At 58.6% G+C, this 57,671-nt stretch carries 54 protein-coding genes and 2 tRNA genes (2 of these 56 only partly in view); 15 read left to right on the top strand and 41 right to left on the bottom strand.

Annotated elements, in window-relative coordinates:
- The 12 genes from VEH04_17380 to VEH04_17325 form a co-directional block, all read right to left on the bottom strand.
- A protein-coding gene (locus tag VEH04_17380; GenBank protein ID HYG24553.1) for an NADH-quinone oxidoreductase subunit M crosses the window boundary here: on the bottom strand, window positions 1-395 show its start. The gene continues 1,165 nt to the left of window position 1, outside the view; 395 of the gene's 1,560 nt are visible here — the first part of the coding sequence; it begins with the start codon at window positions 393-395; the stop codon falls past the left edge of the window.
- Window positions 392-2,488, bottom strand: a complete 2,097-nt coding sequence (nuoL, locus tag VEH04_17375) for an NADH-quinone oxidoreductase subunit L (protein HYG24552.1) — start codon at window positions 2,486-2,488, stop codon at window positions 392-394. The genes VEH04_17380 and nuoL overlap by 4 nt, the downstream gene beginning before the upstream one ends.
- Entirely contained in the window at window positions 2,485-2,796 is a 312-nt protein-coding gene (gene nuoK, locus VEH04_17370) for an NADH-quinone oxidoreductase subunit NuoK (protein HYG24551.1), read from the bottom strand. Before nuoK ends, nuoL begins: the two co-directional genes overlap by 4 nt.
- Entirely contained in the window at window positions 2,789-3,292 is a 504-nt protein-coding gene (locus VEH04_17365) for an NADH-quinone oxidoreductase subunit J (GenBank protein HYG24550.1), read from the bottom strand. The genes nuoK and VEH04_17365 overlap by 8 nt, the downstream gene beginning before the upstream one ends.
- Before the next feature lie 15 nt (window positions 3,293-3,307).
- Entirely contained in the window at window positions 3,308-4,489 is a 1,182-nt protein-coding gene (gene nuoH / locus VEH04_17360; GenBank protein HYG24549.1) for an NADH-quinone oxidoreductase subunit NuoH, read from the bottom strand.
- Between the two features lie 178 nt (window positions 4,490-4,667).
- Complete coding sequence (locus tag VEH04_17355) at window positions 4,668-5,327, bottom strand: 4Fe-4S dicluster domain-containing protein (protein ID HYG24548.1); 660 nt, start codon at window positions 5,325-5,327, stop codon at window positions 4,668-4,670.
- Between the two features lie 47 nt (window positions 5,328-5,374).
- On the bottom strand, window positions 5,375-6,502 hold the full coding sequence (locus tag VEH04_17350; protein ID HYG24547.1) for an NADH-quinone oxidoreductase subunit D: 1,128 nt from the start codon (window positions 6,500-6,502) through the stop codon (window positions 5,375-5,377).
- A gap of 50 nt (window positions 6,503-6,552) precedes the next feature.
- On the bottom strand, window positions 6,553-7,185 hold the full coding sequence (locus VEH04_17345; protein HYG24546.1) for an NADH-quinone oxidoreductase subunit C: 633 nt from the start codon (window positions 7,183-7,185) through the stop codon (window positions 6,553-6,555).
- 39 nt (window positions 7,186-7,224) lie between these two features.
- Complete coding sequence (locus tag VEH04_17340; protein ID HYG24545.1) at window positions 7,225-7,836, bottom strand: NADH-quinone oxidoreductase subunit B; 612 nt, start codon at window positions 7,834-7,836, stop codon at window positions 7,225-7,227.
- A 7-nt stretch (window positions 7,837-7,843) separates the two neighbouring features.
- Window positions 7,844-8,221: an NADH-quinone oxidoreductase subunit A gene (ndhC, locus tag VEH04_17335; GenBank protein ID HYG24544.1), complete on the bottom strand. Its 378-nt coding sequence runs from the start codon at window positions 8,219-8,221 to the stop codon at window positions 7,844-7,846.
- A gap of 143 nt (window positions 8,222-8,364) precedes the next feature.
- Window positions 8,365-8,631, bottom strand: coding sequence for a hypothetical protein (locus VEH04_17330; protein ID HYG24543.1), 267 nt, complete (start codon window positions 8,629-8,631; stop codon window positions 8,365-8,367).
- A gap of 200 nt (window positions 8,632-8,831) precedes the next feature.
- The gene (locus VEH04_17325; GenBank protein ID HYG24542.1) at window positions 8,832-15,587 is read right to left on the bottom strand and encodes an autotransporter-associated beta strand repeat-containing protein; all 6,756 of its coding nucleotides are present in this window, start codon (window positions 15,585-15,587) and stop codon (window positions 8,832-8,834) included.
- 302 nt (window positions 15,588-15,889) lie between these two features.
- Here VEH04_17325 and VEH04_17320 point away from each other — a divergent pair, with 302 nt between their 5' ends.
- The 4 genes from VEH04_17320 to VEH04_17305 all read left to right on the top strand — a co-directional run bounded on the left by VEH04_17320 (window position 15,890) and on the right by VEH04_17305 (window position 20,432).
- Entirely contained in the window at window positions 15,890-16,915 is a 1,026-nt protein-coding gene (locus VEH04_17320; GenBank protein ID HYG24541.1) for a rod shape-determining protein, read from the top strand.
- Window positions 16,916-16,981: 66 nt separating this feature from the next.
- Entirely contained in the window at window positions 16,982-18,421 is a 1,440-nt protein-coding gene (locus VEH04_17315) for a S8 family serine peptidase (GenBank protein ID HYG24540.1), read from the top strand.
- An 89-nt stretch (window positions 18,422-18,510) separates the two neighbouring features.
- On the top strand, window positions 18,511-18,969 hold the full coding sequence (locus VEH04_17310; protein ID HYG24539.1) for a MarR family transcriptional regulator: 459 nt from the start codon (window positions 18,511-18,513) through the stop codon (window positions 18,967-18,969).
- Window positions 18,966-20,432 carry a nitrilase-related carbon-nitrogen hydrolase gene (locus tag VEH04_17305; protein HYG24538.1) on the top strand — a complete coding sequence of 489 codons (1,467 nt, stop codon included), beginning with the start codon at window positions 18,966-18,968 and terminating at the stop codon, window positions 20,430-20,432. Before VEH04_17310 ends, VEH04_17305 begins: the two co-directional genes overlap by 4 nt.
- Here the strand turns inward: VEH04_17305 and mnmE are convergent.
- The 4 genes from mnmE to VEH04_17285 form a co-directional block, all read right to left on the bottom strand.
- Complete coding sequence (mnmE, locus tag VEH04_17300; protein ID HYG24537.1) at window positions 20,334-21,710, bottom strand: tRNA uridine-5-carboxymethylaminomethyl(34) synthesis GTPase MnmE; 1,377 nt, start codon at window positions 21,708-21,710, stop codon at window positions 20,334-20,336. The genes VEH04_17305 and mnmE overlap by 99 nt on opposite strands.
- 69 nt (window positions 21,711-21,779) lie before the next feature.
- Complete coding sequence (locus tag VEH04_17295; GenBank protein HYG24536.1) at window positions 21,780-22,034, bottom strand: hypothetical protein; 255 nt, start codon at window positions 22,032-22,034, stop codon at window positions 21,780-21,782.
- Window positions 22,031-22,654 (bottom strand): Yip1 family protein, encoded by a 624-nt coding sequence (locus VEH04_17290; GenBank protein HYG24535.1) that lies wholly within the window; start codon window positions 22,652-22,654, stop codon window positions 22,031-22,033. The genes VEH04_17295 and VEH04_17290 overlap by 4 nt, the downstream gene beginning before the upstream one ends.
- Window positions 22,655-22,744: 90 nt before the next feature.
- Complete coding sequence (locus VEH04_17285) at window positions 22,745-23,242, bottom strand: tetratricopeptide repeat protein (protein ID HYG24534.1); 498 nt, start codon at window positions 23,240-23,242, stop codon at window positions 22,745-22,747.
- Window positions 23,243-23,405: 163 nt separating this feature from the next.
- On the opposite strand from VEH04_17285, the gene VEH04_17280 reads away from it, so the two are divergent.
- A complete protein-coding gene (locus VEH04_17280; GenBank protein HYG24533.1) occupies window positions 23,406-25,484 on the top strand; it encodes a transketolase C-terminal domain-containing protein in 2,079 nt (692 codons plus the stop codon).
- Window positions 25,485-25,570: 86 nt separating this feature from the next.
- Here the strand turns inward: VEH04_17280 and VEH04_17275 are convergent, their stop codons facing one another.
- A complete protein-coding gene (locus VEH04_17275; GenBank protein HYG24532.1) occupies window positions 25,571-26,317 on the bottom strand; it encodes a class I SAM-dependent methyltransferase in 747 nt (248 codons plus the stop codon).
- Between the two features lie 136 nt (window positions 26,318-26,453).
- On the opposite strand from VEH04_17275, the gene VEH04_17270 reads away from it, so the two are divergent.
- The 7 genes from VEH04_17270 (at window position 26,454) to VEH04_17240 (ending at window position 31,524) form a co-directional block, all read left to right on the top strand.
- A tRNA-Pro gene (locus VEH04_17270) sits at window positions 26,454-26,531 on the top strand.
- Window positions 26,532-26,718: 187 nt separating this feature from the next.
- Window positions 26,719-27,135: a response regulator gene (locus VEH04_17265; protein HYG24531.1), complete on the top strand. Its 417-nt coding sequence runs from the start codon at window positions 26,719-26,721 to the stop codon at window positions 27,133-27,135.
- A gap of 121 nt (window positions 27,136-27,256) precedes the next feature.
- Window positions 27,257-27,916: a (2Fe-2S)-binding protein gene (locus VEH04_17260; GenBank protein HYG24530.1), complete on the top strand. Its 660-nt coding sequence runs from the start codon at window positions 27,257-27,259 to the stop codon at window positions 27,914-27,916.
- Window positions 27,900-29,993, top strand: a complete 2,094-nt coding sequence (locus VEH04_17255) for a xanthine dehydrogenase family protein molybdopterin-binding subunit (protein ID HYG24529.1) — start codon at window positions 27,900-27,902, stop codon at window positions 29,991-29,993. Before VEH04_17260 ends, VEH04_17255 begins: the two co-directional genes overlap by 17 nt.
- Entirely contained in the window at window positions 29,990-30,952 is a 963-nt protein-coding gene (locus tag VEH04_17250) for an FAD binding domain-containing protein (protein HYG24528.1), read from the top strand. Before VEH04_17255 ends, VEH04_17250 begins: the two co-directional genes overlap by 4 nt.
- A 1-nt stretch (window position 30,953) precedes the next feature.
- Window positions 30,954-31,160, top strand: coding sequence for a hypothetical protein (locus VEH04_17245; GenBank protein ID HYG24527.1), 207 nt, complete (start codon window positions 30,954-30,956; stop codon window positions 31,158-31,160).
- Window positions 31,161-31,239: 79 nt separating this feature from the next.
- Entirely contained in the window at window positions 31,240-31,524 is a 285-nt protein-coding gene (locus VEH04_17240) for a FeoA family protein (protein HYG24526.1), read from the top strand.
- A 6-nt stretch (window positions 31,525-31,530) separates the two neighbouring features.
- Here VEH04_17240 and hemH read toward each other — a convergent pair whose 3' ends face one another.
- The 7 genes from hemH to VEH04_17205 all read right to left on the bottom strand — a co-directional run bounded on the left by hemH (window position 31,531) and on the right by VEH04_17205 (window position 39,284).
- A complete protein-coding gene (gene hemH, locus VEH04_17235; protein ID HYG24525.1) occupies window positions 31,531-32,547 on the bottom strand; it encodes a ferrochelatase in 1,017 nt (338 codons plus the stop codon).
- Between the two features lie 42 nt (window positions 32,548-32,589).
- Window positions 32,590-33,951, bottom strand: a complete 1,362-nt coding sequence (gene hemG, locus VEH04_17230; protein ID HYG24524.1) for a protoporphyrinogen oxidase — start codon at window positions 33,949-33,951, stop codon at window positions 32,590-32,592.
- An 89-nt stretch (window positions 33,952-34,040) separates the two neighbouring features.
- Window positions 34,041-35,417, bottom strand: coding sequence for an oxygen-independent coproporphyrinogen III oxidase (hemN, locus tag VEH04_17225; protein HYG24523.1), 1,377 nt, complete (start codon window positions 35,415-35,417; stop codon window positions 34,041-34,043).
- On the bottom strand, window positions 35,414-36,505 hold the full coding sequence (gene hemE, locus VEH04_17220) for a uroporphyrinogen decarboxylase (GenBank protein ID HYG24522.1): 1,092 nt from the start codon (window positions 36,503-36,505) through the stop codon (window positions 35,414-35,416). Before hemE ends, hemN begins: the two co-directional genes overlap by 4 nt.
- 215 nt (window positions 36,506-36,720) lie before the next feature.
- Entirely contained in the window at window positions 36,721-37,527 is an 807-nt protein-coding gene (locus tag VEH04_17215) for an RluA family pseudouridine synthase (protein ID HYG24521.1), read from the bottom strand.
- An 87-nt stretch (window positions 37,528-37,614) separates the two neighbouring features.
- On the bottom strand, window positions 37,615-39,003 hold the full coding sequence (locus tag VEH04_17210; protein ID HYG24520.1) for a lysophospholipid acyltransferase family protein: 1,389 nt from the start codon (window positions 39,001-39,003) through the stop codon (window positions 37,615-37,617).
- Window positions 39,000-39,284: a hypothetical protein gene (locus VEH04_17205; protein ID HYG24519.1), complete on the bottom strand. Its 285-nt coding sequence runs from the start codon at window positions 39,282-39,284 to the stop codon at window positions 39,000-39,002. The genes VEH04_17210 and VEH04_17205 overlap by 4 nt, the downstream gene beginning before the upstream one ends.
- A 141-nt stretch (window positions 39,285-39,425) precedes the next feature.
- Between VEH04_17205 and VEH04_17200 the strand changes: the two genes are divergently transcribed.
- On the top strand, window positions 39,426-40,481 hold the full coding sequence (locus VEH04_17200; protein ID HYG24518.1) for an ATP-dependent DNA ligase: 1,056 nt from the start codon (window positions 39,426-39,428) through the stop codon (window positions 40,479-40,481).
- 50 nt (window positions 40,482-40,531) lie between these two features.
- Window positions 40,532-41,578: a glycoside hydrolase family 43 protein gene (locus tag VEH04_17195; GenBank protein ID HYG24517.1), complete on the top strand. Its 1,047-nt coding sequence runs from the start codon at window positions 40,532-40,534 to the stop codon at window positions 41,576-41,578.
- Between the two features lie 6 nt (window positions 41,579-41,584).
- On the opposite strand, the gene VEH04_17190 is transcribed toward VEH04_17195, so the two are convergent.
- From VEH04_17190 to VEH04_17180, 3 genes are all read right to left on the bottom strand, one after another.
- On the bottom strand, window positions 41,585-42,988 hold the full coding sequence (locus VEH04_17190) for a hypothetical protein (GenBank protein HYG24516.1): 1,404 nt from the start codon (window positions 42,986-42,988) through the stop codon (window positions 41,585-41,587).
- A 229-nt stretch (window positions 42,989-43,217) separates the two neighbouring features.
- On the bottom strand, window positions 43,218-43,874 hold the full coding sequence (locus VEH04_17185; GenBank protein HYG24515.1) for a DUF2959 domain-containing protein: 657 nt from the start codon (window positions 43,872-43,874) through the stop codon (window positions 43,218-43,220).
- 167 nt (window positions 43,875-44,041) lie between these two features.
- A tRNA-Met gene (locus tag VEH04_17180) sits at window positions 44,042-44,116 on the bottom strand.
- Window positions 44,117-44,205: 89 nt separating this feature from the next.
- Between VEH04_17180 and VEH04_17175 the strand changes: the two genes are divergently transcribed.
- A complete protein-coding gene (locus VEH04_17175; protein ID HYG24514.1) occupies window positions 44,206-45,561 on the top strand; it encodes a site-specific integrase in 1,356 nt (451 codons plus the stop codon).
- Here VEH04_17175 and VEH04_17170 read toward each other — a convergent pair.
- From VEH04_17170 to VEH04_17105, 14 genes are all read right to left on the bottom strand, one after another.
- The gene (locus VEH04_17170) at window positions 45,521-46,162 is read right to left on the bottom strand and encodes a hypothetical protein (protein HYG24513.1); all 642 of its coding nucleotides are present in this window, start codon (window positions 46,160-46,162) and stop codon (window positions 45,521-45,523) included. The genes VEH04_17175 and VEH04_17170 overlap by 41 nt on opposite strands.
- Window positions 46,159-46,554: a hypothetical protein gene (locus VEH04_17165; GenBank protein ID HYG24512.1), complete on the bottom strand. Its 396-nt coding sequence runs from the start codon at window positions 46,552-46,554 to the stop codon at window positions 46,159-46,161. Before VEH04_17165 ends, VEH04_17170 begins: the two co-directional genes overlap by 4 nt.
- Window positions 46,551-47,831 (bottom strand): hypothetical protein, encoded by a 1,281-nt coding sequence (locus VEH04_17160; protein HYG24511.1) that lies wholly within the window; start codon window positions 47,829-47,831, stop codon window positions 46,551-46,553. The genes VEH04_17165 and VEH04_17160 overlap by 4 nt, the downstream gene beginning before the upstream one ends.
- On the bottom strand, window positions 47,831-48,202 hold the full coding sequence (locus VEH04_17155) for a hypothetical protein (protein ID HYG24510.1): 372 nt from the start codon (window positions 48,200-48,202) through the stop codon (window positions 47,831-47,833). The genes VEH04_17160 and VEH04_17155 overlap by 1 nt, the downstream gene beginning before the upstream one ends.
- Window positions 48,183-48,737, bottom strand: a complete 555-nt coding sequence (locus tag VEH04_17150) for a hypothetical protein (protein ID HYG24509.1) — start codon at window positions 48,735-48,737, stop codon at window positions 48,183-48,185. The genes VEH04_17155 and VEH04_17150 overlap by 20 nt, the downstream gene beginning before the upstream one ends.
- Window positions 48,734-48,997: a hypothetical protein gene (locus VEH04_17145; GenBank protein ID HYG24508.1), complete on the bottom strand. Its 264-nt coding sequence runs from the start codon at window positions 48,995-48,997 to the stop codon at window positions 48,734-48,736. The genes VEH04_17150 and VEH04_17145 overlap by 4 nt, the downstream gene beginning before the upstream one ends.
- A 9-nt stretch (window positions 48,998-49,006) precedes the next feature.
- A complete protein-coding gene (locus tag VEH04_17140; GenBank protein ID HYG24507.1) occupies window positions 49,007-49,687 on the bottom strand; it encodes a sigma-70 family RNA polymerase sigma factor in 681 nt (226 codons plus the stop codon).
- 7 nt (window positions 49,688-49,694) lie between these two features.
- On the bottom strand, window positions 49,695-51,986 hold the full coding sequence (locus VEH04_17135) for a primase-helicase family protein (protein HYG24506.1): 2,292 nt from the start codon (window positions 51,984-51,986) through the stop codon (window positions 49,695-49,697).
- Complete coding sequence (locus tag VEH04_17130) at window positions 51,938-53,695, bottom strand: DNA polymerase (protein HYG24505.1); 1,758 nt, start codon at window positions 53,693-53,695, stop codon at window positions 51,938-51,940. Before VEH04_17130 ends, VEH04_17135 begins: the two co-directional genes overlap by 49 nt.
- 192 nt (window positions 53,696-53,887) lie before the next feature.
- Window positions 53,888-54,094, bottom strand: coding sequence for a hypothetical protein (locus VEH04_17125; GenBank protein HYG24504.1), 207 nt, complete (start codon window positions 54,092-54,094; stop codon window positions 53,888-53,890).
- Between the two features lie 27 nt (window positions 54,095-54,121).
- Window positions 54,122-54,751, bottom strand: coding sequence for a SprT-like domain-containing protein (locus tag VEH04_17120; protein HYG24503.1), 630 nt, complete (start codon window positions 54,749-54,751; stop codon window positions 54,122-54,124).
- 186 nt (window positions 54,752-54,937) lie between these two features.
- On the bottom strand, window positions 54,938-55,765 hold the full coding sequence (locus VEH04_17115; GenBank protein ID HYG24502.1) for a hypothetical protein: 828 nt from the start codon (window positions 55,763-55,765) through the stop codon (window positions 54,938-54,940).
- 77 nt (window positions 55,766-55,842) lie between these two features.
- Window positions 55,843-57,003, bottom strand: coding sequence for a DUF2800 domain-containing protein (locus tag VEH04_17110; GenBank protein ID HYG24501.1), 1,161 nt, complete (start codon window positions 57,001-57,003; stop codon window positions 55,843-55,845).
- 58 nt (window positions 57,004-57,061) lie between these two features.
- Window positions 57,062-57,671 carry the end of a hypothetical protein gene (locus VEH04_17105; GenBank protein HYG24500.1) on the bottom strand. It continues 776 nt past the right edge of the window, so 610 of the gene's 1,386 nt are visible here — the last part of the coding sequence; its start codon lies beyond the right edge, outside the window; it ends in the stop codon at window positions 57,062-57,064.

Below are 57,671 nucleotides of genomic sequence, written 5' to 3'. Positions count from 1 at the left end.
TTCAGCGCCGTGAACGTTCCGATCAACCCCGCCTGCAGGAATAACAGGAGCCCAAAGTAAAGCTGCGGACGATCCGTCACTCCACGTGATGCGACCATCGACATCAGGGTCACAATGGATGTCAGCAGGAGCATCATCATTCCCAATCCATCCACGGCGAGCCGGTACTCAATCCCAAGCGTGGGAATCCAAAGATGCTTCTCCTCGAACTGGAATGCGCCGGATTCCGAATTGAACGCGCTCAACAACAGGAGCGTGAATGCCAGCACGGCAGCGCTGATCCCGATGCTGAACGGCCGGGCGGCCTTCCGGTTCTCGGATCCGATGGCCATGACGAGCACACCGCCAACCAGCGGCAGCAGCGTGAGCAAGGTGAGCAGAGGCATTCCCGTCATGAGCCCCGGCCCCCCCAAAGCAGCCAGACCACCAGCACCACCAATGCGGCGCCGATGACCCGAAGATAGGTTTGAACGCGGCCGCCCTGCAGCCGCGACAAAAGCCGTCCGCCCAAGCCAACCCGGCGACAGCCCTCATCGAATCCAAGGTTCACCACGTATTCGTCAAAAACACGGCTCACCCACGACAAGCCCACAATGCCATATGACAGCAATTGCACGACGCCGCTGAAGACCCAGCGGTCCAGGAAATCACAGAACCGCGACCACCACGCGTTAAACGCGATGACCGAATGTTCATACAGTTCGTCGATCCAATACTTGTTCTCGAGCACCTTGTGGAAATCAGGCCTCAGTTTTTCGAGAACGTCAGGCTGGTCTGCGGTCCGCAGGGTCTTGCGTCCATAAAACCACCAGCCGAGGCCAATGCCGATGAAAACAACCACCGAAGATACCACCATGAGGGTAACCACGTCGGACGTGAACCCGGATCCAGTGTGCGCGCCCGTCAGGAACGTTTGAAACCACGGCCAGGCGGGAGTGCCTAAGAAGCCGAGCACGATTGCGCACACTGCCAGAATCACCAGCGGCATGGTCATGACGGCCGGACTTTCATGGGGCGCCGCATGGCTCGCGTGGAGGCCTTTCGCGTGACTGCCCTTGGGTTCAACTGCATGGCGGCTGCCCCCGCGGTTCGTGCCGAAGAACACCAGGGCAACCTGGCGCGTCATGTAGAACGCCGTCATCAAGGCACCCGCAATCCCCAGGTAAAACGGAATGTGCGACACTTGCCAGCCATGCGCGGCGTGCAGGATTTCGTCCTTGCTCCAGAAGCCTGAGAACAAAAGTGGCACGCCTGCCAGAGCCATCATCCCAATCGCATACGTCACAAAAGTCACAGGCATGAATTGTCGAAGGCCTCCCATTCGCCGAATGTCCTGTTCATCGTGACAGCCATGGATGACTGATCCAGCTCCCATGAACAGCAGCGCCTTGAAGAATGCGTGGGTGATCAGGTGAAACATTCCGACAGCGACTCCGCCCACTCCAAGTCCCATCATCATGTAACCCAGCTGTGAAACCGTTGAGTAAGCGAGGATGCGCTTGATATCGTTCTGCGCCACCGCGATCGATGCCGCAAACACGGCGGTGATGGCGCCGATCCACGTGACCACCTGCAACGAAGCGGGCACGGCGGTGCTCCCCTCCGGAACCACGCTCATCAGCGGGTAAACGCGCGCCACGAGAAACACTCCGGCCGCAACCATTGTGGCCGCATGAATCAAGGCACTGACAGGCGTCGGGCCTTCCATCGCATCCGGCAGCCACACGTGAAGCGGCACCTGCCCGGACTTGCCGACCGCTCCAAAAAAGATCAGCAACCCGATCGCGGTCGAAACCGCCATTCCAATTGCGGTAGTCTGGGAAACGAGCGCGCCCAGCGCTGTGTGCTCCATGCAGCCCGTCCCGTTATCCGTGTAAAACTGCAACGTGCCTGTTGCCGAGTAGAGCCAGACCATTCCCAGCAGAAACGCCACGTCGCCAATGCGGGTTGTAATAAACGCCTTCTTGGCCGCCGCCGCCGCGCTCGGCTTGTGATACCAGAATCCGATCAACAGGTACGACGTCAGGCCGACGAGCTCCCAGCAGATGAACAGCAGCAACAGGCTGTTCGCGATCACCACTCCGAGCATCGCGCCTGCAAACAATGCGAGGAACGTAAAGAACCGTGTGAAGTTCTGGTCGTGCGCCATGTAGCCAACGCTGTAAATGAAGATCAATGTTCCAACAAACGTGACCATCACCAGCATGACCGCCGTGAGCGGATCCAGCACCCAGCCCAACTGCAGGACGCCGCTCTGACCAGATGCGAATTGCAACCAGGGGAAATGGAACACCTCGCGCGCCGCGCCGGCAGGCTGGTCCATGGCGCGCAAAAATGCACACAAGGACAGCAGAAACGACCCCGCCATTGAACCGATGGCGAGCGACGCGGACAGCTTCTTCGCTCGCTGCGGCGCAAGCGCGCTGATCGCTGCGGCGAGAACCGGAAGCGCGGGAATCAACCAGAGGTTTTTGACAATCCAGCTCATCCCTTCAAACTCGAAACATCATCCACGTTCACGCTCCGGTAATGCCGGTAAATGGAAATGATCAGCGCCAGCCCCACTGCAGCCTCGGCCGCGGCTATGCCGATGGAAAACACCGCGAACATCACGCCGCCAAGCGCTTCCGGATTCGGGCCAAATCGCCAGAAGGCTATGAAATTCAGGTTGGCGGCGTTCAACATCAGCTCAATGCCTATCAACACGAGGATCGAATTCCGGCGCGTAAGGGCACCCGCCAGACCAATCGCGAAGAGAAATGACGAAAGCAGCAGATAACCCGCGAGCTCACTCATGTCCTGCCTCCTTTTCGTGCATCGCAATGATCACAGCTCCGATGAGCGCCGCGGTCAGGAGAAGTCCAATCACTTCGAGCGGCAAAACATAACGATGCATCAATGCTTCGCCAATTTGACGCACAGTGACTGTCGGCGCGACCGTGCCGGCAGTCCTCGTCAACTCGCTGCGACTGACGGCCCAAACCAGCACACCCGCCACTCCGATGACGACTCCCACACCTGCCACCCAGCTTGTGGAGAACACCTTCTCCTCGCGATTCTCTCCACTGCGAGTCAGCAGAATGGCAAACACCACAAGAATCGAGACAGCGCCCACATACACAAGCAACTGCGCAAAGCCCACGAACTGCGCGTGCAGTTGCAGGTAGACAGCCGCCAATCCCGCAAACGCAACCACGAGCGCGAGCGAGCAATGAATCAAATGCCGCAGCGTCATCGCCGCAACTGCGGATCCGATGATCAATGCTGCTATGATGGCAAAGCCGAGTGTCATGGTTTCACTTCAACGTCATTCCGCAAAACGATACGTGCGCGGCCCAACCCGGCCGCGATCGACAAGCCCCCGGCCCAGCAACACGTAGGATCCAATCACTAACAGAGAACATGCGACCCAGCGTGTGATGCCCGGCAGCGGCTGCATGAAATGCCAGATCGCCGCAACCAGGATGTTCAACAGCGTCATGGGGAGCATGAACTTCCATGCAAAATTCATGAGCTGATCCTGTCGCAGGCGCGGCAGCGTCCCGCGAACCCAGATGAACACGGCGATCAGGACCACGAGCTTTAGGAAAAACCAAGCCCACGATGGGATGAACTGCAGGAACGCGAGCGGAGCGTGATAGCCCCCGAGAAAGAGAGTGATGCCCAGCCCGCTCACCGCGAATAAACCGAGGTATTCACCCAGGAAAAACAGGGCAAACTTGAATCCCGAGTATTCGATGTAATAGCCCGCGATGATTTCCGACTCGCCTTCCGGCAGGTCGAACGGCGAGCGATTCGATTCAGCGGTTGCTGCGATCATGAACAGGATGAACCCGGCGAAACCCCATGGAGTGAACACATGCCACTGCGCGAGCCCGTTCGTTAATCCACCCTGCGCATTGACGATTTGCGTCAACGAAAGCGAGCCAACCATCATGATGACCGTGACGCTGGAAAGGATCAGCGGAATTTCGTAACTGATCATCTGCGCAATCGCGCGCATCGCGCCAAGCAGCGAGTACTTGTTGCGGCTCGACCATCCCGCCATGAACACCGAAAGCTCCATCGACGCCGCCACCGCAAAGAAGAACAGCACGCCGGCATCGAAATCAACAAGGGTCATGTTCCGTCCCACCGGCAACAAGGCGAGGACCAGGAATGGCGGAAGCACCAGGAAAAGGGGCGCAAGGAAATGCACCACCTTGTCCGCGGAACGCGGAACGAGGTCTTCCTTGATCAAGGCCTTGATGCCGTCGGCCGCAGGCTGCAGGAAACCAAACGGTCCAACGCGATTTGGGCCAAGCCGATTCTGAATCCGGCCAAGGCCTTTGCGCTCGAGGATTGTGGTAATGGCGAACAGCGAAGCGAACACGCCCATCAGCGCCGCGATGGAGATGAGCACGGCGAGGTACGGCTGCCACGGCTCGGGCGCGAAGCCAACGAGCCAATGTTTCAGCGTGACAAAAATCTGGTCGATCGTCTCAGCCATGTTCACCAATCCATCCGCCAAAAGGGTCCATCCTGGCGCAGATGGGAATCAGCACACTCAAGCCGCATGGAATTGCCGCGCAGCCGGGCCGCTGCGGACCGCGGAAAATAAACAGAGCGTGCGAGAACGCCAGAAGAAAAAATCCAGCCTTGCCCGATGCTATTGGAACCGTGCGAACTCATCGCGCGGCGGGAGCCGAAGCGGGTTTGGGCTCGGTACCCACGGGCGCATTCGGGGCGGCAGCCGCGGCTTTGGCCTTCGCTTCAGCAGCAGCCTTCGCTTTCGCCTCAGCGTCTGCCTTCGCCTTCGCCACGGCCTTGGCTTTCTCCGCCGCCATATTCGCATCCGACTCAGCCGCGTCAGTCGGGTGTATCTGATGATAATGCTCGTTCGACATGGCCAGCTGATGCTTGTTAACGAGCAACCCGCCAAAGCGGTCGCTGTTGCTCAGCTCGAATTCGGTGTCCATCTTGATGGACTCAAACGGACAAACCTCCACGCAGATCTGGCAGCTCATGCACACGGAAAGATCTATGTCGAAGACCGCCGGGTAAAACTGTGGCTGCCCCTTGTAATCCACCCGCTTGTCCTTGCTCTTGACGATGTAAATGCACTTGGGCGGACATTCTTTCTCGCAAATCTGGCACGCCACGCAGCGCAACCCCTTCTTGGGATCCTCGCCATCGTAAACAAGGAATGGAAACTGCCGCGAAGCCTCCGGAAGTTTCTGCCGTTCGTCCGGATACTCGATCGTCGGCAGCCGCTCCGCCGAGACATAACTTCCGAAGAAGTTTCTGGCGGTGACCGCCATGCCTTTGATGATTGCTTCGCCTAACATACTTCAGACTTCAAAGTTCAACGTTGCACGTCGAGGGGAACACGGTTTCACCGATCCACCTCGCCCAGTACAATATCCACGCTTCCTAAAATGATGATGATGTCGCCGACATTGTGCCCGAGACACATGTCCTCAAGAATCGTCAGGTTGATGAAACTCGGCGGGCGCACGCGGTATCGATAGGGATTGGGCGAGCCATCGCTCACGAGGTAAAAACCAAGCTCTCCCTTCGGCGCTTCAATGCGGCCGTACACTTCGCCGGGCTTTGTCCGGAATCCACGCAGCTTCGATTTGGGATCCATGATCGGGCCGCCCGGAATCGCCTTCAAAGCCTGCTGCAGAATCTTGATCGATTCATGCATCTCCAGCACACGCATCATGTAACGATCGTACACATCGCCATGTTCGCCCAGCGGCACGCGGAACTCGAATCGATCGTAGATGCCGTACTGGTCCACCTTGCGAATGTCATAATTGACGCCGCTGGCCCGGAGCATCGGGCCGGTGATGCTTGCACTGATTGCAAGATTCGCGGGCAGGACACCCACGCCCTGAGTGCGGGCCATGATGATCTCGTTCTCGCTCAGGAGCGTTTCGAATTCCTCCAGGAAACGCGGAAAGGCATCGACGATGTTCTGCGCCTCGCGCAGCCACGCTTCCGAGGCGTCCGTACGCAGCCCGCCAAAGCGCATGAAATTGCACATCATTCGCGCGCCGCTGATGGACTCAAAAAGATCGAGAATCTTCTCGCGTTCGCGGAACGCATACATGAGCGGCGTTCCCATCGCTCCCATGTCCTGCAGGAGAAAGCCGCACAACGAGGCGTGATTCTGGAGCCGCGTCAGCTCGGCGAGAATGACGCGCAGGTACTCCGCGCGTTCGGGCACCTGGAATCCCGCAAGTTTCTCGACGGACATGCAATACGCCCAGTTGTTCGTCATCGAGCAAAAGTAATCGAGCCTGTCGGTATATGGGATGGATGCCAGATAGCTTGTACCCTCCCCGATCTTCTCGTGGTTGCGATGCAGATACCCGAAGACGGGTTTCAGCTTCACCACGCGCTCGCCATCAAGCACGACGTCCATGCGAAACACGCCGTGGGTCGAGGGATGCTGCGGACCCATCGATATCTCGAGCAAGTCGCCATCAACAGCGCTGCCGCTGCGCTTCGGCATCAGGGTGTAGTTTTGCGCCGGAATGCCGGGAATCTCAACCGAAGGCGTGTTCACGGCGCTCCCTCCCTTGCCTGGTGTGCCTTGGCGCGTTCGAGGACTTCGTCGTGCGGAGTTGGCTCGTATTCGAAATCGTCAGGCTCCACGTAGTCCTTTCGCATCGGATGATCCTTGAACTCGTCCCACATCAAAATGCGCCGGAGGTCGGGATGGCCCTCAAAGACAATTCCGTACAGATCGTAGATCTCGCGTTCCTGGAATTCCGCGCCGCGCCAGAGCGGCGTAAGGGAAGGCAGCGTGACATCGGTGCGGTTGGGCGTGCGCATGCGAAGCACCAGCGGGCCGTGCTTGAGGGAAATGGAATACAGGTGATAGACGGCCTCGAGGCAGCCCGGCCGGAAGGTCTTCTTTACCTCCTCAACCTCCTTTTCCACGCCATCGACGACCTTCTTCACCTTGATCTTCTCGGCCAGCTCGGCGTCGAGGAAATCCAATCCGGTTGCGTTCGACAGGTAATCCAGCCTGAGAGCGGAATCATCCCGAAGGAACCTGGCCACGGCAAATCCGTGCTCACGATCGACAAGCAGGGAACGCTGGCCCGAGGGGCTGTCGTTCGGAACGATCTCCAAACGCGCGCCCGCAACTGACAGTTCTACCCGTGTTTTTATCTGCTCGAGAGTTTCCACAATTTGTTTGAAGCCGGCTCCCGGCAGGAGCCGTGCGGTTCAAGTCCGAACCATTCCGGGCGGTTGCCAAATCTCGGTGTTCTTGGAAGGCACCAGGTCGTGTTCGCCGAATTGAGGCACCGGAAATTCGCTCGGCGCGCCAGCGTGCAAATGCCGTGGCCGATCCGCACCCGTGAGCTTCTGCTCATCGATCTTCTGCTGCAGTGTCATGAAGGCATGCAGCAGGGCCTCGGGCCGAGGCGGACATCCAGGGATGTGCACGTCAACCGGCAGAAACCGGTCGATCCCTTTCAGCACATTGTAACCCTGCTTGAACGGACCGCCGGAAATCGCGCAGGCGCCCATCGCGATCACATATTTTGGCTCGGACATCTGGTTGTAGAGCCGCACCACCTGGGGCGCCATTTTCTTGGTCACGGTCCCCGCCACAATCATCAGGTCTGCCTGGCGCGGCGAAGGCCGGAACACCTCAGCCCCGAAACGGGCGAGGTCCCAGCGTGACATCGAAGCCGCAATCATTTCAATTGCGCAGCAGGCCAGCCCGAAGCCCAGCGGCCACAGCGAGTTCTTGCGACCCCAGTTATAGAGGTCCTCCAGCGTCGTCACAAAGACGCCCTGCTTCTGCAATTCACTTTTTAAACTCTCATCCATGGTCGTGTCATCTCCAGTTCAGCACACCTTTCTTCCACGCCCACACCAAACCTTCGACCAACAGCAGCAGAAAGATCATCATGGCAATGAAGGCTCCGGCTGACAGGCCGGTGAATGCCACGGCAAAGGGAAGCAGAAAGATGGTTTCAACGTCGAAGATCAGGAAAATGATCGCGTAGAGATAGTACTCAGCTTTGAACTGAACCCAGGCGTCACCCTTCGATTCCAGGCCGCATTCGTAGGTGGCGTTTTTGTCAGGTCCGGGTTTCTGCGGAGAGAATTTCCGTGCCCACAACCAGGCCAGCGCCAACGGCGTCAAAGCAAATCCAATCGCGGCCACAATGAGCACCAGGATCGGCAGGTAAGGATTTTCCGCAAACGGCATATGAAACGATTTGCTTAAACGTTGCCGCACCGTAACCAACGCCACCCTGCCCCGTCAAGAAATGGGCAAGAATTGTGCAGGAATGGCCAAGCAACGGCACATCGCGCGCGTCCGTCCCGTGCTCCCGGAAAAACGTTCCGAGGTTATTCCTGCCCTTCAGGCGGACGAAGTCCGACTGAATGCGCGATCTCCTCAAATTCATCACGGCTGACATCCTCAAGACGCTTGCCTTTCGCGGCCAGCCTTTCGTTGATCTTGATGGCCTTCTCGGTCATGACCTCGTGCGTTTCAGCAGACCCGCCCACAAGCGCAAAGTTTGGCCCCGTTGTCACGCGCTTGTGTCCGTCCGAATCAAGTCCAATGCCCAGCAGCACAGCCTTCTTACGCAATCGTTTTTTTGGAGTCGCCACGCACCGCAAGCTAGGGGCGCTATCCAATGAGGTCAAGTGATGTCGCCCCGCAGACGCCGGAGGGTCGTGACTAAAGGCCCGTTAAATCTGATCACCCGCTTTAATCACGCGGCGATCGTCGGATGCATCCGTTGAAATAAAAGGCGGGGAGATCATCGCTGATCTCCCCGCCACGAATGGTTGGATTGTGCCTGCGGCGATTACGGCTGACGCAGCCGATAGAACACCGCTGGATCAAGGGAGTTGATGTTCAAGACAGCCTGCGTACTCGAAGCGCTTCCGGCGATGTCGTGCCAGTTGATCGATAATCCAGTACTGAGGGCATTTGTCTGTGATTGCAACACCCAGCCCAGATGTGTGGATGGCCAGGACAGCGTCAGAGTGTTTCCACTGCGTGAGGCCGTGATGTTCGTCGGCCCGGTTGGAGCCGCTGTCACGACTGTCACCGTCCCGTTTGCGGGGTTGAAGCTGAATCCCAATCCGGGGCCGGCAGAGCCCAGGACGGCGGCAAAATTCCCGGCGCCGGCGCCACTGCTAAACAGTGTGAAGGTGTCGCCGAGCACGAGAGGTGTTCCATCAGACGTCGCATTGCTGATCGTCAGGAAGCCGCCATATTGGGCCGATCCGATCCCGACAATCTGATCGCTTATCGGAGAGCCGCCGTCCTTGCTGACGCGGAAGCCAGCATTTCCGTGCAACGTGAGCGTGGATCCATTGAGGGTGAGCACGCCCATGCTCAACGTCCCATCGCCCGCGGCGATCGTTCCCGAAGCGCCCACCGTCACGGGCCCTGCAATCGATCCGCTGCCTGCAAGCGTGCCGTTTGCCACGTGAGTGAGCCCGCTGTAGCTGTTGGGACCGTTCATGTAAACCGTGCCGGATCCCGTTTTGGTGAGCCCCCCGCCCATCGATGTCGCGTCTTCCGTGAAACCCGCGAGGATGCTGATTGCGAAACTCTGCGAATCGAGGGTCAGTCCACCGCTGCGAATCACAGGGACGACAGGAGCCTGGATGAAGTCGGTGCTCGCAGCCGAGGCCTGGAGAGTCCCGCCGTTGAAGTACGCCGTTTGGTTAACACCCGCAGTGCCGTTGTGGCGAAGTTGTGCCGCCTGAAGCAGTCCGCCGTTCAGATGCAGTTCCGCATCCGCCGTCGCATTCTCACCCAGCCACAACTGGCTCGGGTTCAGCACCTGCCCGCCATTGATCACCAATCGGCCTTTCGCTCCCAGTGAAGCGATGACGAATGATCCCGAGGTTGTGGTTTTGCTGAAGTTGCCGCCATTGATTGTCAGGGTGCCGTCGGCAGCCACGTTGTTGCGGCCAATCACGACCCAGTTCGAGACCTTCACGACACCGTTGTTAACCGTCATCGAACCCGCGTTTGCTCCTTCAGCGATCCACAGATCACCGCCCGTGATGTTGAGCTCGGAGTTCGTGCTGACGATCACGCTGCCGCCATTGACCTGGTTGTTCGCACCGTTCAACCGGTTTGTGGCCGTCAACGTCAGCGTGCCCGTTCCCACCTTGATGAGGCGAAGTCCGCCAGCGGTCCAATCCATCGTGCCGTCCCATGTCGAACTTGCGTTCGCGCCGCCGACGGTAAGGATCGGGGTGCCGGTGAAGTTGTTCACTTTGCCCGCCCCAGACAGGCCGTTGATGGTTTCGCCAAAACCTGCGAGCTCCAGCACGGCATTGGTGTTGACGACGACGTTTCCCGCGCCAATGCCATCGGGAACTGCGGTGGCACTGCCCAATTGAAGCGTGCCTTCGCTGATCACGGTGTTCCCTTGGTAATCATTCCCGGCCAATGCGTTCGTGACAGTTCCAGTCCCTCGTTTGCCAAAGCCGGCGACGCCGGAGATTCGGCCGCTGCCGGCAATGGAATAACCCACCGACTGGTTGCTGACCATCACGCTCGAGGGGCTGACAACATTGCTGAGCAATACGAGGCCGCTGCCGAGATCGTTGAAAACGACAGAGTCGCCAGGAACGACAGGTTCCTGGTATTTGACGGGGGTCGAACCTGCAAGCCAGTTGACGGTCGAATCGATGTCCCAGCGATTCGCAAGGCCAGGTGCGGCGTTGGTTCCGGTCCAGACAAGGCCCGTGCCGGCGTTCAGAACCACCGCGTAAAGCGTGCTGCCCGCCACGTGATTGGAAAGGATCCCAGAGAAGCCCTGCTGGCTGCTTGCCACTGTCGCGTTGAACGATCCGCTGAGCGCACCCGTGTACTTCACAATCGGGAACGTTCCTGCGGTGAACGTGCCGCCGAGGCGGACCGTGCTTATGCCGTTGATCGTAATGACTCCTGCTTCAAGTACTGCAGCGGCAGGGTTCGTCGCGCCGGTCAGCACGATGCTCAACGTTGTCGCGCCGCCGCTGCCCAGCGTAAGATTGCCGATCTTCGCAGCGGAATCCCCAGCCACACCGAACGTCGCGCCATCGGCCACGGATACAGCGCCCGCAGGAATTTGATGCAACGGTGTGACGAGCAGCGTCCCGGCAGTGACTGTCGTGAGGCCGCTGTAGGTGTTTGCGCCTTTCAACAGGAGCGTGCCCGATCCGAGTTTCGTCAGGCCACCGTTGCCGCCGGCGTTCAGGAGCGCCTGAGCAATCGTGATATTGTTCGTTGACGAATCGATCCTTGCACCGCCCGCCAGGACATTCGCGATGTTCAATCCCTGCATGAAGGTTGCGCTGGGTCCGCTGGCCATCAATGTTCCGCCATCGAAGTTGAACGTCGATGTGCCGAGGGCCGAGCCCATCCGCACCTGAGGCGTGATCAATAATCCGCCCGTTGCCAGGTGCACGGTTCCGGTTCCAGGTGTTCCAAAGCCGCCGACATTCAACGCGCCTGCAAGCGTTGCAACGCCAGTGCCGCCAACCTGGAATGTGCCAGTGCCGTTCTCGCCCACGATCACCACATTGCCGCTCCCGAGCTGGTTGAACTGGCCGCCTGTAACCGCGACCGTTCCGCGACTGCCGGGGAATCGGCCGATCACCACCGACGCATTGTTGTTGAACTGACCGCCACTGACGAGCAATTCGCCGATCCCGTACGCGCCGACCTGAAGCAGGCGCCGGAAATCCGCACGTCCGCCGGAGATCTGGTATCGCCCAAAGGTATCCACCTGATCCGCAGCATTGCCTCCGATACGCAGATCTGCATTTGGCCCGTAGTGGTTCGTCCAGACACCGCCGGTCTGGTACACCATGCCCGTCGCGTTCAAGCCTTTGCCAATCCACAGGTTTCGGAAACGCAGGATCGCGTTGTCCTGGATGTCCAAACGCCCGTTGTCGCCACCGCCGGCGAGCGTTGAATCCGACACATTGAAATCATTGTTGCCCGTGTCGAAGGTCGCATTGCCGCGTAACACGAGGCTCGCGCTGACCGATTCATAATCGCTGTTGTAATAAGGAGCGATCGCAGTCCAGGTGGTGTTCGTGTAGCGCGCATCGCCTTCGAGGACCAGCGAACCATTCTTGATATGAACCAGGACGTTGCCGCGATTGGTGAGGATCTTCGTGCCGGCGCCGTCGAAGTTGAGCCGGCTGTTGCCGCTGATGACGCCGCCGTACTGCACCGTGCGTCCGGCATCCACGAAGAATGCCGACTCCGCGGCCATCGTGATCGGTCGCAGGCTCGTCGCGTTCTCCGTGAAGCGCAGCGAACCACCGCCGAGGGTGATGCCGCCTGAGGCTGATCCGAGGGCTGCGTCGGAATTCACCACGAGCGCGCCGCCCCGAATAAAGGTGCCGCCCGTGTAGCTGTTTACAGTGTTCAACGTGAGCGAACCTGTGTTTGATTTGATGATCGAAGCCGCCCCGGCAATTCCGCCCGAGCCGAAAATGCGATACGGGTGCGTGCTGTCCGCAACCACTGTGAAGGGCCGGACTGTTGTGGCCAGCGCGATGTTTGTGCGAGGAGGATTGACGAAATCATTAAACAACGTGTCGTCAAAACGGACGGGATCGCCAATTGATCCATACTCCAGATAGCGCGCGGTGGTGCTGAAGCCGTCGAACCAGTTCGCACTGGCATTGATATCCCAGTTCCCGTTCACCGAACCGTACCACGAAAGGTTCTGTCCCGTGGCCGTCACATTGAGATCAATCGTTCCGCTGCCGGTGTTGTTCACGAGGCTTGCGGTCACTCCGGGAGGAACCGAGCCAAGGGTGATATTCGCGAGATTCGGCAGGGGCGCGCCATTGTGGGAGATGAGCGGGAACTGGCCGATCTGCAGGCCGACGCCCGTGATGTTGATTTTGATTCCTGTGCCGGGCGCTGAAATGCCGCCCGCAACTGACAATGCCGGAATGGCCGGATTTCCAGTCACCGTGCCATAACCAATCTGCAGGACGGCGTTGTTCTGAAGCGTAAGGCTGTTTGCCGAGTAGGAAGCCGATCCGCCCGATGCGTCGATCTGCAACGTTGCATTGCTGACCGTCACCGCAGTCGCCGTATAGAAGGTCAATGCGGGGCTGACACTCAGTGTTCCGGCCGTGACGACAGTGGGGCCGCTGTAAGTGGCGCCGCTGTTCAGGGCCAGCGTTCCGGTTCCGATTTTTCGCAATCCGCCCCCGGGAGACGCTCCGTCTTCCTGCAGCGAAATCGATGCGATCGTCACGTCGAAACCGTTGTTGTCAAACACCAGCCCGCCGGTCTGGATATACGGCGTGGTCGAGACAATGAAATCCGCGCTGGATCCGCTCGCCTGAAGTGTGCCGCCGTTGAAATAGGCCACAGACGTTGCAAACGCGCCATTCGGGCGAATCTGGTTCGCCTGGACCAAACCGCCATTCAATCGAAGGGTGGCGTTCGCAGTGGCCCCTTCGCCGAGCCAGAGGTTTGCGTTGTTCAGCACGGTTCCGCCATTGACGATCAGCTCGCCGGTCGCCCCCAAAGAACCGACAACGAAATTGCCATTGCCGCCCTTGACCACGAGGCCGCTGTTCACCGTCAGTTTTCCGTTCGCTGCAGAACTGTTGCGTCCCACCACGAACCAATTGTTTGAAGCCGCGATCGTTCCGCCATTGAGCGTGACGCTTGCCGTCACGGGTCCTTCGGCGATCCAGAATTCTCCCGCAGGCATGAGCAGCGATCCCGTAATGGTGGCGATGCCACCGTTGATCTGGTTCGCCGCGGTGCCGTTCAGGCGGTTGATTCCGCTGATCGTTGATTGGTTCGTTCCCGCTTTGATCAATGCAACATGGCCGGCGGTTGTGTCCGCGATGCTGCCCGCCCAATTCAGGGCGGCGCCACTATTTCCAACGGTCAACACCGCGGAGTTGGTGCTCGAGTTGGTGATCACTCCCGCGCCTGACAAACCATTGATTGTGTCAGCAAAGCCGGCCAGATCGAGAACGCCCCCGGCGGCAATCGTCACGTTGCCTGCGCCAAGACCGTCCGGAATTGCACTGGCGATTCCCGCCTGCAACCGCCCGCCATTAATCATGGTGTTGCCTGAATACGAATTGGTGGTTCCCAGAACCAGTGCTCCTGCGCTTTCAATGGTCAACGATCCGTTGCCGCCTATGCTTCCCCCGCTCAGGGAATAATTGCCAGCCGAGACAACCATCGATCCAGGCGTGCGGGTGCCTTCCACCGAAATCGCGGACTGAACCGTGCCGAGCGTGCCAAATGTGACATGATCCGTGTCCACGTAGGAGATGAGATTCGCTCCGCTGTTGGTGGTCCAGCTCGCCGAGGAGGTATTCCACACGTTGCCCACGCCCGCCCATTGGACGTTCCGCGGCAAGTGAATCGAAAGCGTCGCCACACTGCTGGTTCGCGAGCTGCCGCTGTTGGAGATCACCACGTCATAGCTGCCGACGTGCTGCGCTCCAACGGAATTGATGGTGTAACCCTCGCTGTTGGCTCCGCTGATGTTCGTGCCATTGAGCCGCCATTGATACGCCGGGTTCTGGCCGCCGGCTTCGATCGCAAAACTCGCCGGTGATCCCAGGGCCACTGTCTGGCTGGCCGGCACCGGGCCGCTGATCACATACACATTCGTCGGCGCAAAAAGAAACTGGCTCGGCTTCAACGCTGAGTCGCTGATCCGCACCTCATCGATTCCGCCAAACCAGCGGTCCACGTGATTGTCGGACTGAAGATCGCTCGTGCCGTATCGGCCGCGGCCGATCGTCCATCCCCACTGCGCGTCGCCTGCAGTAGTCGATCCCGCATCGTCATACGCAAGACGCGTGTCGCCAGGGGTGAGGATCATGTTGCCGACCAATTGATATCCCGCGCCGGAATCCTTGTACAACTTGACTCGCGTGCCATCGCTCACCACCGCGACGTTGTACCACGTGTCGAGCGCGAGTGTTCCCGTTGAATCGGAAACGGTGTAGAAATTGCCGGCTTCGTCTGCGAACTCAACGCGCAGGGTTCCGTCAAAGTGCTTGAAATACAAAGGCGCAGCGCTCCCTCCGGCACTCACGCCGTTTCCATCGCGCCCGACAAATGTTCGATGGCCTGTGTTGTCTGTCGATCGGATGGAAGCTTCAATCGTCCACTGCAGCGGCTTGATGGTTTCCAGGTCCACGCTTGGCGCGCTTTGAGCCGACCATGTGAACAACGCAGGAAAACTTCCCGCGTTCATCGTGCTGAAATTATTTGGAGAACCTGTCAGCGGGATCGTCGCGGCGGGCACCGTCGACGCATACGTTGCGCCCGCGAAGTCATGCTGCCAGGCCCACACGGTATTGCCATTGCCAGAGACATCCACAACCCTGATGCCAACGCCCGTTGCCGTCGTGGTGCGTTCGTCCGTATCCTCCACCTGCGTCACGCCCGCGACAGGCGTGTTCACGCCATCACCTTCGAAACGCCAGTAGGCGACCGTTCCCGCGCTCGCGGAAAAAACCTGCGTAAAAGCTGCCACGGCAGCCAGGGAACTGAGTAATTTGCGACCAGGACGCGGACACGGATATTCCGGAATACATTTCATAGGGAAGACTTTTCATTGATTCTCTTCAGACGGCGCAGAGTCTTCGCGGGTGCAGTCACAAATGTAAAGCGGGCGCGATAACACTTTTGGGTGATATGCCGGTATTTACGGATTGCATGTCAACGCCGCCAAACCGAATCAGATCATCAATCATCGTCGTGGCTCGCGGCTGCTTCGGTCAGCTCCATTGCCAGCAGCTGCCAACGACTCGAGCGCGGAATGCTGTGTCGGGTCATATGCTGACGATTAACTTGACCTGTCTGTCTCCCGGCCCCTAATGTTTGCCGTCGTCAGGCAAATGCATGTTTGCACAAGTTAAAACCCTGTTTTCCAATGACATTGGGATCGACCTCGGAACAGCCAACTCTCTCGTGTACGTCCGGGATCGGGGCATAGTTCTCCGAGAACCCTCTGTTGTCGCAATCCAGGCCGGCACCACCAACGTCCTCGCAGTCGGCGACGAAGCCAAGCGCATGCTCGGCCGCACACCCGGCAACATCGTGGCCATCCGTCCCATGAAGGACGGCGTGATCGCGGATTTTGAAATCACGGAGGCGATGCTCCGCCACTTCATCCAAAAGGTGCATCATCGCAAGCTGATCGCACCGCGCGTCGTGGTCGCCGTTCCTTCCGGAATCACGGAAGTCGAAAAACGCGCCGTGAAGGATTCCGCAACGCATGCCGGTGCGCGCGAGGTCTATCTCATCGAACAACCCATGGCATCAGCCATTGGTGTCGGCCTGCCCGTTCATGAGCCCGCGGGAAACATGATTGTCGACATCGGCGGCGGCACCTGTGAAATCGCGATCATTTCGCTGGCCGGGATTGTTTTCAGCCGCAGCCTGCGCGTGGGCGGCGATGAATTTGACGAGACGATCGTGGCGCACATGAAGCGCGCCTACAACCTGATGATTGGCGAACGGACTGCCGAAGAAATCAAAATCCGCATCGGGTCCGCGTTTCCGCTCGATGGGGAATTGACGATGGAGGTCAAGGGGCGCGACCTCAGCGCCGGCCTGCCGAAAACGCTGACGATCCGATCCGAGGAAATTCGCGAAGCTCTCCAGGAACCGCTTTCCCAGATTCTTGAATCGGTCCGCATCACGCTCGAACGGTGTCCGCCGGAACTTTCTGCTGATCTTGTGGATCGCGGCATCGTGATGGCAGGCGGCGGCGCACTGCTGCGAGGCATCGATCGCCTGGTGGCAGAAGAGACAGGCCTGCCGGTTCACATTGCAGATGACCCGTTGAGCGCGGTTGCAGAAGGCACGGGACGCGTGCTGCAGGAGCTTCAGTTCCTCAAGCGGGTTTCATCAAACTCAAAATAGTCTGGGTCAGGCTGCGGCGGCCGGGGTTTGACGGCATTCAGCTCCTCATTTCAAAAGGGAATCCATTTGCGTTCACTCCTTCGATCGTTCGTTGTCCTGCTCATGCTGGCGCGGATGGAACAGGTTCCCGCTGCCCCCCTCTCCTTTCATCCCGAACGCATCCTCATCCTGCCGCGCGCTGCTGCAGACAGGGAATTGCAAAGACTGCACGCCGAGCATGGCTGCCGGGCTTCGCAGTGTTCGAGCACTGTCCAACTGGTCACGCTTGCACAAGGCGACTCTGTCGAAGAAGCCGTGGCTCGATATCAATCCAGCGGCCTCGTGCATTTTGCCGAGCCTGATTACGTCGTGTCGGCCGCAGGCACCTTTCCGAACGATCCGCGGCTTGCTGACGGCACACAGTGGTGGCTCAACAACTTTGGACAGGACGGCGGAACTGCGGGAGCGGACATCGACGCGAAGCTCGCGTGGGACGTTGTGCGCACTGCCAGCAATGTCGTCATTGCCATTGTCGATTCAAGAGTACGTCATACGCACGCAGACCTGTTGGAAAATATCTGGCGCAATCCCGCGGACGGAACACCAGGATTCAACGCTCTCACAGGCGGGCACGATCCGTGGGACAACTACGGCCACGGCACGCACCTCGCTGGAATCATCGGAGGCGTGGCAGACAATGCAGAGGGAATTTCCGGTGTTGCATGGCGCACCTCCATCATGGCCTGCAAGTTTCTGAACGCCTTCGGCAACGGATTCAATTCACATGCTGTTGCCTGCATCGAGTTCGCCCGAACAAATGGCGCCCGTGTGATCAACCTCAGCTGGGGCGGTTCAACATTCTCAGCCGCCGTTTCAAACGCGATCTGGCTGGCGCGCCTTGATGGAATTGTGGTGGCCGCGGCTGCGGGGAACAATGCCACCAACGTCGACAACGCCCCATTTTACCCGGCCTGCATCCGGCTGGATAATATCGTGTCTGTGGCGGCCTCCACGCGCTTCGACACGCCCTGGAATTTCTCGAACCATGGACCAACGAACGTTCACCTGTTCGCCCCAGGGTCGGAGATGTTTTCAACTGGCATCAACAGTGACACCGATTACAGCACGCGCGAAGGCACCTCAGCGGCGTCGGCCGTCGTCGTGGGTGCGCTCGCCTTGATGTCGCCATCCGCCTCAGGGTTGAACCCTCAACAACTCATAAACCGCCTTCTCTCCGCAACAGACACTATCAACACGTTCACAAACCTGTGCGTCAGCGGCGGCCGGCTGAACCTCAGGCGAGCCCTGGATCATCCCGCCCTGTCCATCGTTTCGCACAGCCTTCCGTTGACCCTCCATGTCGCCGGCCCCCCAGGCCACGTTTACTGCATGGCCACGTCGAGCAACCTGCTGGACTGGCTTCCGCTTCAAACCAACACAGTCGGTTCCGACGGAGCCTGGACATTCGCAGACCCGGCATCGAGCCCCGCGCCCGCCCGTTATTATCGGGTCGAACCAGGCCGCTGAACGTCCGGTCGCCGCCGATGGCCGCAGCTGTTTTCAACGTCCAAAACATTTTGTTGACATATCAACAGTTGATCTATAGACATAAAGCCATGACCTCCCCGAACACCTCTCCCCGCTATCAGGCCTTGCTCCAGGTGCTTCGGACCGCCGACACGCTGTGGAACGCCAGCCGCGTATTCTTTGCGCGCTGGGATATCAGCCCAAGCCAGTTCAATGTTTTGAATTTGCTGTCAGGCCGGCCGGAAGGACTTTCCCAAACCGAACTCGGACGGTTTCTGCTCACCCATCGTTCGAACGTGACCGGGCTTGTCGACCGCCTTGAAAAGCGCGGGTTGCTGGGCCGTCATGAGAACAGTGGAGACAGGCGCGCATACCGCGTCGTTCTCACGGCCGCTGGCAAAAAGTTGCTGGAGGCCATTGTGCCCGAATTTCATTCATTGGCAGAGGGCGTCTGGAAGGGCACATCGGCCCGGCGGCTGCGCGAACTCCAGGCCGATCTTGCCGGGCTGGCTCGCAGCGCTGAACGACTCACAGAGGAGGATGCATGAATGCCATCAAAAACGCGGTTGCGACCATCCCGCCTATTTCAGCTGCCGCTTCCGCCCTTGTTTCGATCGCCTGCTTCCATATCGCCTACGCCGCCCCACCCGCTCCCGTTCTTCACCTCGCCGCCTTCTTCTACTTCGTATTCCTTTTCCAACTCACGCGTCTGCCAACGGGCCGGCAGGCATTCTATAGCGGTCTCGCAACAGCCCTCGCCTGCATCGCGCCCCAGCTCGCGTTCTTCTGGAAAATCTTTGGAGCCGCCGCAATCACGTTGTGGCTGGTGCTCGCGCTTTGGATTGCACTCTTCGTGTGCATCACGCGCGCAATCCTCCGCCGGTTCGGAACACGGTGGACCCTGGTGCTCGCTCCCTGCTTCTGGATCGCACTCGAATATACGCGAAGCGAACTCTACTACTTGAAGTTTTCGTGGGCGAATATCGGCTGCGTCCTTGGCGGAGTCGCAGAAATCCCAACGTCCGTTCTTGGAATATATGGGATCTCGTTCCTGGGCGCCTTTTGTGGGGCGGCCGTTCTCACGCTGCGGTGGCGCGCGCATTTCGCATTGTGTTTCGCCATCGTCCTCTGCGTTTTCGTCCTGGGCCATCCGGATCGAGCCGATGTTCCGGTTTCATCCGTGCGAATCGCCGGTGTGCAGCTGGAATTCCCGCTGGAATGCAGCCTCCCGGGCGCGCTGGACTCGCTGATCACCAAGCATCCCGAAGCGCAACTTCTTGTTCTCAGTGAATACACCTTGAACGGCACCGTGCCCGATTCTCTCAAAAAATGGTGCCGCGACAACAAACGCCACCTCATCGTTGGCGGCAAGGAGGCGTCACCTTCAGGCGGCTTCTTTAACACGGCATTCGTGGTCGGCCCGGATGGAACGATCGTGTTTAAACAGGCAAAGAGCGTGCCGATCCAATTTTTCAAGGATGGCCACCCTGCCCTTGGACAAGCGATCTGGAACTCGCCCTGGGGCAGAATCGGAATCGCAATCTGCTACGACCTCAGTTACACCCGCGTCATGGATCGGCTTGTGTGTGCGGGCGCCCAATTGCTGGTCGTTCCCACAATGGACGTGGCCGACTGGGGCCTGCGGCAGCACGAACTGCATGCGCTCGTCGGCCCCGTGCGGGCGCGCGAATATGGGCTTCCCGTTTTCCGCCTCGCGAGTTCAGGGATCTCGCAGGCAATCGATCGCGATGGTTCCGTTCAGACGACGGCGGGATTTCCCGGAGAGAACGCAACCATATACGCTGAGCTGCAACTGCCGCGTTCCGGCTCGCTTCCAATCGATCGCTGGCTGGCGCTGTTGAGCATTGGAATCTCGGTCGCCGCGCTGATCGCATTCGCTTTGCCGGCCCGCTCACTTCCCAATGCAAAACTGGCTGAAGATCATGTCCAACAAATCTTCGGTCGTGGTCTTCCCGACAATTTCCCCAATGGCATTGACCGCGATCCTTAAATCCATCGCCGCGAGCTCAAGCGTATCACCTGCACTCAGGGCTTCGATCGTTCTGCACAGGGCAGAGCGCGACCGCGCCAGGGCGTCCTGATGCCGCGAGTTGATCATCACCTGCGACATCTCGCCGCCCACTCCGCCTGACCACACGAGCCGCGTCATCGCGTCCTTCAATTGCTCCACGCCTTTGCCGCTGACACTGCACACGCTGATGGCCTCAGCCTCGATCAGCCCGGGCAATTGCAGTTGCGCGGGCAGGTCCGTCTTGTTCCGCACCACCACGCGCTTCTTTCCCGCGAAATCCGCCAGCAACGCTCGATCCGACTCCGTCAATGGCTCCGATTGATCGATGACGTGAAGGACAAGGTCTGCAACATCCGCCATGTGCCGGCTGCGGCGGATTCCTTCCACTTCGATCTGGTCCCGCGCCTCGCGAAGGCCGGCAGTGTCGACAAAGATCACCGGCAATCCCCGGATATTGGCGGTCTCCTCGATCGTGTCGCGTGTTGTTCCGGGAATCGGCGACACGATGGCACGCTCGTGTCCCAGCAACTGGTTCAGCAAGCTCGACTTGCCTGCATTCGGCCGGCCGATGATCGCGGCGCGGATGCCGCGCCGCAAAATCTGGCCTTCGTCCGCAGTCTTCAGCAGTTCGTCAATGAACTCCACGCCCCGGCTGAGGCGGCTCAACAACTGGTCACGCGTCTCCGGTGCAATATCCTCCTCGGGAAAATCAATGTGCGCTTCCACATGCGCGAGTGTCTTTACCAGGTCATCGCGCAACATGTTGATGCGGCCGGACAGCTTCCCCGCGAGCTGTTCATTGGCAGCCCTTAATGCCAGATCAGTGCGAGCATGAATTATGTCCGCGACGGCTTCTGCCTGCGCCAGGTCAATGCGCCCATTCAAGAAGGCGCGACGCGTGAATTCGCCTGGGTGGGCCAGCCGCGCACCCGCCTGCAGGACGGTGTCGAGAACCGCCTTCGCCGGCACAACACCGCCATGGCACGTGATCTCAACAACATCCTCACACGTGAATGTTCGCGGCGCGCGCATGACGGCCGCCAGCACTTCGTCCACAACTTCTCCGCTGCGGCTGATCCGCCCGTAATGCAGGGTGTGGGTGGCGGCCGATGAAAGTTTTCCGGAACCCTTTCCGACCGGCGTGAAGCAGCTCTCGGCGACCGCAATCGCGTTGTTGCCCGAAATGCGAATCACCGCAAGGCCGCCTTCGCCGAGTGGGGTGGCGATCGCCGCTATGGTGTCGTTGATGGCAATCATTGAACCCGGGAGAGAATCGCAGGCGTGCTGTTGGGGAAACCTGGACTGAACGCCTTTGCAGGGTCCAGGCTAGTCGCTCCGGCAGCCGCCGCGCAGGATTTGATCGCGGCGATCTTCCAGCCACAACCGCGCCTTCTCATAACTGCGTTTCCTGAGGAAATGCAACAACTCGGGACTCGCCTCCGCCGGCAATTGAGCCGTCAATGTGTCGATCCGTGAAAACAGCGGCAGCAGGTTCGGGCGGGGTTGCGCGGTTTTCATCGCGGCGACCCCCGCCTCGAGATCGCCGAGCGCGGCCAGGAGTTCCTGCTCCGTTGTCGTCATGTTGCAGACTTGATCAGGTTCGAAATGGCGTCATCGAGCTTCACGAACTTCCCGCGCAAATACCACACCGTGAGGAAGCAAATCAATCCCGTGACGATCGTGAGCATGAGCGAGCTCATCAGATAAAGGCCGAACGCGTGCGGCGGATCCGGCTTCATAATGACGGGCAGCCCGTGATACAGGACAGCGAGCGACAGAACCAGCCCGATCACCCACGTCAGCCACGGTGACACCCCCGGAAACATGTTGAAGATGCGCACGACGAACAGCGGGCTCAGCGAATACGCCGCCAGCGTGAACACCTGGTGGATTGAATGCCGGCCGTGAAACGTTTCGCCAAGGGCCTTGATCAACTTCGCCAGGATGAGCACGATGGCGATCGAGCTGAGGATGCGTCCCACCCCGAAAACCGTGGCTTGCGCGACCGTAAACCGGGTGACGTGTTCCACCTGTCCGCGCGGTTTTCCCCAATGCACGAGCCCGTAACATTCAGCGAACGTTGTGATGAGCAGGAGCGGCAGCAGATACGTGAGAAACAGAACGAATGCTTTCCTCTGCACGCCTGCGATGTGTTCCCATGTCGGTTGCGGCAAAAAGATCAGTAGCAACGCCTTTATCATGTCGCGACATAGATATAGGCGAACCCCCCGGCGTTCAACAAAACAAACCGCTGAGCGCCCGATCGCGCCCGCTCGTTCCCATCGCAGCCATTACAATTCCCGGATTGCACGCCAGAGCGGCTCGAGATCGTGGTCCGAAAGCGCGGTTTCCTTGACCTGTCCCTCATCTCCCAGCTGCATCGCCCGCCGCAACAGGTCCCGCGCCGTTTCCAGGTTTCCCAGCCTGCATGCGTAGCAGGCGCGATTGTAAGCGATCGTGCAGTCGCCCGGAAACTGCGGGGCAACACGCGAAAGGTTTTCCCACGCCTCCCGCGTGCGTCCCATTTCATGAAGAGTGTAGGAAAGATGAATCCAGCCGACTGGCGATTCCGGGACAAGCCGGCTGATCACGCCCGCGATCACCAGCCCGTTCCGCCAATCCTTCTTGCGTGCCAGGATCTGCCACCGAACGTTCAACACCTCAGGATGAAGGCGCAATTCCGGCGCGATCTGCTGAATCTCGTCCGCCGCCTCAACCGGTACATCGAGCTCGAGCCACCCTTCGGCGGCGTCGAGATGATGGTTGTCGGGCCACGGCAACGGATTCATTGCTGAACTACAGTAGCGCGAGCCGCGGCAATTGTCATCCGCGCAGGCCGGTTCCAGGTGCAGAGCCTTGTGTGTGTTTTGCAGAAGTTTCATTTTCCATTCCGGAACGGGTTTGCTAAGTATTCGCCCGCACTTTTTGAAGAATCTTAATTAAACCAGACCTATGGCCGCTGATAATTCTGTCGTCGCAAAAGTCGAAGCGCCCGCCCTAAAGCCCCTCGCCCTCAAATCCCGGCTCGCGGCAACGCCCCCAAACCCGCCCAAGTATTCCGTGAAGGTGAAGAACCTGGCCGGTGAAGACACCGTCGTCGCAGACCCGCGCGCCACCCGCGCACTGCTCGCCTTGATGGACATTCACGCGGTGATCGGCGGCGCGGCCTGCCACTGGGGCGGCCCCGCGGCGTTCGCCGAAGTGAACGCGGCCGTGCATGCCATCATGTTCAGCGTCACAGGGCGTCAATGGCATGAAGCTTTCAATTTCGTCAATGACGCCGGGCATGCCGAGAACGGCATCTACGCTTTGCGCGCCAACTATGGATTCGACAATCTCACCTTCGACGACCTCAAGGGATTTCGCAGCATCGAGAGCAAACTCACGGGCCATGGCGAATCGCACCTGAATCCTGAGGGCGTGCTGCTCAGCAACGGCCCCCTATCGTCTGCCCTGCCCCAGGCCCAGGGATTGGCGATTGGCGACAAGCTCATTGGCAACGATCGCGTCACGATCTGCGTCGTTTCCGACGGCGCCAGCATGGAGGGCGAAGCGAAGGAAGCATTCGCCGCGATTCCCGGGCTGGCGGCGAAGGATCGGGTGAATCCGTTCGTCATGATCATTTCGGACAACGACACCAAGCTTTCAGGCCGCATCACCAAGGACGCGTTTTCGATGCAGCGGAGTTTCCAGGCGTTGGGCACCCTCGGATGGAATGTTATCTCGGTTCCGAATGGACATGATCTTCCCGCTGTTTACCAGGCCGTCGAAAAGGGAATTCAACAAGCCCGCACCAATCCGAATTTCCCTGTCTGCCTCTGGGTCAAGACGATCAAGGGCTACGGCATCAAGTCCACGCAGGAGAACGCCGCGGGCGGTCACGGATTTCCCCTGGCCAACGGCGAAAAAGTTCTCGAATGGCTGAACGAAATCTACGGAGGCGATCCTGTTCCCGACGACCTCATGACGTGGGGCAAAAAGTTGCGCGCGGACTGGGAGCAGAAGGAAGGAGAGAAGAAGGTGAAGGCCGCAATGAATCCCACCGCCCCAACTCCCGCAGCCCCTGCGGTGAAGAAGGACAAGGTCCAGGCAGGCCTCGCTGCGGGTGCCATACGGGCCGCGAAAGACGGCTACCCTGTTTTCTCCGTCAGCTGTGATGTCCAGGGATCAACCGGCATCAGCACTTTTCAGAAAGCCACGGAACGTTACATCGATGTCGGCATCGCTGAAGCCAACATGGTCAGCGTCGGGGCGGGGCTCAGCAAAGCCGGATTCGTCAGCATCGTGGACACGTTCGGACAGTTCGGCGTCACCAAGGGCAATCTGCCGTTGACCATGGCAGCGTTGTCCCAGGCGCCCGTGATCGCGATGTTTTCACACGTCGGATTCCAGGACGCCGCCGACGGCGCAAGCCATCAGGCAACGACATATTTCGCCGCCGTCAGCGCCATTCCCCACACCGTAGTCATCGCCCCGAGCTGCGCGAATGAAGCGGAAGCGTTGATGTATGAAGCGATCCGGCGACAGGCGGAAGATCGCAAGGCGGGCAAGGACGGCGAAAGCTATGTGTTCTTTGTGGGCCGCGAAAACTACCCGATCTACTGGCTCGAAAATGCCCAGTATCCGTGGGGCAAGGCGCAGGTCACCCAGACCGGAAACGATGTTGTCCTGATTGGTTGCGGCACCTTGTTTAGCAAAGCTGCCGAGGCCGGAAAGATTCTTGCGGCGAAAGGAATCAAGGCCACGGTGATCAACAATCCATTCGTAAACCGCGTCGATCTCGAGACCATCGGCTCCGCCGTGAAGGCGTGCGGCAAAGTCGTGACCATTGAAGATCACCAGGTGGTCTGCGGCATGGGCGCCCAGATCAGCCATGCGTTGTCCACCAACGGAATCGCGCATGTAATGAAGTCACTCGGCATACGCGACGAATTCGGCCAGAGCGCTTACGTCGCCGAACACCTTTACGAAAAGCACGGCATGACCGGCGCGAAAATGGCGGAAGCGGCATTGGCGTTGCTCGGCAAGTAAGCAGGCCTGTGGCTTGCGCGGGTTCATCTGGGTGGACCCGCGCGTCTCCGTTCCACTGTCGCCTGGAAAACCCCGAGTTCGGACGCTCAACCGCCGAACAGATTCTTCAACCGTTCAGTGAGCGTTAACCGGGGATTCCAGCTTTCCGCAAATTCAGGTTCGAACAACACAGCCCCGCTGAGATGCCGCAGCATCCGGGTACTTGGCAGGCGCCCCGGATCCGCTGCGAGCAGATACCACGTCTGGCGCGGGTGATACCATGGTATCGGCGTTGCATATAAACCTGCATCTTTGGCAAAACGCACCACGCTGGACCTTCGAAACTTCACACAGCCAGGATAAATCCACCCCTGCTCCGGCGAGTCCTTCTTGCCTTCGATGAAGGTTGCCGCCACCAAACCTTTTGGGTGGAGCGCGGCCTTGAAATTCCGGAGAGCGCCGGCAAGCAGATCCGCGCCAGTGTGAGAAAAGATGGACTGCGCGATGATGAAATCGAACGCCCGTGAAAACACATTCGTTCGAAACTCACTGTTGAAATCAAAACGCGGCTTTTTCAGGTCTACAAGATCCTGTCCCAGCTGGTTTGCGACCGCTTCCTTGATCAGCCATTCGTTCGGCTCAATCCCGCAATAGCGGCCTGGGTCGAGATACGTGATCAGGAAACGCCCGGCTCGCAGCGAACCGCACCCGACGTCGAGAACCGAATGCCCCGCGCGCAAGCCGAGCGTGCACAGCAGCCGAAACTGCGTTGCGCCCATGAAGTCGTACTGCGCGGGCGGCCCCACATACGCCATGTAGTGTTCGTCTCCTGCCTTCAGTTTCGAAATGTCCATAGTCTGAATCCATCGCTGCTACAGGGCTGCGATGATGTAGAATGCGGATCGCGATGCGAAAGGATTTTTGCAGTTGTTTCGCCTCGGGGCACGCTGCATAGTATGCCGCGCGTCCGAGCAATCGGCCGCAATGGTTCGGGGCGTAGCGTAGCCTGGCTAGCGCGCTTGCTTGGGGTGCAAGAGGTCGGGAGTTCAAATCTCCCCGCCCCGACCATTCTATAAATCGGCGTTTTCTCCACTCCGTCCGTCTGCCATTCTCTCTTCCGCACCTGCCTTCGTTGCGCAACCACAGGCACGTTTATGCATACTTTGGGTGTCATTCGCGCGTTCTAAGCAATTGGGGCTTACCTCTTTAACGCAATGCCCGATGTCTAGGACGATTGAAAAGCTCCGGGTGCAAAATGGAAGATTTAAACCAACCTGAACCAGCAAGCCCGATCGCAGCAAGGCCGCGGGTTCTGGTGGTCGACGACGATGACGCCGTGCGCATGTCTCTGCGCTGGATGCTCAAGGAATCCGATTACTCGGTGTTCGATGCGGCCGATGGCGTCCAAGCGCTGAAGCACCTCGAGCAGCAACAGACGGACGTCGTCGTGCTCGACCTGCTGATGCCCAACAAGGACGGCATTGAGACGCTCGGCGAAATCAAACGGCGCTGGCCGGCGGTAAAGGTGATTTCGATTTCGGGCGGCAGCTTCTACAGCCATCCCGAAATCAATTTGAGCATGAGCCTTCAACTCGGCGCAGTGTGCGCTTTGGAGAAACCATTTTCGCCCGAAGTGTTTGAAACTGCCGTGAACAACGCTCTGCTCGGTTAAGCCCGGCATGTTCGGCGCGAAGAGTGGAAAAAAAAATCGCTCGCTTTTGGCGGTCTTCTGAACTGAACTCACGTAACCAGCCTCTGGCGTTCCCCGTCAGAGCTGCTGCAACTCGTTACCTATGAGCGAAGCTTCCTCCAACGACGGCTTTTCCGTAACACGCCGATCATTTCTCAAATCGTTCGGCGCAACAGCGGCGGTAGCTGCCACGGCGCAAGTCCAGGCAGTCGCGGCCGAACTCGAAAGGGTGAATGCGGAAAAGGTCATCGGACCCGACGCCGTTCCGATCACGCTTCAACTGAATGGCAAGCCTGTGAACCTTCAGGTGCAGCCGCGCGTGACGCTGCTTGAAGCGTTGCGCAACCTCACCCCGCTCACCGGCGCCAAGGAGGTATGTGATCGCGCCAGCTGCGGTGCGTGCACGATCCTCGTCGATGACAAACCCGTTTATTCCTGCTCAATGCTGGCGATCGAGGCGCAAGGCAAAGCGATCACGACAATTGAAGGCATTGCTGCTGACGGCAAGCTGAGCCGCGTGCAGGAAGCGTTCATCAGCCAGGACGCCTTGATGTGCGGCTACTGCACACCCGGGTTTGTGATGAGCGTCACCGCGTTGTTGAAAAAGAATTCCAAGCCGACAGCCGCGGACGTGAAGCACGCCTGCTCGGGCAATTTGTGCCGCTGCGGCACCCAACCCCGCATACTCGAAGCCGCGCTCAAAGCTGCCGGCGTCCAGGTAAGCAGCAAAACCGAGGTGATTTCCTATGCCAAGCTGGCCTGAAAACAGAACGCACATCGGGAGCAGCGCCAGGCGCATTGATGCCCCGGACAAAGTCACAGGCGCCGCGAAGTACCCTTCAGATGTCCAGCCGGAAGGCTGGCTTTACGGGATGATCCTTCGTTCCAAATGGCCCGCTGCAAAGATCACTGCAATCAACCTCGAAAAAGCCCGCCAGGTTCCTGGCATCAAGGCTGCAATCCTCCGCGATAACCGCGCCGACAGAATCGTCCGCTACTACGGCGAAGAAATCGCCGCCGTCGCCGGGACAAGCAAGCAGGCCTGCATCGATGCGTTGCGCCTGATTGAAGTTCAGGCTGAACCCCTGCCTTTCGTCGTAAAGGAAGCCGAGGCAATGAAGGAAACCGCCCCGCGCGTTTGGCCGGAGGGCCTGAACACCACCCGCCCGCGTGTCAACGAACGCGGCGATGTCGAAAAGGGTTTCGCGGATTCAACCGTCATCGTGGAGGGAAGTTTCTCGACTCCGGTGCAACTGCATCATCCGCTCGAGACGCATGGCAACACAATTTCTGTGAAGGACGACGAGGTCACCTGCTGGGCATCGACGCAGGGAATTGGCGGCGTCCGCAATGACCTTGCCAGTTACCTCGGACTGCAGCAGAGCAAAGTCCGCGTGCTCACGGAATTCATGGGCGGCGGTTTCGGAGCCAAGATGGGCCTGGGCGTGGAAGGTGGAATGGCGGCGCGCCTCTCACAGGAAGCCAAAGCGCCGGTCAAACTGATGCTGACCCGCTTTGACCAATCGCTCGCAGTAGGAAATCGTCCTTCCACTTTTCAAAAACTCCGGATGGGCGCCAACGCAGATGGAGACCTGCTCGCATTCGAAATGGAAAACTTCGGCACCCCGGGTTTCGCATCGGGTGGCGCAAGCGCTGCGGGCAGCGGCGACGTTTCGATCCCCGCGCCGTATCTGTACCACGTTCCGAACATCCGCGTTCGCCAGACCTCCGTAGCAACGAACGCAGGTTCGGCCCGCGCGTTCCGCGCTCCCGGCCATCCACCCGCTTCGTTTGGAATCGAGTCGATGCTCGACGACATCGCGGCGCGCATTGGAATGGATCCCGTTGAATTGCGCATCAAGAACGATCGGTCGAACAGCCGCGAAATCCGCGCGCGCCAGTTTCGACTGGGCGCTGAACGATTCGGCTGGAAGGACAAATACAAGAAGCCCGGCAGTTCCAACGGACCCATCAAAACCGGGGTTGGCTGCGCCGCGGCAACCTGGGGCGGCGGCGGACGCGGAACCCAGGCGGAAGCACAGGTGAATCCCGATGGGAGCGTCGAGGTGCGTTGCGGTACGCAGGACCTGGGAACGGGGACCAAGACTCTCATCGCAGTGATCGCGGCGGACATATTTGGATTAAAGCCGGAACAAATTGATGTGCGCGTCGGCAACAGCACGTTCCCGCCATCGGGCGCAAGCGGCGGCAGCACGACCGCGGCTTCCGTGTCGCCCGCCATTTTCGATACCTGCACCAGGGCGCTGCAGCAACTGCAGGAACGCAGTGGAGTCGCGGACGCCCGCGGCGAACAATGGATTGGCGCGTGCCGCAAGCTCGGCATGAACCCCGTAACGGTTCAGGGACGATGGCAGGAAGGTCTCTCGTCAAGCGGCGCCGCCGGCGTGCAGTTCGCCGAGGTCGAAGTTGATACAGAAACAGGCTTCACCCGCGTGAAGAAAATCACCTGCGTGCAGGATGGCGGATTGATCGTCAGCAAGCTCACCTGTGAAAGCCAGGTCAACGGCGGCATCATCATGGGCATCGGCTACGCGCTCTACGAGGAGCGCATCATGGATGAGCTTTCCGGCGTGGTCCTGAATCCAAATTTCGAAACCTACAAGCTGCCCGGAATCGCCGACATGCCTGAAATCGATGTCGTGCTCCTCGACATGCCTGAGCGCGGCGTCATTGGCATCGGAGAACCGGTCACAATACCCACCGCATCCGCGATCGCCAACGCCGTCGCCAACGCAATCGGCGTGCGCGTCGGCAGCCTGCCGATCACGCCTCAGAAAATCTTGAACGCATTGAACAAGGATAAAGCACCCGTCGTATGAACGCATTTCAGTACGCCAGCGCCACGTCGCCTGCCAGCGCCCGGGAATTATTGGGCGATAACGGCGCCTACCTCGGCGGCGGGAACGACGTGTTGAACCGGATGAAGGATTATCTGGTCGAACCGAAAACGCTCGTCAACGTCAAGACACTCGGCTTGAATCGCATCGAACCAGGCCCGACCGCCTGGAAGCTTGGAGCCACGGTTACGGTCGCTGAGTTGGAGGATCATTCAGAACTCAAACGCGTCTTCCCAGGTCTGCAGCAGGCCGCCGCCGAGGTGGGTTCCCGGCAGATTCGCAACGTTGCAACGATTGCGGGAAATCTGTCGCAGCATTCCCGATGCTGGTATTACCGGCATCGCGACACGGTATGCCTGAAGAAGAAGGGCGATCTTTGCTATGCCCGCCATGGCGAAAACAAATATCACAGCCTCTTCAGCGGCAACACGTGCATCAGCCCCGTCGTTTCGAATCTCTCGATCGCCCTGGCAGTGCTCGATGCCACGGTCGTGGTGTTCAGTGGCGGGCAGGAAAAGCGAATGACGATCCCTGAGTTCTACGCCAAGGCATGGGAAAACCCCCTGGCGCATAATTCCCTGAATGCCGGCGACCTCGTCGTCCGGGTTGAAGTCCCCGTTCAGCCCTCGCAGAAAAGCGCCTACCAGCAGATCAGCGAAAAAGCATCGTTCGATTGGGCGCTTGTGAGCTGCTCGGTATCCGCAACCGTGAATGGCAGGCAGCTGAGCAGCGTCCGCATTGCGCTCGGTGCCATCTCCCCAGTGCCCCACATGGTGAAGGCGGCGAATGATTTCCTCCAGGGCAAGACCCTGGACGAGGCCACAGCCGATGAAGCCGCGCGCCTGCTGCTCGCGCGGGCGGAACCCATGGAACACAATGGATACAAGGTGCCGATGGCCCGCGCGCTGGTCCGCCGCACCTTGATGCAACTGATCGCATGATATGAAGCCTGACCAATGCTGCCGCCACCTGCGGTCCAAGAAGCTTTACATCCCGGAACAAGAGGACGAAGTCTTCGCCACCAGCGGAAATGAACTGACCCACCGCGGGCATTGCTGGTGCAACAAAACACTCGCGGAAGTCGGATTCGACGACTGCCAGGTCAGCGTTCAACTCTGTAATCCGTCCCGTCCCTGCTTTGAGAGCTGACCTTGGATTGCAATTCGGGAACAGCAAAACGCAAATCGGGGTTAGTCGCGCACTGCCTCCTCCCCCCATTGTATACCCCGTGAGCAACGATGCGAAGATACCTGCCGGCGAAATCCGTTGCGAACCTTGCCCGCTTAGCCGCGTGAAGGCCGGCGTCGCCGTTCGCATCAAGCAGCTCTGCGCCTCCCCGGAAGTTCAAAATCGATTGCGGGAAATCGGACTGGGCGAGGAACAGGTGGTAAAACTCATCACCAGCCAGAACAATTTCATCTGCCAGGTCTGCAATGCGCGCCTTGCCCTCAGCGAGCAACTGGCACATGCAATCATGGTCGAGCCTCTCTTCGTGCCCGCACGGGCCACCTGACCTCGGTTACTTCTCGCCGGCAAAGCGGTTTACCATTCCCGCCAGCGCCTCAATCCAAAGCGGGTGTTCATTGAGACACGGAATCTGGAAGAACTCCCCTCCCCCAGCCTGAACGAATGACTCCTTCCCGCGCATCCCGATCTCCTCGATCGTCTCAAGGCAATCCGAAACAAACGCGGGGCAGATCACCAGCAGGCGTTTTAGTTTCCGCTGGCCCAGCCGTTCCAGTTCCTTGTCCGTGAAGGGAGTCAGCCATGGATCTTTTCCAAGGCGCGACTGGAATGAAACCGACCACTTTCCGGCAGGCACGCCCGCCACCTTGCTAAATTCGTCCGCGGTTCGAAAACATTGATGCCGATAACAAAACTTGTGCGCCTCGCTCGGCACCCGGCAGCAATCCTGCACCTGCAGGCAATGACGCCCCGTCGGATCAGATTTGCGGATCTGCCGCTCCGGGACGCCATGGAAGCTGAACAACAGAAAATCAAAATCCTTCTGCAGGTACGGCTCCGCACTGGCCACAAGCGCATTGATGTAATCAGGAGCGTCCCCATACGGACCCTGGACTGTGACGCGCATGCCAGGCGCGATCTTCGCCGCAACCTCCTGCACTCGCACGACCGCGGTTTCGAAGCTGGACATCGCGTAATGCGGAAATAGCGGAATCAGGAGGAGTTCCGTGACGCCTCGCTGCGCCAGCTTGCGCACCACATCCCGAATGCTGGGGTTCTGATACCGCATTGCAAGTTCGACAGGCATCGATACGCGCTGCTGCAACAACTTTTGCACGTTGCGGCTCGTGACAATCAGGGGCGAGCCCTCCTTGGTCCAAACGGTTTGATAAGCATGAGCCGACTCCTTCGGCCGGTTCAATAGAATCATGCTTACGATGAATCGCCGCGCCACCCACGGAGTATCGATGACGCGAGCGTCCATCAGGAACTCGTTGAGGTAACGGCGCACATCCGGAACGGATGGTGAGTCGGGCGAACCCAAATTAACCAATAAAACTGCTTTGCTCATTTGAATTTCGAGATCAATTCGCGAACGCCCGGCAAACGCGGGTCACGCGCCACCAGGTTGAATCCGTTCCGCCACATTGCAGCCGGAAAGTATGGAATCGCTGAGCGAGACGCCATCCCGATAATGCCCCGCCAAATAGAGCCCCGGCGCCTTCTGCTCGATCCGCCCCATCAACTCCCGAAACGTCCCGTAGCCGACGTTGTATTGCGGAATCGCCCGCGGATACACCACAGCATTGCGGAACACAGGCTCGCCCCGCACTCCCAGGAGCACTCGCAGATCCGCCAGGGCCAGAGCATACAGTTGATCGCGTGGAAGCGCCGCCAGTTCCGGATAACGCTCGCCGCCGATGTAACTCGTCAGCGTCAAATGGCCGGCTGGAGCCCGATTGGGAAAAAGGGCCGACGAGAAAATGGTGCCGAGCAATTTGAATCCCTCGACCCTCGGGATCAACATGCCAAACCCGCTGGCTGGATGTGCGACGTCCTCGCGCCTGAACCCAAAGACCACACTCGCGACTGGCGGATAACGGATTTCGGCCAGCCTCGGAAGGTCGAGTGGAACGGGAGTGTTCACCCGCAGCTCGGCCAGTTTGTGGGCCGTCCCGCAATAGACAACCGCATCGTGGTCAAACTGCCCCGCGTTTGTTTCGACCCGCCATCCCGCATCCGTGCGGGTCAACTCCGTGACCGGGCAGTTCAGGCGGACCGCATCGCCCAATTGCTTCGCCAACTCATCGGGCAACACCTGCAGGCCTTCGTCGAAAGAGAATTTTGGAGCCCGATCCTTGGCAACCTCGCCGCGCTTCTTTCGTTCACGCGCGCCAAGGATCTGTCCCTTGATCATCGACCCGTAGTTATCCTCGAGCGCTTTGAGTTTGGGAAAGGCGTGAGTCACCGAAAGCTTGTAGGGATCGCCCGCGTAAATCCCCGCGACCAGAGCATCGATCACATGATCAAGAAATTCCTGGTTGAACCGCCGAATGACAAACTGCGCAATGCTCTCTTCCACCCCGTCGCGGCGCGCAGGAATGAATGGTTCGCGCAGCACGGCGAGTTTTGCCTTCCACGAAAAAAGCTCCGACGTGAGAAACCCGGGAGGCGATGCGGGAGCTTCGACTGGCCGCCGATAGCGCACTACGTAACGCGCTTCAGCGCGGGGATCGGGATCCAGGCGGCGTGATTGCAGCCCTGCATCGATCACCAATTGCCGAACTTTCGGCGACGTTTCAAGGATTGTGTTTGGGCCAAACTCTGCAAGGAAACCGTCCCGCCGTTCCGACTGAATAACGCCGCCCACCCGGTTTGCGCTCTCATACACTGCGACAGCGAGTCCTCTGCGCCTCAGGTAAAAAGCAGCAGTCAACCCCGTGATTCCCGCTCCGATGATCGCAACCGATTTCATGGTTCAGACACGCGACACGATGCGAAATCCCCGCTGCCGGACAATGTTGAAGGAGCGCAAACATTCACAATGTCGTGGCAACGCAACGGTCAAATGGTCTTCGAATGCCGCCGTTCGCCTGCAGGCGCCAGTGTATTGTCGAAGCTCATCGCGATGTTTCGGATGAACAAGCGCCCCGCATCGGTCACCTCAAGACCGCCTGGAATCTGCCTCACCAACCCGTCCGCCTCAAACGGCGCCAGCGCCGCCAGCTCGCTTGCAAAGTGTTCCTCAAAATCGATGCCGAGCTTTTGGGACATCGCTGCGAAATCGAGCGACAAATCGCACATCACGCGCATAATGGTTTCACGGCGGCGATTGTCCTCCTCCGTCACGAAGTAGGCACGATGCAATGGCACGCGTCCCGCGTCGACCGCTTCCTGATATTTCGGCAGCTCCTTTTCGTTCTGCCAGTACGCATCCGGAATCTGCGAGATGCTCGACATGCCAAAGGCGTAGATGTCCGATCCCGCGCGTGTGCTGTATCCCTGGAAATTGCGTTGAAGCTCCTTGTTCCGCTGCGCGACGGCCAGTTCATCCTCCGGTTTGGCAAAATGATCCATCCCGATGTACACGTACTGATCATTCGCGGTCAGCCGCTCAATCACGAGTTTCAGAACCTCGAGCTTTGATTCAGGCGTCGGCAGCACTTTTTCCTGGAGAATTTTCTGCGCGGGCTTGATCCATGGAACATGCGCGTAACTGAACACTGCCAGCCGGTCGGGTTTCATCTCGAGCACTGTATCCAGGGTCTCATTGAACGTCGCGGGAGTCTGGTTCGGCAGGCCGTAGATCAAGTCGAGATTGATCGACTTGTAACCCAGCTCACGCATCCAGTCGATCGCCTGCTGCGTCATCTCGCGCGGTTGAATGCGGTGTATCGCCTTCTGCACCTCGGGATTGAAATCCTGCACGCCCATCGAAGCGCGGTTGAATCCAATCTCCCGCAACGCTGCAAGGTGATCTCGCGTGAGCCGCCGCGGATCGACCTCCACGCTGGCCTCAATGTCGGGCGCAAACGTAAAGTGCCTGTGAATGATCGCACCGAGCCGGCGGATTTCTTCTGGCCGGAGAAACGTCGGTGATCCTCCGCCAAAGTGCAGTTGCACGACTTTCCGTTCGCTATTCAGCTGCGGAGCCATGCGCGCCACCTCACGCTCGAGGTAGTCCACATACGCCTTGCCCTTGTCGTGATTGAGCGTGATGACTGTCGTGCAGCCGCAGAACCAGCAGAGCGTCTCGCAAAACGGAATGTGAAAGTAAATGGAAAGGTCGCGGGTGGAACGATTGTTCGCCTCGATCCGTTCCGACAACTGCTCCCAGCTCACCGCATCGGTGAACTTCGTCGCGGGCGGATAACTCGTGTAGCGGGGGCCAGCCACATTGTATTTCCGCACCAGATCGAGATCTACGTTCAACGTCTTCATCGAAACTTCCGCACAGTGTCCACGACTGCCTGAATATTCTCCAGCGTAGCCCCTGGGGTCAAACCGTGGCCCAGGTTGAAAATGTGTCCGTTCCGCCCGCGCATCGCCTCGAGCACAGCCTGGGTCTCGCGTGTGACCACATCCGGCGCCGCCTCGACAAGCAATGCCGGCGCCAAATTTCCCTGCAACGCAATCCGCTCTGGAACGATCTTCCGCACGTCGGCAAGCGATGTCTGCCAATCCACTCCCAGCACGTTCGCGCCGGTCGCCATCAAATCGTGCCAGCTGCCATGCGTTCCGAGTGAAAAAACAATCACAGGCGGCGTAGCCTTGACATGCTTCCTGCGCAACTCGGCAATGATCTCGCGCATCCAGCGGCCCGAAACGTCATCGAACTCCGCCACGCTCAGATGCCCCCCGTGGCTGTCAAACAATTGAAGGGCGTCAACGCCTGCGGCAATCTGCATCTTCAGGTATTCGGCCACCGCCATCGTCAATTTCTCCGCAAGCGCGTAATAGGTCCTGGGATCCTCCCGCAACACAGCCAGCGCCCGGCTGTAACGCGGAACGCTCCCGCCCTCAATCATGAACGTCGCGAGCGTCCACGGTGAACCGGAGAAACCAATCAACGCCGTGTCGTCGCCGAGCTCCGTGCGCAGCCGCCGCAGCGCCTTGTCCACATAACTCAATCGCCCGCACACCTGTTCGACAGAAAGCTTGTCCACGTCAGCCTTGTTCCGCACCGCAAAGTCCATCACCACCCCGCCCGTTTCCCGAAAACGATACGCCTGCCCCATTGCCTCGGGTATCACAAGGATGTCGCTGAAGAGAATTGCCGCATCAAAGCCAAATCTGCGGATCGGCTGCAGTGTCACCTCCGTCGCCAGATCCGGATCCTGCACGAGTTCCACGAACGTGTGGGTCTCCTTGAGCTTGCGGTATTCGGGCAACGCTCGTCCCGCCTGCCGCATCAGCCACATCGGCGGACGATCCACAGGTTCGCAGCGGCAAGCGCGCGCAAACCGCTGCCGGGAAGTCAATGTCCCGCCGGCCGTGTCCGTTGATTCCACTGCATTATTACTCATCATTCAGGTGCGCGTCGTCGTTTTGGCCTTCGGCCATCACGCTATTGGAAATTCACCGGCAGGCTGCACGCGAATTGCCGAGAAATCCACCGATTTTAACGCTCCCGAACGCTGGGCAGGTTTCCAAACCTGCCGTATCGCCAGCTTCCAAGCCCGGCATGCGTCCAAAGCGCCCACGGATTGAGATCCGCCAATGGCATCCGTCCGCCAAGCCCGCATTACGTCGGTTGCCCCTTTTCCCTCGCGCTCTTTCCCCCATCCGCCAGCAGGCGCTCCTGCGGCTGCGCGGCCGCCGGGCGTTCACGCGCGGGAACCGCGAAACCGTATTCCGCCATGAAAGCCTCGGAAGGAGCGCGAATGTGAATCCGCTGCCGATTGAAGGGGTCGTTGAACGCCAGCTCAACCGCACGCAACCCAAGACCCTTCCTTGGATTGCGATCCGTTCCATACATAGCGTCGCCCACAATGGGCAGGCCGGCTTCGAGGAGATGTAGGCGAATCTGATGCGTCCGGCCGGTGTAGGGACGCGCCTCCACCAGCGACCAGTTGCCGACAGTTTGAAGCAATCGAAACGCTGTTTCTGATTCCTTCCCTCCACGCGCATCCACTTTCATCCTGCCGTGCTGTTCCGGGTCGGGAGCGATCTTCGCCCGGCAAATCCATTCAGGCTGGGCCGGCACGCCCTCGACAACGGCGAGATACACCTTCTCCATTTTCCGTCCCTCAAAAAGATTCCCGTACGTGTCGACCGCCCCGAGGCTTTTCGCCAGCAACAGAATTCCCGTCGTCTCCGCGTCCAACCGATGCACGAACCGGATGAACTTCAGGTTCCGCGATCGCGCCCAAAAATCCTTGGCGGCTATCGATGACGTGAGCGCCGCCTGCAGATTGCGGTCGGTTTTTTGCCACGAGAAGGGCACGAGCATCCAGCCGCGCGGCTTGTCGATGGCCATGACCGCCCGATCCTCATAAAGGATCGCAATGCGTTCGCCCGTCGCCAGCTCGATGTAATTCGGTTTCGCCACGTGCAGAAGCTACTGCAAGCCAGCGACACGCGATAGCCGGAACCACGCTCTGACCTGTGGGAAGACATTTCGCAACAAGCAAATGAATCACTGCTGAGGCATTGCCGCCTGTGCGCGCGCGGAATGAACCGATTCGATTTCGCCAATCAGCTCGTTGCGAAGCGCGGCCAGGCGCCTTGCGGCAAAGGGCGCGCGGAACAGCACCCACGTCGTTCTCAGGGCAGCCTTGAGGCGCCGCAGTTCGCGCGAATGATAAAACGCAAGCAGAGATGCGGGCGGCAATGACAGCAAATACCAGAAGCTTGCCGGCAGGCCAGCAACGGCGTGGACAAGCGAGGCATAAAAAAGAAAGAAAGCCGAGTAGACCAGGATTCCTCCGAGGATCTTCGTCGTGGAAGTTTGTGCCTTGCGCTTGTCAGAACTGGCGAAACGCTGCACTGCCCATTCGATGATCAAATGGGGCACGATCCGATGCAGCCAGCCATAAAGCGCGATGGGCGTTCCCAGGATTGCAACACAGCTCCAGAAGGCGCTGCGCGCAATCAGACGGTCGCGGTTTGGGAACAACGCCAGTGTCTCATCCGAAATCCTCAAGCGCACCAGCCAGCGTTCGTAGAATGCCAGCCGCGCAGCAAAGCGCGCCGCGCGCCCTGGTTGAAGTCGGAACACCTCGTCCACTGCAGATGTGATGCGCTGCGAGAGAAGCAATTCCTCGCTCCGCGGCGATATCGCCTCCTCCCGAATCTGGTTCCCGAGCTGCAGCCGTTCAAAGTAAAGGCGCTTCACGCCTTCGACAACGCGCGTCTGTTCCAGTTGTGGAATGTGCAGGATCAACGCCTGAATCTGCCTCTCGATTTCCCCAGTCAACCGATTGATGCATTCCTTCCGGCGTTCTGCATACCCCTCGAGAAACGGCCCGATCAGGATGGCTTCGCCGAAGTGTGCGAGGACATCGCTGCGATACAGCTCTTTGGCAGAATAGGTCAGGCCCACGGGAACAATCTTCAGGCCCAACTTCCCGCCGTGGCGATGTTCCAATTCCAGCGCCATCCTGGCCGCGCCGCTTTTGACTTCGCGCAGGCGGGAGTCGTCATAAGTCACGCCCTCCGGAAAAATTCCCACGGCCTCCCCGCGTTCCAGCACCCGATAGCACGATTCAAACGTGTCGGTCACGCTGCGCATTCCCCGCGGATCGTCCTTTGCCCGGTTGATCGGGATCACGCCGCAGCGCAACAGAAACCACTTCACGGCCTTGAAGCGAAATAACTGAACCGTCGCGACAAAATTCACCTTTCTCGCGACAGTGGCGCCAATGATCCAGGAATCGGTGAGGGAATTCGGATGGTTCGACGTGAACAGAACCGGGCCCTTTTCCGGCACGCGCTGGGGATGAAACCGCTCGATGCGGCGAAAGTAAAAACCTAGTGCCACGCTCAGCACTCCACGCATCACGCGATAAAGAAGCGAATAGCTCATTTTTGCAGCGTGGGGAGCGCCTGCTTCCAGCAACTCAGCCGCCGGGCTGCACGCGGGTTATCCGTGTTTTTGAAAACCATTCCCCAAATTTCCGGCGCCCGTTCCACGAGTTTGAAGCAGGCGTCCGAATGAATCTTTCGGTGAAGCGGGGAAAAGAAGCGCCGCATGTCCACCCGCTCCACCTGATCCCCGGGTCGAAATGAGGCCCAGGCTTCCTCCAGTGCGGCCGCAGCCGCCAGATGTCCTCCTCCCGCAGTGACAGTGGCGATCAGGATTCTCATGGCCGCGTCACGATGCCGGACCGCCGAAACGTTGAGAAGCAAAAAGCCAGCACGACTGCGGGAACATGGCTTCGCGACGCCGGCACTCCTGCTGAGTTCCCTCCATTTCGCCGTCAGCAGGCCGTTGTATGTTGTTGATGTATGGCGCTGCCATTGAAGATTCCGTTCGCCCCGATGGAGGCGCTGTCGGTCGACGTCATTCCGGAAGGCGATGACTGGCAATACGAACCGAAATGGGATGGCTTTCGCTGCCTGGTCTTTCGCGACGGCGACGACGTTTATCTGCAATCGAAGTCCGGCCAGCCGCTCGCGCGCTACTTTCCTGAACTGGTTGACATCTTCAGCCGCCTGCCAGCACGCACGTTCATCCTGGATGGCGAAATAGCCGTCCCTGTTGAGGGACGATTCTCCTTCGATGCGCTGCTCCAAAGAATTCACCCCGCGGAAAGCCGCATCCGCAAACTGGCCGCCATAACGCCAGCGTTGTTCGTCGCCTTCGACCTCCTCGCGGAAAACAGCACCCGATCAATGGCCGCCGAACCGCTCCGCGTGCGGCGCGCCGCGCTCGAATCGTTCGTGGCGCGCCACTTCAAACAGGAGTCACTGCACCTCTCACCCGCAACCACGCGAATCGCACAAGCGCGGCGATGGCTTGAAAAGGCTGGAGGAGATCTGGATGGAATCATCGCAAAACGTCTCGACCTCGAATACCGCTCCGGCGACCGCTCGGGAATGCAGAAGGTGAAAAATCATCGCTCGGCTGACTGCGTTATCGGCGGGTTCCGATACGCCGAGAAAACCGTCGGCGGCACGCGCGTCGTCGGATCGTTGCTTCTCGGCCTCTACGATGACGATGACCTCTTGCATCACGTCGGATTCTGTTCCGGGTTGAAAGCGAACGAACGGATGGAATTGACTGAACGCCTGGAAAAACTGATCGAAGCGCCGGGATTTACGGGACAGGCGCCGGGCGGCCCCAGTCGTTGGAGCACGAAGCGATCGTCGGAATGGCAGCCGTTGAAACCCAGGCTCGTTGTGGAGGTCAGCTATGATCACTTCACGGGCGGGCGCTTTCGCCATGGCACCAGCCTCTTGCGCTGGCGGCCGGACAAGAAACCGGCGCAGTGCAGGATGGAACAAATTCAACAGGCGGGAAGCGCGCCACTGAAGCTGTTGCGAGGCAAGCTCGCGGCGTGATGCGCTAAAAGAACCTTTCGAATGCGCCCAGGATTCTGCACGCTGCTTGCGTGAATTTTGTCGGTGTTGTTCGTGCCTGGATTTTCTGGCAAGCGCTGGTTGCGGTCAGCTTCGCTGGAACGTTTACCAATCCCATCATCACGCCAGGAGCTGATCCCTGGGTGATCCAGCATGGTGACACTTACTACCTGAGCCAAAGCCGTGGCGGCCGCGGAATTTTCATCACAAGCGCCAGCACGCCCGCTGCTTTGGGCACGCAGCCATGGTCTCGCGTCTGGTCCCCTCCCCCAGGCACGAATTATTCCAAGGAACTCTGGGCTCCGGAACTTCATTATCTTGACGGCTCCTGGTTCGTGTACTTCGCCGCGGACGATGGCGACAATGCGAATCATCGCATGTTCGTGCTGGAAGGAACGTCGCAGAACCCGCTCGAATCATTCCGTTTTAGGGGCGAACTGAAACTGCCGGGTAATCGCTGGGCGATTGACGGAACTGTTCTCACCATCAGCAATCAAATGTATTTTGTCTGGTCCGGTTGGGAGGGAACCGAGAATGTCGAGCAACGCCTCTACATCGCATTCATGTCCGATCCCTGCCAGGTGACAGGCAATCGCGTTTGCATTTCGCGCCCGGAACACGATTGGGAGCGGCGCGGAAATCCGTGGGTGAACGAAGGCCCGCAAGCGCTCTGGAACAGCAACCGCCTTTTCATCATTTATTCCGCCAGCGGCAGTTGGGGTGACGACTATTGCCTCGGACAATTGACGTTCACAGGCGGCGATCCAATGCGGGCGGAATCGTGGATCAAAAAACCCGTTCCCGTGTTTTCGCGAACGGACAAGGTCTTCGGCCCGGGCCACGCTTCTTTTGTGAAATCGCCGGACGGTTCAGAAGACTGGATCGCCTACCATGCCGCGCAGGAACGCGGATCCGGATGGCGTCGCAACATTCGGATCCAGCCCTTTCAATGGCATGCAGATGGGGCGCCGGATTTTGGCGAACCCATCGCACCCGGCGTTCCCCTCGCCCAACCTGGCAACGCCTTCGAATTGCAGTCCTTGACGCCATCTACCGATCGTGTGCTCGTGGAACAGTAACGCTTCTCAATCGAGTTGCGGCATTGTCAACGCTGCCTGATCCCGATGCCGCCGCGCGAGTTCTGCATTGCCAATTCGCGTGTAGTACTCGGCAAGGTTCAGATGCGCGACAAAATTACCTTCATCGATCGCTAGCGTGCGTTGCATCAAAGTTTCCGTGTTGCGCCAGTATTGCAGCTGATGCCGCGTCGCGACCGATAAGGCCATCAACACGCAGCAGGCCGCGACGGCAACCGCGGCGCGCGTTGATTTCAATCCGCTTCCACGCCTGAGCAAATGCGCCGCGCCCCAGACGAGCGCAATCATCAACCCGATCGCGGGCAGGTAAGTGTAACGGTCAGCCATGTAGAGGTCGCCGAGCGGTACGACTCCGCTGACAGGGATCAGCATCCCAATAAACCAGAACCAGCCCATGGTGGCGAACGGCGCTGACTTCCGCCTCCATGTGACCGCGGCCGTTATCGCGATCAATAAACCCACCGCGAGCAGTGTCGCCATCGGCGCAATGCCTTCGGGCCGGAGATAAATGACGGAAAGGTTCGCCGGCCAGATCGTCTTCGCCAGGTATCCCTGGTACGCCGCCAGGAGATTGACGCATCGTTCACCCATCTCCAGCGTCCGAATGGCTCCGCCGGCACGCTGCGCCAGAACCGTGGCAAGGCAAAACAAAATCGAAGTCGCAAAGAACGGAATCTTTTCGAGCAGCACGTGCCGGGACAAACCGCGGAACGCGGGCACAGTACCCGATGCGCGGAGCCGGTTCAATGGCCACGCATCGAGCAGGAGCAACACCGCGGGCAGCGTCACAAGCATCGCCTTGGATAAAAGGCCAAACACGAACAGAATCAGGGCCAGCCAATAGCTCTTGTCGCGCAAAAAATTCCCGCGGTCATTTGATGTCGTGTCAGCGGTGCGACGGCCGCAGTAGCGCGAATAGGCGAGCAGTGTCAGGAGAAAGAAGAACCCGCTCAACACATCCTTGCGTTCAGAGATCCACGCGACCGATTCCACGCGCAAGGGATGCATTGCAAACAGAGCCGCCACGAGCGCGCTGCGCCACAACGAACCCGTGAGCGAACGCAGCACAAGAAAGACAAGGACTGCATTGATCGCGTGCAACACGAAGCTGACAAGATGATGTCCCCCGGCGTCGGTCCCAAACCACTCGCAATCGAGCATGTGCGAGAGCCACGTGATCGGATGATAATTGGAAACATGAAAATCAACGAACGCCCAGATGAAGCCCCACGATGTCAGTCCCTGCAATACGGTCTCGTTTTCAAACACGTATTCGTTGTCGTCGTAATCTACAAAATCGAAGGTGAGCGCCGGCCAGTAAATAGCAATGACCCACGATGCCAGAACAAATCCGATTGCCGCGACTCGGCCATGTTGAATACGCCAACCCATTCCGCGGCGCATTCTCTCCAAAGCGTCCGCATTTCCAAGGGATTAATCGCGGCTCGGTGCGAAGCGCAGGTTTCTCGGGACCGTATCACCGGCTTCCAATCCGGCAGCGCACGGGACCTCGCATTACGCGTGAAATGCTTCACCCGCCGGGTTTGGAGCGCGGCGCAGGTTTGGAAACACGCGATACGGCCGACGTGGAAATCTGCGCTACGCGATGAGAAGCTCGGTGTTACTCCGTCTGCAGGGTCTTGACGAATTCATCCGCCTTCGCGATTGCAGCGTTCATCTGGGCGATCAGCTTGGAAATATCCGTTTGAATGCTCATTGCCTCGCCCTTCAATGACGCAATTGCCTGGGCATTGAGGTTGTGTTTGAGATACAGAACGTGATCGCGGAACTGGGTAAGGACCGGCGGCATGCTCGATTCCGCCGCCTTCAACGCGTCATGCAGGCTTTCGTAGCGCGTCCGCGTCGCCTGAAGCTGTCTGCGACTGCCACTCTGCAAGGCTGGTGTTGAGATCTGTTGAATCTCCCTTTCCCACTCGGCGAACAGGTCTTCGGCGACCGTTTCCACTTCGCGAACGCGTTCCCGGACAGTCTCCGCCTGGGCGGCGCAATCGTCATACTCGGCCTGCAGCGCCCGATACGTCTTCTCGAGGTTGCCGCCGCTGAATCCATACATCTCCTGCAGCCGCGTCAGCGCATCCTTGAATTGCTCGCTCGCCTCCTTCTGGTCATCGCGCGCCGCGATGACATTCTTCTTCAGCAGGTCGCGTTTATGGACGCCAAACTTTTCATAGGCCGCGTAGTAGGTGGAGCGGCAGCCGGTCGAGAGCATCGCTGAAACCAAAAGTCCCATCGCAAGGAAAGCGCGTGCTGAGTTCATGTGAATGGCCGACGGTGGCACGCGGACCGCCATTGCGCAAGGGAATGGAAACCTACTTTGCTACGAGCCACGATAACGAGAATGCGGCAAGCTGTTAAAGGATCTTGTGAGAAGGAGACGAAACCTGAAGCAGCCTATGCTACGAGGCTTTTGCGCCCCTTTCAAAGTGGTGCCAGAGGCAGGAATCGAACCTGCGACCAAAGGCTTATGAGTCCTCTGCTCTACCCCTGAGCTACTCTGGCAAAACTACGAGAATAATGGGGTTTCCAATATTTCCGTAAATACTTTCTGTTGACGTTGTGCTACGATTTGTGCTAGTGTCAGCCCCAGCATGAATAACGAGTCTACCACCGACACCAAAGGCAGCATCGAGCCCGAAATCGCCAACGTCAGCGCGGAGAAATACCGGTTCCGGAAGGTCAAAGACGGTCGCGGCAGGGATTTGGAGGGTATCTGGGAACGGAACGGAAGGTATTACGCCCAGCTTTGCCTGCCGGGCAAAAACACGCCGCGCCGCGTCCCGCTCTTCACAGACGAGAACCTGCCCGCCAAGAACGTGACCCAAGCCAAGGAGGCTTACGCCGCCCTGCTCTCCAACCGTCGCCAAGGGATACTTCCAGGTCCCCGGATCACGCCGTTTTTCTCCGACTACTATTTGCATTATCTCTCGTTCATGGAAGAGACCGAAGCCAAGGGTCCGCTGACGATCAAAAAGGAGCGCAGCTCACTCAAGGCATGGGCCAGGTTTTTGGGCCAGACCCGTCTCAACCAAATCGAACGCCGACAAATTAACGAGTTCGTCCTTTTGCGCAAGAAAGAAGGCGTCACCAACACCGTAATCAACAAGGACGTGATCGCACTCAAAAACCTCTGCAAGTTTGCCGCGGGCGAAAACTACCTGAAGCACGGGCTGCCCACTGACGGTTGGAAGGAGTTGGAATATAAGGCCCCCATCCGTCCGCTCTGGCCCGCGGAAGTCATTGACGCGCTCTGCAACGAGGCGCTGCGCAAACACAAGAAAGGCTTCCTCATCCACCGCAACGGCCAGGCGTTCGTCGATTGGATTCGACTAATGCAGTGGACCGGCGCGCGACACACAGCCGCCATCACCTGCCGCTGGTCACAGGTCGACTTCGACAAGCGGACGATCACGCTGCACACGAAATTCGACAAAACGGTGACGGTCGACTTCAACCCGGAAATGGAAAAGCACCTGCTCGACATGAAGGCGCGCAAAGACCCAAACGACGACTGCCTTTTTCCAGCAAGCCGCAACGATGGCGACCGGGATCACATGACCCATATGTATAAGACGCTCAACAGCGTGAAAAAAGCGGTGGCCGCCAGCAAGGAATTCAAGGACCACACTCCGAACGTTGGAGAGTTTACTCCGCACGATCTCCGGCATTTTTTTACGAGCTGGGCCGTCATGAGTGGGATCGATTATCGCACTATTGCAGAATGGCGGGGCGATGCGGATAACGGCGTAATGATTTCCTCGATCTATTCACACCTCGACCCCCGGCACCGAAAGGCGGCGGCGGACAAGTTGAAGTTCAATATCCCGGGAGCTCAACCGGTGCAGCCGGTGGCGATTCCGGTTCCAGACAAGACCGCCGTGGAAAACCTAAGTGCCGCCGAGCTGCTCAAGCTGCTTCAAGAGAAGCTTGGACAGGCGGCGGCGTAGGATCGGCGGCAGCAACATCCCGGCAGATGCGCAAAAACGTGTCTGCCGGGATTTTCATTTTCATGCGCGCGACCGTGGAATCGATCCACCGTGGGGGGCCTGGGTGGTAGTCGAGCGAAGCCTGCGAAATTTTGAGTTCACGACCCGTCAGCGCGCACCGGCGACCTTGCTTGAGGAAAAGGTCCCAGGCAGCGGCAGCGTCGACGGGCACCTTGATCCCACGCTTGCGCGCACCGGCCAGAATCGAAGCCCAACGTCGGGCCGTAATTTCTCCAGCGCCCTGCACTCTCTTTTCAAACGTCGGCTTGCTGCCACAGCCGCAGTGCTTCGGGCCGTTAATGAGATGCCACCGCGATTTCGTGAACGTCTTGCCACAGTCGCAGCGGCACTGCCAGAGGGTTTCTCCGAGACGGTTGGTCTCTTCAGTCGCGTGCTCGACCAAAATCGCGCCGTAGCGGTTCCTGGCGATGTTGCGCTGCCGCCCCAGGTCGACGATGAGCCTGCCGCGTGACTCAGCAACCGGCAAAACCCCGTTCTTTCGCAACCGCCATTCGGTGGTGCGGGAGAGACCGGTCTTTTGCCTGAAGGTCGCGAGCTTCACTCAATTTCGAGGGGCAGCTTTTTGCGTTCGCAGAAGGCAATGGTTTGAGCGGTGATATTCTGCACCGCCAGGGCGAGCAGCTCTTCGCCATAGTCCTCATGCATGACCAGGCGCGCGTGCCGGGCGAACCCGAAGGCTGCGTGCAGGGCCTCGTGCGCGATTGTGGAGACCGTCAGATACTTGTGGCAGAAGTGAAGCTCGGCCAATACTTCTGGCTTCCGCTTCTCGCTGGGTTTGGGGAAGTGGCAAAACGCGGCCGTAAAATCTGGCGCGGTCCCATCGAACTTGGTCCATGCTCGATACAGCGTCTTCTCAGTCGGGTGGACGACCACGCTGATTTTCAGGTCAGAGTAGTCGGCCAGCGAGAATTCAGTTCGTGCGAGTCGACTCATTCAATCGGGAACTGCTGCGGCAATTGATAGGGGGCGTCAGCACCCACGTCGGCAAACTTGAGTGACAGCTTGTATTGAGCGGTCTTCCCGAATTTCGGGTGAACAAAAAACAGGGTTTGAGTCGGATCAATCGGGTTGAAGTTTTCGGTCAACGAATACCCGTCGAGACCCGGGAAGCCGCCGTTAATAGTGACGTCGCCGAGCGCGTGCGGCAGTTGAATGTCCCGGTGCAGGTGCCCGCAGATGTAGTAATGCGGTGCCTGTCGCCCGTGCTTGGTGAACAACTGCGCCTTGGTCGACAACTCACGACCAATCGCGTGGTTCGGGATACCGAGTGCTTTGTCGCCGCCGCGGAGGTGATCGCCGTGCGCTGCGTGGAACGTGTAACCCTGCACCTGGAAAATTGCAAAGGGTTGGGGGTTAAGGTCCCAATCAATGTTTTTGATGTCGCGGGTCAGCGCTTCAACGAGCGCGTAGAAAAACATGTCAAGGTTCGAGAACCGATTCTCGGTCGGCATTTTCTTTTGGTTCTGCCAGCGCGTATGGTTGCCTACGACCGTCTTAATACGAATCTTAGGCACGTGAGCGGATAACACCCGGAGAAACTGAGCCGTGGCGTGGCCTGCGAGATAGAACTGCGAAAACAAAGTGCTCCGTTGCCCCGCCTCGGACCCATGCGCAAGCGCTCCGTCGAGGTGATCTCCGAGCATGGCTACGACCAGCTCGTCAACGTGCATGGTTGTGTGGTTCCCAAGAATCGATATGACCGACTCCTCCAAATATTTCAACCGCGCCAGGAACATCGGGAAATCGTAGCGGCCAAATCCGAGAGTCTGGTCCGGGCGAACGACTTTGCCGACGTGCGTGTCGGAGAAAAGGAGGACCGCGCTCTGGGGTGTTGACTTCGACTTCGGGCGGACCTTCACCACTGGTGGCAGGGGTGAGTAGGACCGCGGAGCCGCCTCCATGATGTTCTGCACGAGTTGGTCGACGACTGAGTTCTCAGCCAGCGCCTGGTCATACTTTTTTCGCAGGTCGTCGTGCTGACGCTTCCAAAACTCGGCGTTGGCTCGGCCCTTGTCGTCCGTGTAGGTCGACGTTGCGGTGGTTGTTTGGGCGGCTGTGGCAACCGCAGCGGTAGCGGCGGCTTCGGGCCGGGGCTCCGAGCGACGCAGCCGCACGGCATGGTAACTTCGGCCCGTCTTCGCAGCGATTTCCCGATTACTCAACGGGGAGTCGAAAAGGGCCAGTTCCTCAGGTTTCCAGAATTTGTTCATTACTTCTTCTTGCGGGGGGTGGTTTTGGGTTGAGCCGACGCCGGTTCAGACGTCGTGATTTTCCCGAGCGCCAACTGCTTCTGCAGCTCAAGACGGAAAAGCTGTTGTTCGATCAGCCCGTCCCGCAGGGCGATGCTGTGCGATAGAACGGCGTGGCCGTCAGTCTTCGGAAGCGCCCACTTGTCGGCGTCGTCCAGGATTGCATCGAGCCGGTTGCAAATCCGGATGGCGGTGCCTTCCAGGGAGGTCTTCACGTGCTCGTCGTGCGATTGCTCGTCCGAGCTCCGACGCATGACGTTGTTCACCGTCGCGAGAGCATTCAGCAGCGTGTCGATTTGATCTCCGATAATGTCAGCGTGCGATTTCAGCATGGGTAGTGATTTTGAGTTCGTTGAGGGCGAAGTTCAGCAGATGGATGGCGTCACATTCGTTGTCGTCGACGGGTTCCATCTTGTAACCGGGGCTTTTGTAGAGGGTGAGCTTTCCCCGTCCGTTGACTTCCTGGACGTAACCCGGCATCTTCGCCAAGGCTGCGGCCATATGTTCCTTTTTTGCGTTGCCGAAACCGGTCGCAAATTTTTTGAGCGTTCCGACCGGCACCGCACGGATCGCGCAGGCCGGGTAATACAGGATGACGCTCGCCCGAAGGCTCGCCCAGAGCTGTGCCTGTAACTGCGTGCTGAGAAACTGGACGTCCTCAAAGTAAATCGCGTTGGGCTTATCGAAGGTTCCAATGAACGTGTAGAGCCTCTCGACTCGCATATCACAGCATCGGTCCAGCCCATTCTTCTTCTGCGCCTCCAACTCTTTGGTGGTGGCGGTCAAAAATGTGCCCGACTTGACCGCTGAGCCGTCAAAAAAGGCCCAGCCGGTCTTGGTTCCCAAGTCTAGAGACAACACCCTCATGCCGCGAGGGAGTCGAGGTGCTTCTGAAGAGCTTCCTGACGGGACCGAACGGAGCCCAGCATCTGGTTGAGGCGCAACTGTTCGTCGCCCTGGCCGGGTTTCAAATGGTGCAGGGCGCTTTTGAGACCCGCGACCCGATGGTCCAGGTGACGCGCCTTGACGCCGAGTTGACGAAGAGACGGGCGCATGATGCGGACTCGGCGGGCTTTGCCGCCTTTGGCTCGGAGGGTAATGTGACGGGCATCTTTGTGGGTTATCATAGGGGTCAGTTAGTTGAGTTGTGATTGGACTGGATTGAGGCGAAACCGCAGCTTCTGAAGCCCTCGGGCGTGGGCCTTGCGTGCCGCTTCGCGCGACACGTTGCGCTCACGTCCGACATCAGCGTAGTTACCTCCCTGGAGGTCCACACGCCGCACGGCGTAACCCTCCAAGGCAGGTAACTGGTCGATAGCGTCTTCGAGCGAAGTTTCTCTCACTGTAATGATCTGTTGTTCGTCGCTGGATTGGTCAACCAGATTCGAAAATTCAGGACGATTTTTGTCGGCATCCTCATTTCCTGCGGCGGTGCCTGTAACAACGGCGTCGGGCGGGAGAGATGGTTGGTGAAATTCAGGGCGGACAACGGTGCGCTGCCGAATCTGCTTCAGCACTTCACCCTTCACATAGGAACGAATGTAAGTGCCAAACCGGGAACCGCGCGCGGGGTCGAACTTTTTGCATTCGAGGGCCTGCATCAGTGCGAAGTTGCCTGCGGAAATTGCGTCCTCGTCCAAGATTGCGCCCCGTGCGAATCGCAGGGAAAGCTTTGCCACAAGTTTGAGATGGACTCGAACGAGCTCGTCCCGTGCGGCAAGATCGTTATTGCCGTGATACCGCGCAATCAGCGCGTGCTCTTCAGCCAATGTTAGGGGTATGAACGAGAGGTCGTCTTGAGTGGAGTAGTATGACATAAAGCGATTATTTGATGAGGTGTTTAGGGCGATGAATTTTCCAAATTCGGGTAGTCGAGTGGGGCACGATTTCCAGGCCATCAAACCCTTTGCCTTTAAGCTGGGAGAGGGAGCGGTTGATCGTGTCGACCGAATAATCTCGCAAGGCCGCCGGGGCGGCGGGGTCGTAGTTAATCAGCTCCTTGTGGAGCTGGTAACTGGTTCCTTGCCAGAACGCGGCTTTCGTTTCCCGCGTCGTGAAGTGGATAAACATCCAATCTTCCAGAATATCGGAGAACCCTGCGGTGCGGCTGGACTGGCGCGAGATTTCGACGAGGCTTTCGTCCGCAAAAGCTCGAACTCCGTAGCGGCTGTCGCCACGAAGCTCCTCGGGGATGTCGGTATCCAGAGCCCATCGAGCCAGCCAGGGAAGCTCACGTTCCAAGATTGCCACCAGTTCAGCGCGAGGAGGGAACTTGATTTGTTGCACCTCAATCGTGCGCAGGAGCAGCAGCTTGTCTTTGATCGACTGGTCGAGGTCAGGAACCTGGCGGGCGCTCTCCTCATCTGCATTGCAGGTCACCATCAGGCAACTGTTGCACTCAGTCATTGACGCCTTGCGGAACTTCTCATTGCAGCGGAACGAGGGGTTGGCGGCCACGCGTTTCATCTGCATCCAGAAAATGCGAAGGGTGCGGGGGTTTGCATTCGCCGTCGCGTCGTCGACCGACCAAAAAGGCTTCTCGAAAAGCTCGGAATTGAAATTGTCGTTGCCGAGCAGCCAATCAGTGGCTTCGCCGAATCCCCCCAGCAGCGGGCCGAGGATGCCGCGATTAAGCAGCGTTTTTCCGACGCCCGGAGGCCCCGCAATGAAGAGGATAAGGCTGCTTCGCGGGTCGAAGTAATACGCGCAGCGGTAAGCGTGAATGATCCACGCCTTGAGATAGGCGACCTGCAGGGGCGTGGGGTGAAAAGTATCGATGAAGTGGCACAGCCAAGGAAACTGCCCGTTCGGTCCCCACACAGCCTCGCCAGGTTTTCCCGCGGGGGCAATTGGACGCGAGGAGTAAGTGTTGAGATATGTGTCGTTATTGAAGCGGTAAGGGCCTGGCCGACGATTAACGAACGGGGCAGCGCCCTTCACCCGGGCATTTTCCTCGATATAGAGCAGCGCTCTTTCGACGTCCGAGACACCGGCCTTATCGGGCTTCGGAGACACGCTGCGCTCGATCTTCAACTTGCGATTGAGCTGCGGCCCCTCCATTGGAATCCACATCCCGGAAGGAAGTGCCGTCCAGTATTGCTTGCCATCGTAGTAAATCCCCTCGACCGCGCGGCCCAGAGACTCAGCTTCGTATTGCTTCACGAACTGAGCGCCGAGCAAATCGACCCAGGGATAAAACGCCTTGGCAGCGTTGGCCGAGAAGGTCTGAATACCGGTCTCGCGCACAATCGCGGACTTGGGCGACTGCGATGCGTCGATCCAGAACGTTGGACCTTGAGAGTTGAGCGCGAAATCGCCGGGCCATTGAGAGAACTTCGGAAAGTGCTTCGCCAGCTCCTTGGCGACGACGTCGAGCGGAATCGTGGTGCCAAATTCCTTGCCCTTGAAGTTGAACTTCTGGCTGGCCTTGACGAGCCAACCGCGGGAGACGTTTGCCGAGATTTTTTCGTCGTGAATTTTCCGCCAGTCGCAGCCGTTGGTCCACATGCGCTCGGGCGCTTCCCAGGCGGGCTTGTCAAAACCAACCATGCAGCGGCCCATGTCGAACCCAAAGTCCGCGAAGGTTTTCAGGAAGTGACGGGCAAACGTGTCGGACGGAAAAACGATTGCTTCTTCGAGGAGCCAAACGAAGCGCCAGTTGCCGGACAGGGTTTTCTCGATCCAGTTGGGCTTGATTGGGCACTCGTTGACGAGGCGCACCACCACGTCGTCGGGCTGCGCGCTGTCGAAGTCAGCGACCAGCGCGTGGCACTTGAGGACCGGGTTACCTTCGCCGTCCTTCCGTTCGCGTGACGGGCGCACGCTGCCGTTCACACCCTCGTAGAACGTGTAGACATGGTGCCGGGTGGCCGGGTTGTTGATCCAGGCGTCGCGAGCCGTTTTGTCGGATCGGACTTCCGCCGGGATGGCATCTGTTTTGAAGTCCCAAGGAGCAATCCCGGTGGAAACATTCTGCGAGCTGAGATTAGGGAGAAAAAACATCGTCTCAGTCTTGATATGAGAAGTTGAGGGGGGCTTTGCCAACCGCGGCGCGCATTTTTCCTCAGTTATTTCAGGTAATGGGCCGCTTCCTGCGCTTCGCAGCTCACTGGACAACCTTCCAGCCAGTCAGGCGTGCGGCTCATTACGTGTTCCACGTCCTTGACCGTGACGTCCTGGTCGACCTCGGTAATCGCTTCGTCGTGGACGTGAAAAATCACGTCGCCGACCTGGTCTTCCAGGGCGAGTAAGTGCTGGCCGAAGACGTCGCGGGCCGTTGCTTGAACCAGATTTTCCGTGAGGAGCCCGCCGTAGAGTGTTTTGCGCTTGTCTCCAACCAGGGCCGTAAATGCCCAGTCCGCCCTCCATTTCCCGGTTTCCTTGTCCTTCTTGCTGCGGACGACACGAGAGACACCCCGGTAAGTCATCGTCCGCCCAGACGGTAAAGCCATCTCGAAATCGCTGTGGATGGATTGCTTGAACGCATCATCCAAAGTGCGCCACAGACCGGTTGTGAGGGGGTTCTGTGCGCGGAAGCTGGTAACCAATTCCTGACTCTTCTCGGGTGTCAACAACACGCCGTAACTCGCGGCAATCGCGACGAACTTTTCCCATCCGCAGCCATACCCCAATCCCAGCACCTGAATTTTGGCGAGCGCGTAGAGGTCCGGATTCTCCTTCTTGAGGTTCCCACCCGTCCAACCCATCGACACGCGTGCGAATGCCTCGTAAATACTCATGCCGGTGCGGAGCATTTCGAGGAGCTGAAAATTCCCCGTCAGCCACGCCAGGACGCGAGGCTCGATCTGCGATAAGTCAGCTAGGATGAACTTCTTGCCAGGGCGCGCCCGGAAGAGCCGCCGAATGTCCATGGCGTAGTCAGTGCAGTTGGCAACCCAATCCTTGGCGTCTTTGACGGAGAGTGATCCTGGAGGTGATACCAGGTTCCGGTCCTTGAGATACAGGGGCACCTTACGAAGGTTCTGCATGTTCAGACCCGACCCGCCGCCGGACCAGCGTCCGGTGTGAGCGCCGAAGTAAAGAAGCGAGAAGTCAATGGTATTATCCGGACGCAGGCGCTCGCGAATCGTTTGGAGAGATGACAGAAGCTTATTGAGCTGCCGGTATTGGCTGACTCCGAGCACCCACGGGAACTGCGGCCCGTAGGCAATCTCCCAAGCCTCGAACTGTTCCTCGCCGTCGTCGAAATGACTCTTGACCGGCGGTGCAGGGATGCCGACCACGCGGCACTGTTCTGCAATTGCTTTTGGGCTCGTGGGAGCTGCGCCTCGGTCAGTCCAGGGAAGCGATTTTTCGAGGTTGAAAATCACCTCCTGCAAAACGGTGATGTATTCGTGAAGTAACTCGGCATCGATAGAAACCCCGCGAGCGCATTGCCGCATGGTGAGTTCGGAGAGCCCACGCTCATGAGAGGGCCAACGAGGGCTGTATTTTGTCCAGAGGCCGTGGCACTCGCGCACGTCACCGACTCCGTATCGCGCCAACTCGTCTGCCTTTCCGGCGTCGACCGCGTCCTGCCACGTCTTTCCGCTCATCCAATCGCGGATGTCCTTTGACATGGGCTGGCCTTCCAGGACTGCCAGGGCTTTGGCCAAAGCACGGTTACCGCAAAGGTAAGACGTCATATTGGCCGTGCATTGCCACTGATTTTGAAGCATCCGCACTGGCGCAATGCCGTCCTCGACCAACCGCCCGACGATTGCTCGCTCAAACGCGGCGTTGTGGGCCAGCAGCAGGGCGTCTTCGAGCGCGTCCCAGTTAAAGTCCCGGGGGTTGCCCGCCCAGGAATTCGCGCCATCGAACACCGTCATGAGATAGGGGTCGAAGCGTTCGTCGTGGACATAACGCCAGTTGCCTAAATCCCTGACGGAATATTCGTTTTTCTTATAAAATGTTTCAAAATCGACTGCTATAGTGTCCATATCTGGGCAGAGTTCTTGCGTTGGGCCTAACTCGCGTCCTTCGAGTTGGCGGAAGTTATTAAGTCCGAGAGTCCGCTATTTGGAGCGGATGCGAGTGCGTCCTGGTTTGCGCTTCACGTCATGTGAGCGGCCCCAGTTGATCGCGTCGTAGTTCTTCTTGAAGTTGCCGCCCACATTGCGAGGCCGGTCACCTTTTCCAGCGTTGCGTCCAATCGGGTCCCGATCAGAGCGAGAAAAAGGATCGACGTCGTTGTGGGCGGTCTTGCGGCAGACAATGTTCATGCGTTTCCGAGGTTGCGTATCGAGAAATTATTCTTCGCCAGAGTCGTCGGTTTCTTCCGGCAGTTCAAAGTGAAGTGCGCCGTGGCCCTGGATGGGGCAGCGGGGTGCGGCGACATCCAGCCATTTTTTCGTCGTTCGGACGGTGTATCCGCAGCTAGGGCACTCGCATTTTACCATGCGGGTCCCCTGCTTTTTCCGGCCGGACTTCAGGAGGTCGAGCTTCGAGTGAGGATACTCGCCGAGTTCCTCGGAAACGCTCGCGATGATTTCCAAGAGCTCGGGTCCTGCAACAGTGGAAGTCATCGGGCCGGTGAGACCGACCGCCTGCGCGCAACGTTTAAACACTGGTCCGTGCGCCGCTTTACTTCCGACCACGGCGTGGACGACTTCATGGATGAGGATTGAGAGAACTCCCTGTGGACCGGTCACGTCGTTTAAACAGGGGCTGATAAAAATCTGGTTCACGCCGTCCTCACTCGCAGCGTTATCCCAGCATTCGGCGAGGCGGCGGGACTTGGCTGACACCGCCTTGGTATGGGGCCACCCGGTGCTGACGCGGACAGGAGGAACTTTGTATTCTTTCTTCTCGAACAGAGGCTTGAACGCTTCTACTGCGGCGAGGAGGAACGCTTCGCGGGTCGGATACTTCTTCTGCAACGGCTTCTTCTTTCCGGGGTCAACACCCCATTGTTTTTGCTGACGAACGCACTTTGCGCAATGGCAATATTTTCGTCAATACTTTTGTAAACTTGAGGTAAATTTACGGACCTTTTTAGTCTTACAAAGAGGGTCGGACAAACACCGTCCGACCCTCAATTGCCTGTGGACTAACCGTATCTTGTCCTAGAAGCCCAGGACTGCCTTCAGTTCGTCGCGGAATGTCTGTGTTGTGGACTCCAACGCCCTCGGCACCGGAACGAATGCATAATTGTTGCCGAACTTTTTAAGTTCGCTGCGGATTTCAAAAAAAGCTCCGCGGTAACCGTTCTGGCGCAGCACTCCAATCTTGCGCTGAGTCTTGATGGGCTTCGCTCCGTAGGTGTAAGCGCTGCCCTTCATGAGGTAGAGGGCCAGTGCGTAATTCTTCCCAGCGATGTTGATCGGGAACTCGTTGTCAGTGAGACCTGACACCTGCTCGACGAGGATCAGTGCCGTTGCGCGCCGCTGATACCAGGGCTTCTTGGTCTGCTGCGCCTCGGTGTAGTCGAGCGTGCCGCCCTTTGCGACGACTTCAGCTTCCGTCTTGCAGAGGTTTCCGCGTAGGCCCGGCTGATAGTCGACCTTCTCTTCGAACAGAGTCGGCTCAAACCCGCAAATGAGAATTCGCACGGGTTCACTCTTTTCGCCGAGCTTGCTTTTCCCCTCGCGAAGAACCAGAGAGCCGTTGAGAAGCAACGAGCCGTGTGGAAAATTATTGGACAGTTCGCCCACTTTTTGGACGATCTTGAAGTGCGGCAGCACCATGTCCTTGGCGTCGATGCTGTCATCGTCGTAAGGCGCGGGGGGCGCAGCCACAGCGGTGCTGGTGCCGGTGATCGTTGCCGGGACCTGGGACGACGGCTCACTGTTTGCCGTTTGGGTCTGCGGGTTGGGTGTGAGGACCTTCGCCTCGGTCGGGACGTCTTTGACCAAGGATTCAGTGCCGGGTTTGTTGAACTCAATACGAGCCATATTACTGCTTTTTTGTCTGGACTTTTTTGTTGTGTTCTCCGTTCAACTCAATTGATGAACGGAAATTGATTGCTCGTTCAGCTCTTCAGCCGTTCGAGGAAAATTGCGCCCTGGCTCTCCTCCAGGATTCCCTTCTCAAGGCAGTCGGCGCGGAAAGCGTCCGCAGCGGCCTTCTTACTTCCACGGGGTGACGCGTCTTGAATCGCCTTATTGATGGGTGTCATGCGGATTGCCAGGGCCGCGCGGATAGCGCTTGCCGGAACACCGGCTTTGCGTGCAGCCCTGATGTAGCCCGCGAAGTTTTTGATCTCGTTGTCGGTTCTCGACCGCAACACGTAGCCCTCAGGCATCCACTCGTCTTCTTCGATTGCTCTGGCGGTGATCTGGCCTCGTGTGGCTTTGCCCCAGGCTTCCATGAGCTGCGCGATCTCCATGGACAGCTTTGCTTGCTTGGCGTCGCGCAGAAGAGAGGGGGTCACGGTCTCCGGGATTTGAGCCGGAGCGTATTTCTTCCCGAGCTTTATAGCGAACGCAGCGAGCGCGGGACACTTTCCCTTATTGCCGCAAAACAGACAGGCGCTGACGGTGACCTGAGCCTTAGAAAAATCTCCTGTTTCTTGTGCGAGCTTGGCTCGGGCAACCACCGTTTTGACCCGCAACAGCAGGCCGTCGAATTGGCTCCGTTGGAACGTGTGGAAGTCGCCTTCTCCGCGATGGGGCATCACGAAATGGACGGTGACCTGTTGCAGGGATGGGAAGCGGTAGTAGAGCCCAAGCAGGTAAGCAATACCCTGCAGGTTGTTCTCTGTGGGTTCAACGGACCACTGGCCAAACTTCCAGTCGCAGATTTCAGCGATCGTTTTTTCAGCATTGATGACCCCCACGTCCAGATAGCCCCCCGTGGTGCCTTTAAACTTATTGCCCTGGGAATCGACCAAGACAACGTCGTCAATGTTGAGATACTCTTCCTTGATAACTGTCCCGCCCGGATACTTGGCGACGATCTTGTCGCGGTATTCCTTGCAGAGCGCGACCGCGTCAGCTTCGTGGTCGGCCAGACGAGGGTCATCAATGTCAATTCCCTCTTCCGCGGCGTCGTGCTGCCGGGTGCCCGCTTCCGACGCCTCGTTGCGGCTTGACTCTTCACCGGTGAAGAGGGGGCAAGCTTCAAGCACTTGCAGTTTCGACGGCGAGAAAGGGTGGTGGAGGCGTTCGGCACTCATCTTCAATTCAATCACTAAAATATTTTGGTCTTTACCTGATATGGTTTTGGCAACCGACCGCGCCAACCACTTTTTACGAAAGTTGAAAATTTCTTGGTTCGAGGTCGCCGTCCTGGAGCGCGTCGAGGTTGTTGCACTTGCGAGAGACTGCTGCGTGGACGGTTTCTTCGATTGTGCCGCGCGCGAAAATAAGGCGCTGCAGGCTCTTGGAAAGCCCGCCAGCGCGCCACACACGTCCGAGGACCTGCTTCAGCGTCTTGGCGTTGTAACCCGGAGAAATGAGGGCCAGACGCGGATGGCGGCCGGTTATGTCGTGGAGGTCGAGTCCAAGGCCGCCCGCCTCAGCAATGCAAACGATGATGCGCGACCGGTCGGACTGAAAAGCAAGCCGGTTGGCCTCCCGCTGCAACGAGCCCTGCGGACCTATCTGGGAACCGTCAATGAAGCAATCAGTGCCCAACCGTCTGCATATCTCCTGCAACGTGAGCCGGAAATTGACAAAGATTGCGACGGACATCCTCTGGGCAATTGCGTCCTGGGCCAGGTCGACGAAAGCAGGCACCTTGAGCAGCTCGACCTTTTGGCGCTCCGCCATTGCAAATTCGTCCGTGAAGTATCGGTCAGTCCGCTTTTTTAGCTCCGCCAGCGCCTCGGCCATTTCGGCGTAGATTGCATCGACCTTT

This window comes from Verrucomicrobiia bacterium, from assembly GCA_035629175.1.
Taxonomy (GTDB): domain Bacteria; phylum Verrucomicrobiota; class Verrucomicrobiia; order Limisphaerales; family DASXHY01; genus DASXHY01.
The sequence above is the reverse complement of the archived record's forward strand: the minus strand, read 5'-3'. Positions and strand labels throughout refer to the sequence as shown.

Coding starts and splice junctions, on each gene's coding strand:
- VEH04_17295 (HYG24536.1), bottom strand. CDS start 22,034: ATGACGACAACGGAGCAGGAACTCCTGGCCGCGCTCGGCGATCTCGAG.
- VEH04_17150 (HYG24509.1), bottom strand. CDS start 48,737: ATGAGGGTGTTGTCTCTAGACTTGGGAACCAAGACCGGCTGGGCCTTT.
- VEH04_17255 (HYG24529.1), top strand. CDS start 27,900: ATGCCAAGCTGGCCTGAAAACAGAACGCACATCGGGAGCAGCGCCAGG.
- hemN (HYG24523.1), bottom strand. CDS start 35,417: ATGAAGACGTTGAACGTAGATCTCGATCTGGTGCGGAAATACAATGTG.
- VEH04_17200 (HYG24518.1), top strand. CDS start 39,426: ATGGCGCTGCCATTGAAGATTCCGTTCGCCCCGATGGAGGCGCTGTCG.
- VEH04_17185 (HYG24515.1), bottom strand. CDS start 43,874: ATGAACTCAGCACGCGCTTTCCTTGCGATGGGACTTTTGGTTTCAGCG.
- VEH04_17250 (HYG24528.1), top strand. CDS start 29,990: ATGAACGCATTTCAGTACGCCAGCGCCACGTCGCCTGCCAGCGCCCGG.
- nuoK (HYG24551.1), bottom strand. CDS start 2,796: ATGAGTGAGCTCGCGGGTTATCTGCTGCTTTCGTCATTTCTCTTCGCG.
- VEH04_17205 (HYG24519.1), bottom strand. CDS start 39,284: ATGAGAATCCTGATCGCCACTGTCACTGCGGGAGGAGGACATCTGGCG.
- VEH04_17325 (HYG24542.1), bottom strand. CDS start 15,587: ATGAAATGTATTCCGGAATATCCGTGTCCGCGTCCTGGTCGCAAATTA.
- hemE (HYG24522.1), bottom strand. CDS start 36,505: ATGATGAGTAATAATGCAGTGGAATCAACGGACACGGCCGGCGGGACA.
- VEH04_17280 (HYG24533.1), top strand. CDS start 23,406: ATGGCCGCTGATAATTCTGTCGTCGCAAAAGTCGAAGCGCCCGCCCTA.
- VEH04_17365 (HYG24550.1), bottom strand. CDS start 3,292: ATGACACTCGGCTTTGCCATCATAGCAGCATTGATCATCGGATCCGCA.
- VEH04_17125 (HYG24504.1), bottom strand. CDS start 54,094: ATGAACATTGTCTGCCGCAAGACCGCCCACAACGACGTCGATCCTTTT.
- VEH04_17350 (HYG24547.1), bottom strand. CDS start 6,502: ATGCCGAAGCGCAGCGGCAGCGCTGTTGATGGCGACTTGCTCGAGATA.
- VEH04_17155 (HYG24510.1), bottom strand. CDS start 48,202: ATGCTGAAATCGCACGCTGACATTATCGGAGATCAAATCGACACGCTG.
- VEH04_17140 (HYG24507.1), bottom strand. CDS start 49,687: ATGTCATACTACTCCACTCAAGACGACCTCTCGTTCATACCCCTAACA.
- hemG (HYG24524.1), bottom strand. CDS start 33,951: ATGAAATCGGTTGCGATCATCGGAGCGGGAATCACGGGGTTGACTGCT.
- VEH04_17305 (HYG24538.1), top strand. CDS start 18,966: ATGAATGCCATCAAAAACGCGGTTGCGACCATCCCGCCTATTTCAGCT.
- VEH04_17290 (HYG24535.1), bottom strand. CDS start 22,654: ATGATAAAGGCGTTGCTACTGATCTTTTTGCCGCAACCGACATGGGAA.
- VEH04_17115 (HYG24502.1), bottom strand. CDS start 55,765: ATGGCTCGTATTGAGTTCAACAAACCCGGCACTGAATCCTTGGTCAAA.
- VEH04_17310 (HYG24539.1), top strand. CDS start 18,511: ATGACCTCCCCGAACACCTCTCCCCGCTATCAGGCCTTGCTCCAGGTG.
- hemH (HYG24525.1), bottom strand. CDS start 32,547: ATGAGCAAAGCAGTTTTATTGGTTAATTTGGGTTCGCCCGACTCACCA.
- VEH04_17210 (HYG24520.1), bottom strand. CDS start 39,003: ATGAGCTATTCGCTTCTTTATCGCGTGATGCGTGGAGTGCTGAGCGTG.
- mnmE (HYG24537.1), bottom strand. CDS start 21,710: ATGATTGCCATCAACGACACCATAGCGGCGATCGCCACCCCACTCGGC.
- VEH04_17355 (HYG24548.1), bottom strand. CDS start 5,327: ATGTTAGGCGAAGCAATCATCAAAGGCATGGCGGTCACCGCCAGAAAC.
- VEH04_17265 (HYG24531.1), top strand. CDS start 26,719: ATGGAAGATTTAAACCAACCTGAACCAGCAAGCCCGATCGCAGCAAGG.
- VEH04_17245 (HYG24527.1), top strand. CDS start 30,954: ATGAAGCCTGACCAATGCTGCCGCCACCTGCGGTCCAAGAAGCTTTAC.
- nuoH (HYG24549.1), bottom strand. CDS start 4,489: ATGGCTGAGACGATCGACCAGATTTTTGTCACGCTGAAACATTGGCTC.
- VEH04_17285 (HYG24534.1), bottom strand. CDS start 23,242: ATGAATCCGTTGCCGTGGCCCGACAACCATCATCTCGACGCCGCCGAA.
- VEH04_17145 (HYG24508.1), bottom strand. CDS start 48,997: ATGATAACCCACAAAGATGCCCGTCACATTACCCTCCGAGCCAAAGGC.
- VEH04_17340 (HYG24545.1), bottom strand. CDS start 7,836: ATGGATGAGAGTTTAAAAAGTGAATTGCAGAAGCAGGGCGTCTTTGTG.
- ndhC (HYG24544.1), bottom strand. CDS start 8,221: ATGCCGTTTGCGGAAAATCCTTACCTGCCGATCCTGGTGCTCATTGTG.
- VEH04_17190 (HYG24516.1), bottom strand. CDS start 42,988: ATGGGTTGGCGTATTCAACATGGCCGAGTCGCGGCAATCGGATTTGTT.
- nuoL (HYG24552.1), bottom strand. CDS start 2,488: ATGAGCTGGATTGTCAAAAACCTCTGGTTGATTCCCGCGCTTCCGGTT.
- VEH04_17160 (HYG24511.1), bottom strand. CDS start 47,831: ATGAACAAATTCTGGAAACCTGAGGAACTGGCCCTTTTCGACTCCCCG.
- VEH04_17165 (HYG24512.1), bottom strand. CDS start 46,554: ATGAGTCGACTCGCACGAACTGAATTCTCGCTGGCCGACTACTCTGAC.
- VEH04_17175 (HYG24514.1), top strand. CDS start 44,206: ATGAATAACGAGTCTACCACCGACACCAAAGGCAGCATCGAGCCCGAA.
- VEH04_17275 (HYG24532.1), bottom strand. CDS start 26,317: ATGGACATTTCGAAACTGAAGGCAGGAGACGAACACTACATGGCGTAT.
- VEH04_17260 (HYG24530.1), top strand. CDS start 27,257: ATGAGCGAAGCTTCCTCCAACGACGGCTTTTCCGTAACACGCCGATCA.
- VEH04_17320 (HYG24541.1), top strand. CDS start 15,890: ATGTTTGCACAAGTTAAAACCCTGTTTTCCAATGACATTGGGATCGAC.